48 protein-coding genes and 2 pseudogenes are annotated in these 52551 nt (G+C 72.6%); 25 read left to right on the top strand and 25 right to left on the bottom strand.

Going from position 1 to position 52551, the window contains the following annotated elements; translation table 11 throughout:
• Nucleotides 1-244 precede the first annotated feature (244 nt).
• Both IG86_RS44055 and IG86_RS0134065 read left to right on the top strand, forming a co-directional pair.
• Nucleotides 245-352 (top strand): annotated as a pseudogene (locus tag IG86_RS44055) (alkene reductase); the annotation flags it as partial.
• Nucleotides 353-458: 106 nt separating this feature from the next.
• Nucleotides 459-1364 (top strand): NADP-dependent oxidoreductase, encoded by a 906-nt coding sequence (locus IG86_RS0134065; RefSeq protein WP_030902129.1) that lies wholly within the window; start codon nucleotides 459-461, stop codon nucleotides 1362-1364.
• A 241-nt stretch (nucleotides 1365-1605) separates the two neighbouring features.
• On the opposite strand, the gene IG86_RS0134060 is transcribed toward IG86_RS0134065, so the two are convergent.
• Entirely contained in the window at nucleotides 1606-2352 is a 747-nt protein-coding gene (locus tag IG86_RS0134060) for a lytic polysaccharide monooxygenase auxiliary activity family 9 protein (protein ID WP_051785561.1), read from the bottom strand.
• Nucleotides 2353-2411: 59 nt separating this feature from the next.
• Entirely contained in the window at nucleotides 2412-3749 is a 1338-nt protein-coding gene (locus IG86_RS41805) for a fibronectin type III domain-containing protein (RefSeq protein ID WP_167751182.1), read from the bottom strand.
• Nucleotides 3750-4089: 340 nt separating this feature from the next.
• Between IG86_RS41805 and IG86_RS41800 the strand changes: the two genes are divergently transcribed.
• The 3 genes from IG86_RS41800 (at nucleotide 4090) to IG86_RS0134040 (ending at nucleotide 6721) form a co-directional block, all read left to right on the top strand.
• Nucleotides 4090-5397 (top strand): AlbA family DNA-binding domain-containing protein, encoded by a 1308-nt coding sequence (locus tag IG86_RS41800; RefSeq protein ID WP_167751181.1) that lies wholly within the window; start codon nucleotides 4090-4092, stop codon nucleotides 5395-5397.
• Nucleotides 5398-5493: 96 nt separating this feature from the next.
• Nucleotides 5494-5709 carry a hypothetical protein gene (locus IG86_RS0134045; RefSeq protein WP_037698246.1) on the top strand — a complete coding sequence of 72 codons (216 nt, stop codon included), beginning with the start codon at nucleotides 5494-5496 and terminating at the stop codon, nucleotides 5707-5709.
• A 172-nt stretch (nucleotides 5710-5881) separates the two neighbouring features.
• Nucleotides 5882-6721, top strand: coding sequence for an SDR family oxidoreductase (locus IG86_RS0134040; RefSeq protein WP_030832020.1), 840 nt, complete (start codon nucleotides 5882-5884; stop codon nucleotides 6719-6721).
• A 293-nt stretch (nucleotides 6722-7014) separates the two neighbouring features.
• Here IG86_RS0134040 and IG86_RS0134035 read toward each other — a convergent pair whose 3' ends face one another.
• Nucleotides 7015-7254, bottom strand: coding sequence for a chaplin (locus IG86_RS0134035; protein WP_030832023.1), 240 nt, complete (start codon nucleotides 7252-7254; stop codon nucleotides 7015-7017).
• Between the two features lie 251 nt (nucleotides 7255-7505).
• Nucleotides 7506-7865 (bottom strand): hypothetical protein, encoded by a 360-nt coding sequence (locus IG86_RS0134030; RefSeq protein ID WP_030832026.1) that lies wholly within the window; start codon nucleotides 7863-7865, stop codon nucleotides 7506-7508.
• A 345-nt stretch (nucleotides 7866-8210) separates the two neighbouring features.
• Between IG86_RS0134030 and IG86_RS0134025 the strand changes: the two genes are divergently transcribed.
• Both IG86_RS0134025 and IG86_RS0134020 read left to right on the top strand, forming a co-directional pair.
• The gene (locus IG86_RS0134025; protein ID WP_030832029.1) at nucleotides 8211-9575 is read left to right on the top strand and encodes an NAD(P)/FAD-dependent oxidoreductase; all 1365 of its coding nucleotides are present in this window, start codon (nucleotides 8211-8213) and stop codon (nucleotides 9573-9575) included.
• A 193-nt stretch (nucleotides 9576-9768) separates the two neighbouring features.
• The gene (locus IG86_RS0134020; RefSeq protein WP_030832031.1) at nucleotides 9769-10812 is read left to right on the top strand and encodes an aldo/keto reductase; all 1044 of its coding nucleotides are present in this window, start codon (nucleotides 9769-9771) and stop codon (nucleotides 10810-10812) included.
• A 120-nt stretch (nucleotides 10813-10932) separates the two neighbouring features.
• Here the strand turns inward: IG86_RS0134020 and IG86_RS0134015 are convergent, their stop codons facing one another.
• Nucleotides 10933-11556 carry a TetR family transcriptional regulator gene (locus IG86_RS0134015; protein WP_030902125.1) on the bottom strand — a complete coding sequence of 208 codons (624 nt, stop codon included), beginning with the start codon at nucleotides 11554-11556 and terminating at the stop codon, nucleotides 10933-10935.
• A gap of 99 nt (nucleotides 11557-11655) precedes the next feature.
• On the opposite strand from IG86_RS0134015, the gene IG86_RS0134010 reads away from it, so the two are divergent.
• Both IG86_RS0134010 and IG86_RS0134005 read left to right on the top strand, forming a co-directional pair.
• Nucleotides 11656-11847, top strand: a complete 192-nt coding sequence (locus IG86_RS0134010) for a hypothetical protein (protein ID WP_030832036.1) — start codon at nucleotides 11656-11658, stop codon at nucleotides 11845-11847.
• On the top strand, nucleotides 11844-12143 hold the full coding sequence (locus IG86_RS0134005; protein ID WP_030832039.1) for a hypothetical protein: 300 nt from the start codon (nucleotides 11844-11846) through the stop codon (nucleotides 12141-12143). The genes IG86_RS0134010 and IG86_RS0134005 overlap by 4 nt, the downstream gene beginning before the upstream one ends.
• A 44-nt stretch (nucleotides 12144-12187) precedes the next feature.
• On the opposite strand, the gene IG86_RS0134000 is transcribed toward IG86_RS0134005, so the two are convergent.
• A complete protein-coding gene (locus IG86_RS0134000) occupies nucleotides 12188-13531 on the bottom strand; it encodes a TraB/GumN family protein (RefSeq protein ID WP_051785559.1) in 1344 nt (447 codons plus the stop codon).
• A gap of 210 nt (nucleotides 13532-13741) precedes the next feature.
• Nucleotides 13742-14062, bottom strand: a complete 321-nt coding sequence (locus IG86_RS0133995) for a hypothetical protein (protein WP_030902121.1) — start codon at nucleotides 14060-14062, stop codon at nucleotides 13742-13744.
• 315 nt (nucleotides 14063-14377) lie between these two features.
• On the opposite strand from IG86_RS0133995, the gene IG86_RS0133990 reads away from it, so the two are divergent.
• Nucleotides 14378-14986, top strand: a complete 609-nt coding sequence (locus tag IG86_RS0133990; protein WP_030902119.1) for a GOLPH3/VPS74 family protein — start codon at nucleotides 14378-14380, stop codon at nucleotides 14984-14986.
• Between the two features lie 129 nt (nucleotides 14987-15115).
• On the opposite strand, the gene rph is transcribed toward IG86_RS0133990, so the two are convergent.
• Nucleotides 15116-17746 carry a rifamycin-inactivating phosphotransferase gene (rph, locus tag IG86_RS0133985; RefSeq protein ID WP_030902117.1) on the bottom strand — a complete coding sequence of 877 codons (2631 nt, stop codon included), beginning with the start codon at nucleotides 17744-17746 and terminating at the stop codon, nucleotides 15116-15118.
• A 252-nt stretch (nucleotides 17747-17998) separates the two neighbouring features.
• Here rph and IG86_RS0133980 point away from each other — a divergent pair, with 252 nt between their 5' ends.
• Nucleotides 17999-18424, top strand: coding sequence for a pyridoxamine 5'-phosphate oxidase family protein (locus tag IG86_RS0133980; protein ID WP_030902115.1), 426 nt, complete (start codon nucleotides 17999-18001; stop codon nucleotides 18422-18424).
• Between the two features lie 168 nt (nucleotides 18425-18592).
• On the opposite strand, the gene IG86_RS0133975 is transcribed toward IG86_RS0133980, so the two are convergent.
• Nucleotides 18593-19198 (bottom strand): GNAT family N-acetyltransferase, encoded by a 606-nt coding sequence (locus tag IG86_RS0133975; RefSeq protein WP_030902113.1) that lies wholly within the window; start codon nucleotides 19196-19198, stop codon nucleotides 18593-18595.
• Nucleotides 19195-20361, bottom strand: coding sequence for a ThiF family adenylyltransferase (locus tag IG86_RS0133970; RefSeq protein ID WP_208864292.1), 1167 nt, complete (start codon nucleotides 20359-20361; stop codon nucleotides 19195-19197). Before IG86_RS0133970 ends, IG86_RS0133975 begins: the two co-directional genes overlap by 4 nt.
• A 296-nt stretch (nucleotides 20362-20657) precedes the next feature.
• On the opposite strand from IG86_RS0133970, the gene IG86_RS0133965 reads away from it, so the two are divergent.
• The gene (locus IG86_RS0133965) at nucleotides 20658-21269 is read left to right on the top strand and encodes an HAD family hydrolase (RefSeq protein WP_030832062.1); all 612 of its coding nucleotides are present in this window, start codon (nucleotides 20658-20660) and stop codon (nucleotides 21267-21269) included.
• Nucleotides 21270-21353: 84 nt separating this feature from the next.
• On the opposite strand, the gene IG86_RS0133960 is transcribed toward IG86_RS0133965, so the two are convergent.
• Both IG86_RS0133960 and IG86_RS0133955 read right to left on the bottom strand, forming a co-directional pair.
• Entirely contained in the window at nucleotides 21354-21782 is a 429-nt protein-coding gene (locus tag IG86_RS0133960) for a hypothetical protein (protein ID WP_030902109.1), read from the bottom strand.
• Nucleotides 21779-21964 carry a hypothetical protein gene (locus tag IG86_RS0133955; protein WP_208864293.1) on the bottom strand — a complete coding sequence of 62 codons (186 nt, stop codon included), beginning with the start codon at nucleotides 21962-21964 and terminating at the stop codon, nucleotides 21779-21781. The genes IG86_RS0133960 and IG86_RS0133955 overlap by 4 nt, the downstream gene beginning before the upstream one ends.
• On the opposite strand from IG86_RS0133955, the gene IG86_RS0133950 reads away from it, so the two are divergent.
• On the top strand, nucleotides 21957-22517 hold the full coding sequence (locus IG86_RS0133950) for a barstar family protein (RefSeq protein ID WP_244306226.1): 561 nt from the start codon (nucleotides 21957-21959) through the stop codon (nucleotides 22515-22517). The two genes, IG86_RS0133955 and IG86_RS0133950, sit on opposite strands and share 8 nt — an antisense overlap.
• Nucleotides 22518-22530: 13 nt before the next feature.
• On the opposite strand, the gene IG86_RS0133945 is transcribed toward IG86_RS0133950, so the two are convergent.
• From IG86_RS0133945 to IG86_RS0133930, 4 genes are all read right to left on the bottom strand, one after another.
• The gene (locus IG86_RS0133945) at nucleotides 22531-23160 is read right to left on the bottom strand and encodes a DUF6461 domain-containing protein (protein WP_030902103.1); all 630 of its coding nucleotides are present in this window, start codon (nucleotides 23158-23160) and stop codon (nucleotides 22531-22533) included.
• Nucleotides 23161-23311: 151 nt separating this feature from the next.
• Nucleotides 23312-24541: a chymotrypsin family serine protease gene (locus IG86_RS0133940; protein ID WP_157854960.1), complete on the bottom strand. Its 1230-nt coding sequence runs from the start codon at nucleotides 24539-24541 to the stop codon at nucleotides 23312-23314.
• A gap of 161 nt (nucleotides 24542-24702) precedes the next feature.
• Nucleotides 24703-25329, bottom strand: coding sequence for a hypothetical protein (locus IG86_RS0133935; protein WP_030902098.1), 627 nt, complete (start codon nucleotides 25327-25329; stop codon nucleotides 24703-24705).
• A gap of 45 nt (nucleotides 25330-25374) precedes the next feature.
• Nucleotides 25375-26277: an NAD(P)-dependent oxidoreductase gene (locus tag IG86_RS0133930; RefSeq protein ID WP_030902096.1), complete on the bottom strand. Its 903-nt coding sequence runs from the start codon at nucleotides 26275-26277 to the stop codon at nucleotides 25375-25377.
• Nucleotides 26278-26322: 45 nt separating this feature from the next.
• On the opposite strand from IG86_RS0133930, the gene IG86_RS0133925 reads away from it, so the two are divergent.
• Nucleotides 26323-26676 (top strand): winged helix-turn-helix transcriptional regulator, encoded by a 354-nt coding sequence (locus IG86_RS0133925; RefSeq protein ID WP_030832085.1) that lies wholly within the window; start codon nucleotides 26323-26325, stop codon nucleotides 26674-26676.
• 170 nt (nucleotides 26677-26846) lie between these two features.
• Here IG86_RS0133925 and IG86_RS0133920 read toward each other — a convergent pair whose 3' ends face one another.
• Both IG86_RS0133920 and IG86_RS0133915 read right to left on the bottom strand, forming a co-directional pair.
• On the bottom strand, nucleotides 26847-27038 hold the full coding sequence (locus IG86_RS0133920) for a hypothetical protein (RefSeq protein ID WP_030832088.1): 192 nt from the start codon (nucleotides 27036-27038) through the stop codon (nucleotides 26847-26849).
• A 72-nt stretch (nucleotides 27039-27110) separates the two neighbouring features.
• Nucleotides 27111-28304, bottom strand: coding sequence for a tryptophan 2,3-dioxygenase family protein (locus tag IG86_RS0133915; protein WP_030832091.1), 1194 nt, complete (start codon nucleotides 28302-28304; stop codon nucleotides 27111-27113).
• A 238-nt stretch (nucleotides 28305-28542) separates the two neighbouring features.
• On the opposite strand from IG86_RS0133915, the gene IG86_RS0133910 reads away from it, so the two are divergent.
• On the top strand, nucleotides 28543-29058 hold the full coding sequence (locus IG86_RS0133910; RefSeq protein WP_030832093.1) for a GNAT family N-acetyltransferase: 516 nt from the start codon (nucleotides 28543-28545) through the stop codon (nucleotides 29056-29058).
• Here the strand turns inward: IG86_RS0133910 and IG86_RS0133905 are convergent.
• Both IG86_RS0133905 and IG86_RS0133900 read right to left on the bottom strand, forming a co-directional pair.
• The gene (locus tag IG86_RS0133905) at nucleotides 29024-30046 is read right to left on the bottom strand and encodes an AraC family transcriptional regulator (RefSeq protein ID WP_030902094.1); all 1023 of its coding nucleotides are present in this window, start codon (nucleotides 30044-30046) and stop codon (nucleotides 29024-29026) included. The genes IG86_RS0133910 and IG86_RS0133905 overlap by 35 nt on opposite strands.
• 36 nt (nucleotides 30047-30082) lie before the next feature.
• The gene (locus IG86_RS0133900) at nucleotides 30083-30937 is read right to left on the bottom strand and encodes an NAD(P)H-binding protein (protein ID WP_030832099.1); all 855 of its coding nucleotides are present in this window, start codon (nucleotides 30935-30937) and stop codon (nucleotides 30083-30085) included.
• 224 nt (nucleotides 30938-31161) lie between these two features.
• On the opposite strand from IG86_RS0133900, the gene IG86_RS0133895 reads away from it, so the two are divergent.
• Nucleotides 31162-31701: a nuclear transport factor 2 family protein gene (locus tag IG86_RS0133895; RefSeq protein ID WP_030832102.1), complete on the top strand. Its 540-nt coding sequence runs from the start codon at nucleotides 31162-31164 to the stop codon at nucleotides 31699-31701.
• A gap of 50 nt (nucleotides 31702-31751) precedes the next feature.
• Here IG86_RS0133895 and IG86_RS0133890 read toward each other — a convergent pair whose 3' ends face one another.
• The gene (locus IG86_RS0133890; protein ID WP_030832104.1) at nucleotides 31752-32462 is read right to left on the bottom strand and encodes a hypothetical protein; all 711 of its coding nucleotides are present in this window, start codon (nucleotides 32460-32462) and stop codon (nucleotides 31752-31754) included.
• A gap of 268 nt (nucleotides 32463-32730) precedes the next feature.
• Here IG86_RS0133890 and IG86_RS0133880 point away from each other — a divergent pair, with 268 nt between their 5' ends.
• Nucleotides 32731-33324: an NAD(P)H-dependent oxidoreductase gene (locus IG86_RS0133880; RefSeq protein ID WP_030902092.1), complete on the top strand. Its 594-nt coding sequence runs from the start codon at nucleotides 32731-32733 to the stop codon at nucleotides 33322-33324.
• Between the two features lie 6 nt (nucleotides 33325-33330).
• Here the strand turns inward: IG86_RS0133880 and IG86_RS0133875 are convergent, their stop codons facing one another.
• Both IG86_RS0133875 and IG86_RS0133870 read right to left on the bottom strand, forming a co-directional pair.
• A complete protein-coding gene (locus IG86_RS0133875) occupies nucleotides 33331-36078 on the bottom strand; it encodes a glycoside hydrolase family 2 protein (RefSeq protein ID WP_037943511.1) in 2748 nt (915 codons plus the stop codon).
• Between the two features lie 253 nt (nucleotides 36079-36331).
• A complete protein-coding gene (locus tag IG86_RS0133870; protein WP_030902088.1) occupies nucleotides 36332-36766 on the bottom strand; it encodes a DUF1398 family protein in 435 nt (144 codons plus the stop codon).
• A 441-nt stretch (nucleotides 36767-37207) separates the two neighbouring features.
• Here IG86_RS0133870 and IG86_RS0133865 point away from each other — a divergent pair, with 441 nt between their 5' ends.
• The 5 genes from IG86_RS0133865 to IG86_RS0133845 are packed head-to-tail and all read left to right on the top strand — an operon-like array spanning nucleotide 37208 to nucleotide 44619.
• Nucleotides 37208-38482, top strand: coding sequence for a phenylacetate--CoA ligase family protein (locus IG86_RS0133865; RefSeq protein ID WP_030902086.1), 1275 nt, complete (start codon nucleotides 37208-37210; stop codon nucleotides 38480-38482).
• Nucleotides 38479-39807 (top strand): MFS transporter, encoded by a 1329-nt coding sequence (locus IG86_RS0133860; protein ID WP_078906127.1) that lies wholly within the window; start codon nucleotides 38479-38481, stop codon nucleotides 39805-39807. Before IG86_RS0133865 ends, IG86_RS0133860 begins: the two co-directional genes overlap by 4 nt.
• Entirely contained in the window at nucleotides 39804-40952 is a 1149-nt protein-coding gene (locus IG86_RS0133855; protein WP_030902082.1) for a GNAT family N-acetyltransferase, read from the top strand. The genes IG86_RS0133860 and IG86_RS0133855 overlap by 4 nt, the downstream gene beginning before the upstream one ends.
• A 5-nt stretch (nucleotides 40953-40957) precedes the next feature.
• Nucleotides 40958-42106, top strand: a complete 1149-nt coding sequence (locus tag IG86_RS0133850) for a LuxE/PaaK family acyltransferase (RefSeq protein ID WP_030832120.1) — start codon at nucleotides 40958-40960, stop codon at nucleotides 42104-42106.
• A 2-nt stretch (nucleotides 42107-42108) separates the two neighbouring features.
• The gene (locus IG86_RS0133845; RefSeq protein WP_030832123.1) at nucleotides 42109-44619 is read left to right on the top strand and encodes an acyl-CoA reductase; all 2511 of its coding nucleotides are present in this window, start codon (nucleotides 42109-42111) and stop codon (nucleotides 44617-44619) included.
• Between the two features lie 70 nt (nucleotides 44620-44689).
• Here IG86_RS0133845 and IG86_RS0133840 read toward each other — a convergent pair whose 3' ends face one another.
• Both IG86_RS0133840 and IG86_RS40660 read right to left on the bottom strand, forming a co-directional pair.
• Nucleotides 44690-45187, bottom strand: coding sequence for a DUF427 domain-containing protein (locus tag IG86_RS0133840; RefSeq protein WP_030832126.1), 498 nt, complete (start codon nucleotides 45185-45187; stop codon nucleotides 44690-44692).
• A gap of 65 nt (nucleotides 45188-45252) precedes the next feature.
• Nucleotides 45253-45507, bottom strand: a pseudogene (locus IG86_RS40660) (UBP-type zinc finger domain-containing protein); the annotation flags it as partial.
• Between the two features lie 258 nt (nucleotides 45508-45765).
• Between IG86_RS40660 and IG86_RS0133830 the strand changes: the two are divergent.
• The 3 genes from IG86_RS0133830 (at nucleotide 45766) to IG86_RS0133820 (ending at nucleotide 52246) form a co-directional block, all read left to right on the top strand.
• On the top strand, nucleotides 45766-47271 hold the full coding sequence (locus IG86_RS0133830; RefSeq protein ID WP_030902080.1) for a cryptochrome/photolyase family protein: 1506 nt from the start codon (nucleotides 45766-45768) through the stop codon (nucleotides 47269-47271).
• A gap of 239 nt (nucleotides 47272-47510) precedes the next feature.
• On the top strand, nucleotides 47511-49223 hold the full coding sequence (locus IG86_RS0133825; protein WP_030902078.1) for a glycosyltransferase family 2 protein: 1713 nt from the start codon (nucleotides 47511-47513) through the stop codon (nucleotides 49221-49223).
• Between the two features lie 14 nt (nucleotides 49224-49237).
• A complete protein-coding gene (locus tag IG86_RS0133820) occupies nucleotides 49238-52246 on the top strand; it encodes an acyltransferase family protein (RefSeq protein ID WP_030902076.1) in 3009 nt (1002 codons plus the stop codon).
• The last annotated feature ends 305 nt before the right edge of the window (nucleotides 52247-52551 follow it).

Genomic DNA, 52551 nt, shown 5'->3' with positions numbered 1-52551 from the left:
GCGGGGGGGGGTGCCGGGCGGGGCGGTCAGGGTGTGGGCGGGAAGGGTGGTCGCCTCGCGGCGGAGGGCTCTGAGGGGCTTCAGCCGAACGATCTTCCCCGCAGGCATTGGTCGGGCCCGGGGACACAGTCCCTTCCCGCATCCCACACGTGCATGAACGGTCAACCAAACCGGAATGTTCCCGCCCGTCGGGCACCGGGCCCTCCGATCCGGTCCAGAAGGTGACGGCACCCCGTGCCGACGACTGCCGGCGCGCCTGGCCGCCGGCGGCCCGTTCAACGCCCCGGACGCGGCCACGTTCTACGGCGGCGACCACCGCGGCTACACCGACTACCCCACTCTGGGCGCCTGAGCGGCGAGCCCGTCGGCGCGGCCGCGCCTCGTGACCACCCTGGTGAGCGCACAGTGAGGCACAGCGTGCCGGTTTCCTACCCCCCGTCTCCACCTGGGAGTTCCCGATGTCCACTGCAATCACTTTCTCCGAGTACGGCTCGTCCGAGGTTCTGCGGCCGACCGAGGTCGCACCGCCGCAGCCGGGCCCGGGCCAAGTCCGGATCAAGGTGCGGGCCGCCTCCGTGAATCCGCTCGACATCAAGATCCGCTCCGGCCTGATGGCCGAGGTCTCCCCCGCCCGGTTCCCGGTGATCCCGGGCCTGGACGCGGCCGGGGTCGTCGACGCCGTCGGCGAGGGGGCGGGCGCAGCCGTGGGCGACGACGTCCTCGGAGCGGCGGTCGGCGGCAGCTACAGCGAGTACGCCCTGCTGGAACGCCCGGTGGCCAAGCCCGAGGCCGTGTCGTGGGAGACGGCCGCCTCGCTGGTCACGGTCGGCCAGACCGCGCACCGCGTCCTCGGCCAGCTGGGTGTGGAGCCTGGCCGGACCCTGCTCGTCCACGGGGCGGCCGGCAGTGTCGGCTTCATCGCCGTACAGCTGGCCGTCGCCCGCGGCGTCACCGTCATCGGCACCGCCGCCGAGCGCGACGTGGAGCGCGTCACCGCGTGCGGCGCAACGGCCGTCCGCTACGGCGAAGGCTGGCTGGAACGGGTGAGGGCCGCAGCGCCGGGCGGAGTCGACCTCGTGTTCGACGCCTCCGGGGCCGGCGTTCTCGGCGACTCGGTCGCCCTGACCGGCGACGCGGACAGCGTCATCACCATCGCCGACATGGCCGCCCGGCAGCACGGCGTGCGCTTCAGCGCGGGCAGCGCCGACCAGAGCGGGCACGTACTGCAGGAGCTGGTGGAGCTGGCCGCGGCCGGCGAGCTCACCGTGCCGGTCTGGCGCACCTATCCTCTGGCACAGGCCGCGCAGGCCCACGCCGACGTGGAAGCCCACCGCAACCGGGGCAAGGCCGTACTCCTGCCCTGACCCTCCCCGCGCCGCCGCCCCCGAACCGCTGATCTAGGGCCACCGGGGCCGCAGACGGCACAACCCGGGCCGGCTGCGGCCCCACCCCGAACACCCGGTCCGGTGCACGAGCCGCCTCCGTACGCCGCACGACGCACGACGCACGACGCACAACGCGGAGACCGACGACGCCTGAGACGCACGGCCCCGAGCCCGAGGGAGGGGTACCCGGGCCCGGGGCGCGGGACCTGTCGGCGTCCGCCTACTTGAAGGTGACGTCCGAGCAGGAGTAGAAGGCCTCCTCGCTCTGGAAGGAGCCGTCGGGCCGCTTCAGCCCGTGCCAGATCGTGTAGATCAGGTGCTTGCCCTTCTTTTCCGGGAGCACCGTTTTGAACGTGAACGCCTTGGCGCCGAGGAAGCCCGAGGGGGCGGCCGTGGCCGCGGTGTTGTCGGCGCTGAGGAAGGGGGTGTCCTCCAGGTCGGACCACTTCAGCGGCTTCTTCGGGTCGTAGCCGTCCTTGGTGACGTACATCTCCATGCGGTACGGGTTGTGCAGCGCGCTGATGTCGTAGCGGAGGTCGTACTCGGCGCCGCCGGGCAGTGTCGTCGAGGGGAAGTCGTCCCGCGCCAGGTCCAGGCCGGAGAACTGCTCGTTGCCGGCGCTGCACAGCTTGCCGTCGGCTATGCGGGCCCGGTGCTGCGGGGAGGAGGTCGGGGTGCTGTGGTCGATGGCGCGGCCCTGGACGATCGACTTCCAGTCGCCGGGGATGCCGGGGCTCTGGGCGAGGGCGAGCCGGCAGGCCTCGCTCGCCTTCGGGTTCTTGGTGCAGGCCAGGCTGCGGCTCACCGGGTCGGCGGTGGAGCCGTGTGCGGAGGCGGGCGCGGAGCCGAGGGTGGTCACGGCGAGGGGGAGGGCCACGAGCGCGGTGAGGCGCAGCAGGGCGGTGCGGCGGGCCGGGGGCCGGGCCGGGTCGGGGGACGTCGTGGCGGTGGGGCGGGTCGTACTCATGAGGGGGACGCTCCTGGTCATGGGGTCGGTCGTGCGCGTGGGGCGGCAGGCGGGCGCGGTCAGCCGCCCGTCTTCACGGTCAGCTCGCGGGAGAACGCGCCCCACGTGCCGTCGCCGAGCCGCGCCCGGATCTTCACGGTGTACGTCGAGCCGGGATGGGCGCCGACGAGCACCTCGCGCGAGGCCTTCGTCGTCGGCACCGGCAGGACCGGGTCGCCGGTGCCCCACATGAAGGTCTGGGCGGGCTTGCCGTTCAGGTAGACCTGGTAGGTGCTGATCTGGCCGACGCCCTGCGGGACGGACCAGGCGAGGTTCAGGTAGTGCTGGGTGACACCGCCGTCCTGCTTCGTGGCGGTGGTGGCGGCGAAGTCGCCGGGGGCGGCCTTGCCGCCGTTGCCGTCGGGGGCCGCGGTGGTCGTCACCTGTGCTTCGCGGGTCGGGTCGGACTCCTTGCCGGAGGCGTCGACCGCGGTGACCTTGAAGCGGTGGGTGGTGCTCGCGGTCAGGCCGGAGACGGTGACCGAGGTGGCCTTGGCGTCCGCCTCCTGGACCTTCGCGCCGTCGCGGTAGATGCGGTAGCCGGTGACGGCGACGTCGTCGGTCGCCGCGCGCCAGCGCAGCGAGGCCTGGTACGGGCCGGAGGCCGTCGCCTCCAGGTCCGCGGGGATGACCGGCTTCGCCTTGTCCTGGCCGGGCGCCGCGAGCGTGGTGAGCACGATGTCCTTGCTGAAGCCGGTGGTGCGGCCGTCGGCGCGGACGGCGCGGACCTTGAACGTGTAGCGGGTGGCAGGGGCCAGCTTCTCGACGTCCGTCATCGTGTCCTTGACGGTCTTGACCTGCTTGCCGTCCTGGAAGACCTCGTAGCGCACGACTTCGGCCCCGCCGACCGGCGGCTTCCACATCAGGTGGACGGCGGTGTGGTCCTTGACGAAGGAGCCGCTGTCGGCGGGTACGGCCGTGTTCGTGCCGGTGTCGCTCCCGCTGTCCGACGCGCCGTTCACACGGCATCCGGTGATCTTGGGTATGCCCTTGCCGGCAGGGTTGATCCCGACCTTGACGGCCCGGTTGCCCTTGGCGGCGACGTCGGCGCGGTCGGCGATCGGCTTGACGGTGACGTGCTTGCCGACCTGGCGCAGTTCGTACGCCCAGGGGTTGTCGAGGGTGACCTGCCCCTGCGACACGTCGAACTCGGCGGTCCAGTCCCGCACGGGACGGTCCCCCTTGTTGGACAGGGAGACCTCGCCGGAGGCCCACCACACGGTGGCCTGGTCGGCGACGCGGCAGGCGGCGCCGAGTCCGCCCTCCTCCTCTCCCGCGTTGGCGGCCACGGGGATGACGACGGAGCCGACTCCGACGACCACGGCCGCGCAGGCCAGGGCAATTCGCTTTCGGGACATCAGAAACCTCTTGGTAGAGCCGATCCGCCGGTGCAGCGGCAGCATCGGAAGTGCCTCGGTCAACACCCGTGACACTAAGCGCGGTTCGCGGCCCGAACGGGCCTCAGAGGGGCTGCGGGCTCGCTGTTATCCGTCCCTTAAGGTCCGGATAGGGCACCCTTGATCCCCTGCCCGCGCCCCACGACCCTACGGATACCGAAGATCACGCTCCGCTTCCGACCCGGGCGCTGCGCCGCGCACTGGCCAAGTGGCGTGCCGGCTGCTGCCGAACAGGCGTACGGGGATCACGGCCCTGCGGAATTTCGGTGTGGGAAGACGGCCGTTGGTGGACCATGAGGGGGTGACCAACTCCCTGTTCACCGCACCGGCGGCGGATCTGACGATCGAGCGCATCCGTGCTTTCGCGGCACGGCCGGACCAGGTGGAGAGCCTGACGCTGGAGTTCAAGCGCGAGTACTCCATCAGCCTGGTGAAGACCATCGCGGCGATGGCCAACACCTACGGCGGCACGATCCTGGTGGGCATCAACGACAAGGTCGAGCCGGGCGTCGAGCGGGTCGTCGGCGTCGACGCCCAGGCGACGATCGACAAGATCGCCAGCACCTGCAGCGAGAAGTTCGACCCGCCCTGGGAGCCGACCTTCATCACCGTCCCGTTCGACGACGACTCCGGGCGCAGCGTGGTGGTCATCCGGGTCGACCCCAACACCGCCCCGCGGCCCTTGCTGATGGACATGAAGGCGCCGATCCGGCTGAGCGGGCAGAACTCCACCGCCGACCGGGAACGGCTCCTCAGGCTCGCCCGCGAGGAGCCCTCTGCAGGGGTGTTGCCGACGGGGCAGCATGTCATGACCCCGCGTCTGGGCCAGGCCGAGGGCGGCGAGTACACCGAGGACTTCATTCTCCGCTCCGGCATCAACCTGCCGATGGGCGAGGCCGGCGTCTGGCGCCCGCTGTCGGAGCGGTCCGTCCTTTCGCTCGCGAAAGCCCTGAACGACTCGGCCTTCCCCAGCGCCCTGCAAACCCTCGGGCAGGGATCGTTCGACCAGTTCGTGGGCTTCAGGCCGCTCGGGCACAACAGGTCCCGGACGGCCAGGCTGGTGTTCCAGGCGATCAGCCGTGCCCCGGTGCCGAACCCCGTCGAGGCCGTCGTGACGGTCGACCTGCCCGAGGTCTACGGCTCCGTCTCAACGGCTCTGACCGCGAACGTCACCATCGACGTCATCGCCCGGGTGCGGCGGTACGCCGACAGCATCGAGAGCGGTCTGGAGTACCGGTATCCGGTGCCGAACCTGGCGGACCTGCTCGACGGCCTCCTGCGGACCGCTGTCGACCCCGAGGTCGTCACGGAGATCGCCCGCATCACGGACATCGACACCACGCTGGTGGCCCAGCCTCGCGAGCTCCACCTCGTCGCGGACCGGCAGGTCAAGGAGCTGCTTCACCCCGACGGGCTGACGGAGATCCCGGACGCCGGTGCGTCGGCCGGCGGCATCTTCCGCGCCAACCCCGCCCTGGACCTGCGTGTCACCGCCGAGCGCCAGGAACAGGTGGACGACTGGCTCCGCCAACTCGGCCTGGACGCCGGCCTGACCGGCATGGAGGCGCTGATCGAGGACTACCGGGCCAAGACGACGCCGACCGGGTAGAGGAGCGGCCTGCGCCCACCGCTTTCGGGGGGGGCGCCGGTGCTCGCTCAACTGCCGCAGACGCCGGGTGGTTCGTACACTCATCCGGTGGATTCGATGAGGTGTACGTACTGCGGTGGTGTCGGCCTGGAGCCGGGTTTCGTCGAGGACGCGGGCGAGGGGGCCCGGGGGTACGCCCGCTGGATCGCCGGGCCGCTGGAACGCGGCCTGTTCGGGGGTGCCAAACGGCTGGGCCGGCCCCGGCGCCGTATCGAGGCGTACCGCTGCCCCCACTGCTCTCACCTGGAGCTCTTCGCGACCGAAGCCGTCTGAGGGCCGGGCCTGCGGTGGCCGCGGTGCGGGCGGGCCGCGCGCGTGCGCGCCCGTACATGCGCCCGCGCGCCTCCGCACGCCCCCTGCGGGAGGGATGACCGCGTGCCCGTGCGCCAGGACCATGACCGGAACCACCACAGTCCGAAAGCGGCTCGACGGTCACGGGGGAACGATGGGACGACGCTGGCTGGTCACGGGATGCTCCTCAGGGCTCGGACAGGCGCTGGCCACGGCCGCGGCGCGGGCCGGGCACGAGGTGGCGGTCACCGCACGCAAGACCGCCGACCTGGAGGACCTCGCCGCCGCCTGGCCGGGCCGCATCGTGCCGGTCCCGCTCGAACTGCGGGACGCCGCCTCCTGCGAGGAGGCCGTGCGTCGTGCCGCCGACCGGCTGGGCGGCATCGACGTCCTCGTCAACAACGCGGGCATCGGGCTGTTCGGCGCGGTCGAGGAGGTTTCGGACGCCGAGCTGCGCGACCAGTTGGAGACCCTGGTGGTGGGCCCGTGGCGGCTCGCCCGGCTCGTCCTGCCGCTGATGCGGGCCCAGGGGCACGGTCACATCGTCAACGTCTCCTCCATCGTCGGCCGCATGGCGTTCCCGGGTCTGGCCGCCTATGTCGCCGGCAAGCACGCCCTGGAGGGCATGAGCCAGGCCCTGGCCGTCGAGGGCGCCCCGCACGGCATCCGCGTCACGGTGATCGAGCCGGGCATGTTCGCCACGCGCTACGGCACGTCCATGACGCAGACGCACCGGCGGATCCCGGCCTACGACGTGACCAACCGCGAGATGCTCGAAGGCGCGCGGGGCCTCGCGGACAACCCGGAGACCGGGCGTCCCGAGGACTTCGCCGCGCGGGTTCTCGGCATCGTCGCGGCCGAGGGCCCCACGCCGCTGCGGATCCCGGTCGGCGAGGACGCGTACGGATACCTGGAGCTGGCCGAGGAGGCCTGGCGCGAGGAGTTCGCCGCGGCCCGGATCCTCACGCAGGGCCCTCTTCCACCGTCGGCCTGACGTGATGCGGGCCGCACGGCTGCGCAGTGGTCCCCGGCCGGGCCGTGTTCCAGGGTGCGGGTGGTCGACCGCAGGGTCTCGGCTGGCGCCATCGCCGTCGGGAGTGTCCGTCAGCGTCGCCGGGACGCTGCGGCGGTGGCGGCAGTAGGGAGCACGGACGGGAAAGAGCTGTGGGTGGCCGCGCCGACCGACAGCCACCCACAGCCGACCCGCCCGGATCTTCGTCCGGGCGGGTCACCGGTCCGCGCCGCCCCGTCGTCCGGGCTACGGACCGGGATCCACGGCTGCGCCGGTCAGGCGTTGACGCAGGTGTTGCCGAACGCCGGGTTCAGCAGCCCGATGACGCTGACGGTGTTGCCGCAGGCGTTGACGGGGATGTGGATGGGCACCTGGATCAGGTTGCCCGAGCCGACGCCCGGCGAGTACGCCGCCACCCCCTGCGCGCCCGCATCGGCGGCGGCCATCGAAGCACCGCCCGCCACCACCGCGCCGGCCATGAGCGCCACTGCCAGTCCTCGTCGCACACGAACCATGTGAACTGCCTCCTCTGAGCTGCCTTGCCTCGGACTCGCGGAAGGCCCGCGAGTCCGGTGGGGCAGCCGCGGCACGACGCCGTCGGGGCTGCCTCACGTGGCGTCTTCGCCGCCGCCCTGCCGCAGGCTTGGCCGAAGCGCCCCGCTTCCCTCGAACGGGGTAGTCAGGGGCGCTTCGGCTGACGGCCGTCGCGGGTACGGGGCAGGCGGGCGGTGTACGAGCGCCGCGCCCTGCCCGGTTCCCGTCCGGCTCAGTCGTCGTCGGGGGCCGGACGGATCTTCACGGTCGTGGTGGTCTTGACCGACTTCTTGACGACCTTGCCGTGGTGGTCCTTGGTGATCTTGGTGATCGTCTTGACCGTGACCACCTTGACCCGCCCGTCACTCAGGGTGCGCTGACTGATCGTGATCTTGGTCTTCACCACTGTCCTGGCGCCTGCCTCGTGGTCCGGGCGTTCGTGGGCCGGGTGTTCTTGGATCGTCTGTGCGGCCGCCACCTGCGGCGTTGCGGGGGCGGCGAGGGCGGTGGAGGGAAGCAGGGCTCCGCCGGCGGCGAGGGCACCGCAGGCGCCGAGGAGGGCGAGGCGCTGGGTCAGGGTCGTACGGGTCATGGGATGTCTCCTTGAAGTGGCGATGGCGGGTGCCATCGGTCCGGTCTGTCCGGTGGGCCCGTGCCGGGCCCGTGTCTCCATTGGGCCCGGTGGTCCGGTGGCGGGTCACGTCCCTGATCCTCGGGACTTGACGTTCCTCCGCCCGCCGTGGAAACCCGCCCGGACACCGGATGCGGACCCGCTGCCCGCGGAAACACCACCGGCCTGCTCGTTCTGCGACGCCGCAGGCTCGCCTGAGGGCCGTCCGGGGCCTGCGCAGACATCCGTACCGACTTTCGAGTGCATGGAACGGCCTGCCGGGGAAGGTGCGACGGGGACCCGTACACCCGAGAAGGGACGGACACCATGGCGCGACCGAGGATCGTGGTCGTCGGCGCGGGCTTCGCCGGCGTCGCCTGCGTACGCCGCCTGGAGCGGACGCTGACACCCGGGGAGGCGGAGATCCTGCTGGTCACTCCGTTCTCCTACCAGCTCTACCTGCCCCTGCTGCCGCAGGTGGCCTCCGGGGTGCTCACCCCCCAGTCCGTGGCGGTGTCGCTGCGCCGCAGCCGCCGCCACCGGACCCGGATCGTGCCCGGCGGGGCCGTGGGGGTCGACACCCGTGCCAAGGTCTGCGTCATCCGGAAGATCACCGGGGAGCTGGTGGACCAGCCCTACGACCACCTGGTGCTGGCGCCGGGGAGTGTGACCCGCACCTTCGACATCCCGGGCCTGGCGGAGCACGGCCGCGGCATGAAGACGCTCGCCGAGGCGGCCCACCTGCGCGACCACGTGATCGCCCAGCTCGACCTGGCCGACGCCGCCGCACCGGGCTCGCCGGAACGGGCCTCCCGGCTCTGCTTCGTCGTGGTGGGCGGCGGTTACGCGGGCACCGAGACGGCCGCCTCGCTGGAGCGGCTCACCACGAACGCCGTCGCCCGCTACCCCCGGCTGGACCGGCGCGAGATCACCTGGCACCTCGTGGACGTGGCACCCAAGCTGATGCCCGAACTCGGCGACCGGCTGGGCCTGGCCGCCCTCGACGTGCTGCGCCGCCGCGGCATCCAGGTCTCGCTCGGCGTCTCCGTCGCCAAGGCGGGCGCGGAGGACGTCACCCTCACCGACGGGCGCGTGCTGCCCTGCCGCACCCTCATCTGGACCGCCGGCGTCGCCGCGAGCCCCCTCATCGCCACGCTCGGCGCCGAGACGGCCAAGAGCGGCCGGCTCGTCGTCGCTGCGGACCTGCGGGTGCCGGGCGCGGACGGCGCGTTCGCACTCGGGGACGCGGCCGCCGTGCCCGACCTCGCCGGCGGCGGGGACGGAGCGGTCTGCCCGCCCACCGCGCAGCACGCCGAGCGGCAGGGCAGGGTCGCCGCCGACAACGTCGTCGCCACCCTGCGGGGCACGCCGCTGCGCCGTTACGTCCACAAGGACCTCGGACTGGTCGTGGACCTCGGAGGCCGCGACGGCGTCTCCCGGCCGCTCGGCATCGGCCTGCGCGGCATGCCCGCCCAGGCCGTGGCCCGCGGCTACCACTGGGCGGCGCTGCGCACCGGCGCCGCGAAGACGCGGGTGATGACGAACTGGCTCCTGAACGCCGTGGCCGGCGACGACTTCGTCCGGACCGGCTTCCAGACGTACAAGCCGGGGACGCTGCGCGACTTCGAGTACACGGACCACTACCTCACCCCGGAGGAGGTACGGGCCCGCACGGCGGCCGCCGGAGGCTGACGGTCCCGGCGGGCGGGATCGCCACCGTCCCCTCCCCGGACGCTCCTCGGCGGAGCCCCGAGCCCGCCCCCGGCTCGGCATGGCCGTCGCTGCTCGTGCGAGGTCCTCGTTCCTCCTGCGCCGGGTGCGGGTGCCCCGGCACCCGGGGTTGCGCTGGAGTGCGCTCCAGCTCGTAGGGTCCGCCGGTATGACGATGCGATACAGGTTTCTGGGCGGCACCGGGCTCGAAGTGAGTGTGCAGTGTCTGGGCACGATGATGTTCGGGGCGGTCGGCAACCCCGACCACGAGGACTGCGTACGGATCATCCACGCGGCCCTGGACGCCGGCATCAACTTCGTGGACACCGCCGACATGTACTCGGCCGGCGAGTCCGAGACCATCGTGGGCAAGGCGCTGCGCGGGAGGCGGCGCGACGAGGTGGTGCTCGCGACGAAGGGGCACTTCCCGATGGGTGAGGGGCGCAACCGCCGTGGCAACTCGCGGCGTTGGCTGACCCGGGCGGTCGAGGACAGTCTGACCCGGCTGGGTACCGATGTGATCGACCTCTACCAGGTGCACCGGCCGGACCCGCGGACGGACATCGAGGAAACCCTCGGCGTGCTGGGCGACCTGGTGCGGGCGGGCAAGCTCCGTGCCTTCGGCTGTTCCACCTTCCCGGCCGAGGAGATCGCCGAGGCGCACCACGTGTCCGAGCGGCGGGGTCTGGCCAGGTTCCGGACCGAGCAGCCGCCGTACTCGATCCTGGCGCGCGGGGTGGAGAAGGACGTGCTGCCGGTGGCCCGCCGGTACGGGATGGGGGTGCTGACGTGGAGTCCGCTGGCTTCGGGGTTCCTCAGCGGGAAGTACCGGGCCGGGCGGGAGGTCGACCTGAGCCGCGGCCGTGCGGCGCTGACGCCGGCGCGGTTCGATCCGGCGGTACCGGGGAATGCGGCGAAGCTCGCGGCGGCCGGGGAACTCATCGATCTGGCGGCGGAGTCCGGCTGCACGCTGCCGGAACTGGCGGTGGCCTTCCCGCTGGTGCACCCGGCGGTCACCTCCGTGATCGTCGGGCCGCGGACCATGGAGCAGTTGGAGTCCCTGCTGAAGGGGGTGGCGGTGGTGCCGGACGACGCGACGCTGGACCGGATCGACGAGATCGTGCCGCCGGGCACCAACCTGTACCAGCCCGACGGCGCGTGGCGGCCGGTGGCGCTGACCGATCCCGCCCTGCGCCGGCGAGCCGTCGGGGACCGCTGAGGCGGGGCACGGCCCCCGGCCGGGGCGGCGGGCGCCGAAGCCAAAGCCGAAGCCGAAGCCGCAGCCACAGCCACAGCCACAGCAGAAGCCGGTACGGGAGACGGGCGGTTGAGGTCCGGCTCACCCCGGCCAGTGCACGCGCCCGAGGTGGATGAGGCGGAGCTGGCCGAGGGCCGTACGGGTGGCGGCCGTCCAGTCCTCGCCGCGCAGGGTGGCGGCGAGGAACGCCGAGGCCGTCATGAACATGTGGTCAACCAGGAGCCGCGACAGCATCGTCACGTCCTGCCCGGCCCAGCCCGCGCTCACCGGGTCGGCCGCGAGGGCGGCTCCGGTCTCCTCGGCGAACACGTCCAGCTGGTCCGCGATGGCCTCGCGCACCGCCGCGACCCCGCCGTGGCGCTCGCGGACCAGGAAACGGACGTGCGCGGGCCGGGTGCGGACCAGCTCGGCGACGAGGCGCACCGCGGCCTCGCCGCGCCGCTCGGAGTCGCCGGTGGCGGCGAGGACGTCCCGCACCGTCGTGTGGAGACTGGCCAGTGCTTCCTCGACCAGCGCCGTCCCGAGCTCACCCATGTCCCGGAAGTGCCGGTAGAAGGCGGTGGGAGCGACTCCCGCGGCCCGGGTCACCTCCCGGAGTCCGAGACTGCCCAGGCTGCGCTCCTCCAACAGCGACAGGGCCGCGTCGAGCAGGGCGCGGCGGGTGCGGCGGCGCTGGGTCTCGCGGACCCCGGTGGACGGACTCATGACGCGCAGTCAACCGCGTCACACTCGTGCGCCGCCAGCATGACTCGGACTGAACCGGGTAGTCAGTGAACAACTGTTACCCGAAAGGAAGGACCTCTCGTGCTCTTCCTCGTAGGCGCACTCCTGGTGCTCGGCGTCATCCTCGGCGCCGTGGTCCACCTCCCCGTACCCGTCGGCGCGGCCGTCGGTCTCGCCATCGCCGTGTGGCTCGCCCTCTTCGCCGCCCGCGAACGGCTGTCCGGCCGGCGTCGGAGCGCACTCCCCCACCACGAGCGTGGGGGGCTGCGATGAGCCCGCGCACCGAGCCCCGTACCGGTACGGGGCCCCGTTCCCGCACCCGTACCCGCACGCGCACTCGCGACGCCGACGCGATGGCCGTCACCGCGTTCGTGCTCGGTCTGGTGGGGCTGCTCGTGATGAACCTGCTGCTCGGTCCCGTCGCCGTGGTCCTCGGCGCCCTCGCCCTCTACCGCCGCACCACCCGCCCAGGCCGCGCCCGCCTGGCCATCGCCCTGGGCATCACCGACGTGCTGGTCCTCGCCTGCCTCGTCACCGCCGACGGCACCTGGTCCTGGAGCCTGACCTGACCCCTCCCGCCGCCCGCACCGGGCGCGGGGCGGCGTGGTGGCCGTCAGGCGTTGGGCAGGCGGCGGAAGCGGTCGTCGTCCTGGTAGCCGACCGCCGGGATGCCCAGCAGGTCGTCCACGCCGGGGAAGCCCTCGCCCGCCCGGAACTCCGTCCCGTGCACCGACGCGTTCTGGGGCGGGCCGCCGTACATGCCGGTGTGGGCGCTGCCCAGTTCCATGAGGTAGCCGCCGGTCGCCGACGGGCGGCGCCGGTCGTTGGCGACGGCCTGGGTGGCGTAGGTGTTCATGGCGGCGACGCGCTGGTAGAGGGCGGTCGCCGACATCGTGGGGCGGCGGGCCGGACGGCCGTCGAGGCCCTTCACGCGGACGCTGTGCCTGCGGGCTGCCTCCAGTACCGCTCCGAGTCCCGTCGCGCCCAGGTTCATGTTGCTGTCGTAGCGGGTGACGAACGCCTGCAGCTCGTCGCTCATGGTCCCGCTCGCGAGGAATTCGTCGACGTGCGACTGGTAGCCGTCGTCGCGGATGCTTTCCAGGTAGAGGGTGTTCACACCGGCGGCCTGGATCTCCTCCATGTGCGTGCACAGGAACTGCCAGATGCGTGCACCGGAGTGGGTGCCGCCGATGGCCACGCCGTCGAACTGCTCCAGCAGTGCGCGCAGGTCGCCCATCGCGTCCTGGGAGCCGGCGCCGGCGAGGGCGTCCTCCACGCTCCGGTGGCGCTGCTGCCGGTCCTCGGGGGTCTCCGTGTACGCGTCGCGGGTGGCTCGGGCGTCACGGCCGAGCTGCGCGTCGCGTGCGTCCTGGCGGTCCCAGTGGCCGCGGGTCTGCGGGTCGGCGCGGCCGATGCCCTCCAGTACCTCGTTGCGTCCGGCCGTCTGGGGAACGTCCGGCGCGAGCCTGCGGAGGTTGCCCAGGTTGTAGTGCAGCAGCTGGTCGGTCTCCTGGAGCGTCTGCGGGTCCGCGTCGACGGCCACGCGCCGCTTGTTGGCGGCGTCCCGGGTGGGCTGCGGCAGGCCCTGCCATTCCTGCGCCGTCAGCGCGTGCGGTGTGCGGTCGCGCGCGCGGGAGTTGCGGGGACCGCGCACGCGCAGCGCGGGGCCCGGGGGGTGCTGGTGCAGTTCCTCCTGCTCCATGCGCTGGACGGCGGGGGCGGGACCCGAGGGCGGTGCCGCGTCCTGGACGGGGGGCGTGTGGCCGCAGTCCGCGGTGTGCGGGTGCCGCTGTGTCTCGATGATGCGGGACACCGCCGCGTTCCCCGCGAGGCGCTGGAGTTGCAGCATCGACTCCGCGGTCGCCGCACCGCCGGACCGGGGCTGTCGCGCGGCCTGCACGGCTCCCGGGCGCTGCGGGCCTTTGCGCTGCTCGTCACCGGTGTGCTGCGCCCGCATGCGGCGTCCCCTCTGCGACATGGACTGGGAACGTCGAGTGTCGCCGCCCCGCCCTGCTCGGCGGCATGCCCGCAGGGGCAGGTACGGGTGCAGGCGCCTTGCCCTTCACGCGTGGGGCGGGAGCCGGGGTCCGCTCACGTACTGCACGGGGCAGATCGGCTCAGGCGCACGCGGCCCGGGAAGGACACCCGGGAGCCGGCCGGTGGGGCCTCAGAGTTCGGGGGTCAGGAGGGTCAGGTGCAGGGCTGCGGCAAGGGCCGCCAGCGCCGGCAGGGTGAACCACCGTCTGCGCAGCCAATCGGCTTTCACGGACAACCACGTGAGGAGTGCCGTCAGGGTGGCGAGGGCGAGGGCCAGGCCGGCTGCGAAACGGGAGTGGGCGACGCTCTCGCCGTCCCAGGGACCGGCCGGTTCCGCGGCGTAGGCGAGCAGGAGGAGGTAGGCGGCCGCCAGGTGGCCCAGGGTCAGGAGGATGGCATAGAGGACAGCGGCCGTCCGGTGAGCGGCGCCCGGGGGGCGGGTCTGGGTCATGCGTCATGGTCCCCGTCTCGTTCAACATCCGTTTGGCGGTCTCGATCCTGCCCGATGGCACAGCGCCGCCGCGCTCCGGTCGAACTCAAGGCCGAAACCGGCCCGTCCGGCGCCTCGCCTTCCCCCGTCTCGTCTTCGGCGGGCGGGAGGCGGTGGGCCGCTGGAACCACCGCCCGGCTCCCGGGCGATCCGCCCGGGCCGGGACGTGGTGGTGGAAGGGGACGGAGCGGCGGTTGAGTGATACTTGCCGCTCGGCCCGCCTCGCGCCACGGGGCGCGGGTTCGGGTGCGGGCGACGACGACGAGGGAGCCGTACATGACCACGGCAAGAGACCTGTTCACCATTGCCTTGGATGCCGAGCCGGAGCGCTCAGTGGGGCAGGGCGATCTGTCCTTGTCCCTCGCGGGCGCCGAACTGGTCGACCTCCTCGGTGCCGAGGCCGTCGGCCTGGACGAGGAGCTCATCGTGCCGGGCCCCCAGTCGGACCTGGACGACCGGCTGCTCGACGCCGCGGCGTCGGCCCTCGTTCGGGAGGCGCCGTACGAGAACGTCGAGGACTGGCTGTGGCGCAGGGGCCGCGACCTCGCGGCGGCCTACCAGACGGCGTTCGAGGAGGACGGTCTGCTGACGCGTGCGCGGCGCGGCCGCCTGAGCTTCGGGGCCGAGCGCATGGAGCTGGTCGACACGCCCGCCCGGCGTTCGGCGCAGAGCCGCTGGCAGGAGGACGAGCCCGTCCTCGGTGCCCTCGCCGCGGCCGTCGGCATCCGCCGTGGTGAAGGCCCCCAGGACGATGCCGCCTCGGGCGGCGAAGCGGTGGCGACCGTGCTGGCCGCGGTCAACAACGCGGTGATGGAACTGGAGGCCGTACGCCAGCGGCGTTCCATCGAGAACGCGGCCTTCGCCAATGTGTGGCGGGTCCCCTAGGGGGTCTCTTGCCGTGCAGGCCGGCCGGAGGGCGGCTCTCTCCGGGTGGGGAGGGCCGCCCTCCGGGGGTGCGGGCGTGCCGGATCGGATGCGGGTGGCGTTGCCCGCGCAGAGCCGGCCGTCCTTCGGTCAGGAAAGGATCTCGACGTACCCGTCGGCGCCGTGCACGCGGATCCGCTGACCGTCCCGGATCAGCCGGGTGGCCCGCTCCACGCCGACGACGGCCGGCAGGCCGTACTCCCGGGCGATGACCGCGCCGTGCGTCATCAGGCCCCCCACCTCGGTCACCAGGCCCGCGATCCCGACGAACAGCGGCGACCAGCTGGGGTCGGTGAAGGCCGTGACCAGGATGTCACCCGCTTCGAGATCGGCATCCGCCATGTCGAGGACGACGCGGGCCCGGCCCTCGACGGTCCCGGCCGAGACCGGTACGCCGGCCAGCGCGCCGGCCGGTACGTCGTCCCGGCGGTACGCCCCGGTGAGGGCCTCGCCGTCCGAGGTGAGGACCCGGGGCGGGGTGAGCGCGTGGTGCGCCCGGAACGCCTCCTTGCGCTGCTGGACGAGCCGCGCGTCGGCCGGCCGGTTCGAGCGCACGACCGAGTGGAGTTCCCGGAAAGTGAGGTAGAAGGCGTCCTCCCGCTCGGCGAGCGCACCCGCCCGCACGAGGCGTTCGGCCTCCGCCGTCAGGGCCTGCTTGTAGACGGAGTAGCGGCTGATGATGCCGTACTTCGGGTACTCCCGGTACCCGATGAAGGTGCGGACCCGGTCGATCATCTGCTTGGTCTCGTCGGCCTTCCGGTCCCCGTCCGGCAGGGCGCGCAGGCGGGACAGCACGTCCTGTTCCTTCTGCCGGGCCTTCTGCCGCCCCAGCTCGAAGCGCCGCCCGGCGGCGCCCGGCTCGAAGTTGCGCACGTGGTCGAGGATCACGGGCACCAGGGCGCTGGGGTGTTCGCGCCAGCGCGGCCTGGTGATGTCGATCTCGCCGACGCAGCGCATGCCGTACCGGTCGAGGTAGGCCTCGATGGCGTCACGCGCCTCGGGCCCGCCGGCGAGCTTCGCCAGCTCGTCCAGGAAGCCGTCGTCCCGCACGCCCCGCAGGAACGCCACCACCTCGGGAAAGGGGCGGATGACGTCCGCGACGTCGAGCAGGGCCAGCCCCATCTCCGAGGTGACGTTGCCGGGGGCGGACAGCGTCAGCGTGTCGGCCGGGTTCTTCTCTCCCAGCCACTCCCCCAGCTTGTCGTTGAGCCACCACGTGGCCTCCATGCCCGCCATGATCGCCTGGATGCTCAGCGGATCGCTGAGGATGCGCTTGTGCTCCTCGAAGGCCTCCAGAAGGAAGTCGAACAGCGCCGGTCCGCTCTTTGTCCGGATGTCGCGCTCCAGGGCGGCGAGGGAGACCCGGCTGCGCTCGATCAGGTCGGCGACGACGGCCGGATCGGTCTCGATCGGGTCGGGCGCCCCGCCGCCCCGGACCCCGCCGGGCGGCGGCCCGCCGGCCGGCTGCCCGCCGGCGCCCGGGTCGGGGAGCGAGGGAACGAAGTCCCCGCGGTCGAGGACGGTCTGCAGAGCGTCCCGGACCAGCGGATCGCCCTTCCCGAGGGCGTCCAGGAGGGCGGCGCGGCTCGCGGGCGAGGCCAGGCGCGGGGTGACGTCCACGAACAGCCGCCCGCCGGCCTCGTGCATCGCCACCATGGCCGTCAGCTGCCACATGGAGTACCCCAGCGGCTTCATCGGGTCGGTCATCATCTGCCCGTGGCCGACGGAGACGTAGACGTGGTTGTCCGGGTCGGCGCGCTCCGGGACGGGGAACAGCGTCGTGATCGGCCGGCTCTGCACGATCCGGAAGCCGTCGTCCACCAGGCACCATTCGATGTCCTGGGGGTGGCCGAAGTGCGCTTCGATCCGCCGCCCGAGCTCGACCAGCCGTACGGCCTGCGCATCGGTCAGCGCCGGCTGCTCCTGCCGCTGTGCGTCGATCGCCACCTCCTGCGTACCTCCGGCCGGCAGGGCGATCAGGGCGCGCTGTTTGGCGGCGATCGTCCGGGCAACGACCTGACCGTCGCGCACGGTGAAGACGTCCGGGTTGACCAGGCCGGAGACCAGTGCCTCGCCGAGGCCGAATCCGGCGTCCACGGTGGCGGACTTCCGGTCGCCCGTGAGGGGGTCGGCGGTGAACAGGATGCCGGACGCGTACGGGAGGACCATCTGCTGCACGACCACGGCCATGTGGACGGTGCGGTGGTCGATGCCGCCGCGTTGGCGGTAGGTCACGGCGCGCTCGGTGAACAGCGAGGCCCAGCACCGGCTGATGTGCCGGAGGATGGCCGCCGGGCCCACGACGTTGAGATACGTGTCCTGCTGGCCGGCGAAGGAGGCAGTCGGCAGGTCCTCCGCCGTCGCGCTGGAGCGCACGGCGTGGGCGGCCCGTTCGCCGGACCGGGCGAGTGCGCGGGTGATCGCCGCCGCGAGATCGTCCGGGACCGCGGTTTCCTCGATGGTCCGGCGGATCCGCGCGCTGAGCGTGCGGATCGATTCCCGGTCGTCCGCTTCCACGCGCGACAACCGATCGAGCAGATCGCCGACCGAGGGCGCCTCCTCGATGATCCGCCGGAAGGCCTCCGTCGTCACGCAGAAACCTCCCGGCACGCGGACCCCTTCGATGCGCGACAGCGCGCCAAGGTGTGCGCCCTTGCCGCCGACGAGCGCGACCTGCGTCCCGTCCACCTGGTGAAGGTCCCACACGTACTGCTCGTTCACTGCGCTGCCTCCAAGGCGGTCATGGCTCGGGTCGACGATTCTGCGCCCTGCCCGGGCCCTTGCGGCAAGCCCCCTGTCGCGCTATAAGTTGAGAGTGGCAAGGAGAGTGCTCTCCTTGCCTTTGTCGTTTCCGGCCCACGGAGAACCCCGGGCAGGCGCCCACCCCCCGGTGGTCGGCTTCGGGGAATGATCCGGCGTCGGGGCGGTGTTTTCTGGGAGTACGCCTTTCCGTCCTGGTAGTAGGAGGATGTCGTGGCACTGTCCCGGACCGAGCGTGAGCAGTTCCTCGCCGAGCCCCACATCGCCGCCCTCTCCGTGAGCGCGGGTGACGAGCGTGCCCCGTTGACGGTACCGATCTGGTACGACTACTCCCCCGGCGGCGACATCTGGATCATGACCGGGCGGGATTCCCGCAAGGCCGAACTGATCGCCTCCGCGGGCCGGTTCAGCCTGATGGTCGACCGTGTGGAGCCGACGATCCGCTACGTGTCGGTCGAGGGGCCGGTCGTCTCGGTCGAGCCGGCCGTGCGCACGCAGCTGGAGTCGATCTCCGCGCGGTACCTGCCGGCCGACAAGGTGGACGGGTACGTCGACGACGCGTGGAAGAACCACGGCGAGCAGGTGGTGATCCACATGCGCCCGTCACGGTGGGTGAGTTCGGACCTCGGCCAGGTGTGACGGTGTGATCCGGCGGCGCACCGGAATCCGTCGGGGCCGCCGGAGCGGCCCGTCCGTCGTCACTCGTCGCTGTCCAGGTCGGGTGGGCTCGGGTCGGGTCGGGTCGGGTCGGGGGGCCGAACGGGTCAGGGCGGCCGGCGACCCTCGTCGAGCCGCGCGGCAAGTGCGTCAGACCCGGTCGAGGTGGGCCGCGCCGTCGAGGATGGCGAGTTCTCGGGGGGTGGCCTGGGACTTCCATTCGGGGGCGACGGTGGCGTAGGTGGTGACGTCGTGCCAGCAGCCCTGGGTGCGGAACAGCTGGCGGAGGGTGGCTTCGGGGCGGAGGCCCGCGGCGTGCATCACCTGCGGCATGAAGTGGTGGTCGCTGCGGTGGCCGGCCCAGATGCGGTGCAGGCGCAGGTGCCCGAAGCCGTAGGCCATCAGCAGGCGGCCGGCTTCGTGGCCGTGTCCGCGTACGGGGGCGCCGGGGAGCAGGGCGAGGCTGGTGAGCATCGCGTTGCTGCCGTACTCCTCGACGAGCAGGCCCATGGTACCGACGAGGGCGTCGTCGTCGGGGGCACAGACGGCGAGGGTGTACTTGCGGCGCGGGTGGGTGTGGGGTTGGGCGAGGCTCTGGGCGAAGGCGGTGTGGGCCTGCCCGGCATCCATGCGGTCGATGCCGAGGTAGCGGGTGAGGACACGGTGGGTGAGGATCCGGGCGAAGGCCTCGTGGTCGCCGGCGTGCAGTTCGCGCAGCCGGAGGTGCTCGCCGCGCAGTTCCGGGACCCGGTTCACCGGGCCGCTCCGTGCGGTGCGGGCAGGGAGTGCGCGGCGGGGACGAGGGTGTCGAGGTCGATGGAATGGCGGCCGGAGGGCAGCGGCTCGCCGAGCAGGACGCGGCGGGCCGTGTCGGTGACGAGGGCGGCGCCCAGCATGACGCCGCTGGCGAGCTGCGGCCAGCTGGAGAGGGTGCGGCCGACGCGGGTGAGTGCGTCGCTCATGGCGGGGCTCAGGCGCCGCTCGTCGACGACGGTCAGGAGGAAGCGGATGGCCTCGTCCCGGTCGAGGTCGCGTACGTCGTCGGCGGTCGTCGCGCCGGTGCGGCCGTGGAAGAGCGGGCGGTCCGGTTCGAGGTCGAAGCGCTCGATGTCGAGGAGGCCCCGGTCGTTGGTGTCCATGAGGACGGGGACGCGGCGGCGGCGTGCGTGCTCACGGGCGGCGACCTTGACCCAGGGGGTGTCGCACTCCTCGACCAGCAGGTCCAGGGTGTGGTCGCCGTCGCCGATGAAGTCCTCGACGGTCTCCTCGGTGACGCCGCCGCGGTGGATTTCGATGTCGAGGTAGGGGTCGAGTTCGTACATGCGGCGGGCGCACAGCACGCTCTTCTCCACGCCGAGTTCATGTACTCCGGCGCGGAGCCGGTTGAGGTTGGACAGTCCCAGGCGGTCGAAGTCGGCGAGCCTGAAGGCCCCGCCGACGCCCTCCATGGCGCAGGTCAGTGCGGCGCTGCTGCCCACCGACAGGCCGATGACGCCCACGCGGCGGCGCAGCAGGTCCTGCTGTTGCTCCCGCGTGATCTTGTCACGGTTGCGGTCGGTGCGGACCAGGCGGAACTCGGCCTCGGGCAGCAGGTGCACGAGGCGTCCGGACCACGGGTACCAGATCCAACGGCCGTACGCGGCGGGCCGGTCGCCCAGGACGTCGGCGACCGCGTCGGCCGGTGACCCGGCGGCGAAGGGGTCGTGGGGTGCCAGGCAGTGCAGGAGTTCCTCGACCTGGTCCTCGATCCGGTCGTGGATCTCGCGCGGGCGGCCCGAGTCGCGCAGTGCGGTCAGGGCCGCGGCGTCGTCCGGCCGTGCGGGGTCGAGCACGAGCGGACGAAACGATTCGCTCTCTTCGCGGGTGGAGGGCAGCACGAAGTGGTCCGGCGCCGGGCCGGACTCCACGGAGTGGGTCATGGCCAGGACGCTAGCAACCGGACGATCTTGAAGGACCGAACGTCACCCGCGGGCGCACATTCGAATTGATCTTCTATCCAACGCGCCCCCTGCGCGCCGAGTGCGCCCCCTCCCGGAGCGATCGTGCACGAGGAAGCCCGGCTCGACCCGACGAGCACGGACGGCGCGCAACAGGGCTGCCACAAGCTTCCAAGATCACTTGAGACGCCTCCGGCGAAGGGGCGACAGTGTCTGCACGGATCGATCGGGCGGGTTCTGTGCGCTCGCCTGCCGACAGGACCAGAAGGGGGATCGGAGTGACGGACACCTGCGTCATTCTCGATATCGGCGGCGTGCTGGAGATCACGCCCGAGACGGGCTGGGTGCAGCGGTGGGAGGAGCGCCTGGAGCTGCCGCCGGGCACGGTGAACGAGCGGATGCGCGACGTGTGGCGGGCCGGGAGCGTCGGGAGTATCGGCGAGCGGGAGGTGCACGAGCAGGTGGCGGCCCGACTGCGTCTCGACGCGTCCCGGGTCCGGGCCTTCATGGCTGATCTGTGGGCGGAGTACCTGGGGACGCCGAACGAGGAACTCATCGCCTACGTGCGGGCGCTGCGGGGAAGCTGCAGGCTGGGCATCCTGAGCAACAGCTTCGTCGGCGCCCGGGAGCGGGAGACCGAGCGGTACCGATTCGACGAACTGGTGGAGCGAATCGTCTACTCGCACGAGACCGGTCTCGAGAAGCCCGACCCTCGCGCCTTCGAGGCGGCTTGCGGGAGCTTGGACGTGCGGCCGGAGAGCTGTCTGTTCATCGACGATGTCGAGGTCAACGTCGAGGCCGCCCGGGCGGCCGGCATGCAGGCGCATCTGTTCGAGGACAACGCCCGGACGATCACGCGCATCGCGGCCCACCTGAACGCGGCCCCCTGAAGGCCGGGGCCCGGGTTCCGGGGTCGGTTCTCGTCGCCCCACCCCGGGCCGGCCGGTCAGCGGGACGCGCTCGAAGGGGGACGCTCAGGCCAGGTGGGCTGCGATGAGTTCGGCCCAGGAGCGGATGACGGACGGGTAGTCGGCGGCGAAAGCGTCGAGGGCCTCGGCGGCTGCCGGGGTGAGGGGCGTCATGTCGTAGGTGACCGTCACCGCGCTGCCGGAATCGGTCGCGGCCAGGGCGACGGTGACCGTGCCGGCCCGGACGCCCGGGGTGATGCGGGCGTAGGAGACCGATCGCGGGAAGTCGAGGGAGGCGACCAGCCAGGTCGTCTCCTCTTCCTCCGTCGAGGTGAGCCAGACGGTTCCCGGCGCGGTGTCGTCCGGCGTCTCGACCGGGAAGACCGGCTCCCAGCCCGGCACCCAGTCGCGCTCGCCCCGGGCGGTGAAGAGCCGGAACGCCTCTTCGGGCGGGAGCGGGACGGTCAGCGCGGCGCTCAGGACACGACGGTTCACGTCTCCTCCAGGGCGTGGGCGTCGGCGGCGGTCAGCTCCAGCCCGTAGACGTCCTTGAGCTGCTCGATCTTGGCCAGGGTCTCCGCCGAGAAGGGGGCCTTGCCGTCGAAGGAGTGCAGGACGATCCCCTCGACGAGCTCGCCGAGAGGCATGTCGAGGTACTCGGCCAGCGCCTTGAGCACCTTCAGCCGTCACGCCGCCTCGGGGCAGACACCGAACACCGCGATGAGCCGCTTCCCCGGCATCGAGTACATGGGCAACACGTTCGTCACCCTCTTCTGGCGTCGGCGGCTCCTCGACCAGGCCGTGCAGCGTCTGGAGGACCGCGACTTCCGCGTCGTCCGGCTGGCGGCCGGCCCTTGGGGCACGGAGGAGGACATGCACCGTTCGGTCGCTGCCGCCCTGCAGTTCCCCGACTACTACGGCCACAACCTCGACGCACTCAACGACTGCCTCGGCGATGTGGCCTGCTACGGCCCTTACGACGACTCGGCGGAAGGCGCGGGACTGGTCATCACCTTCACCGGCTACGACCGGTTCGCAACTGCCTGCCCCCCGGCCGCGCAGGCCGTCCTCGACATCATCGCGGACCGAGCGCGTCGTGCGACCGTACTTCAGCGCCGGCTGATCTGTCTGGTGCACAGCAGCGACCCCGACATTCGATTCGACCCGGTCGGCGCCATGCCCGTCATGTGGAACGGCGACGAATGGCTGGACTCCAGCCGCGGAGGCTGACCGGCAGTCTCCATCACTCTGCCGCGAAGTCCCGGGCGGTGGGAACGGTGGCGCACGTGAACGTCGTCTTCTGAAGCAGCTCGGGAGTGATGGCGACGCCGGTGAGGTGTTCCGCCAGAGCGAAGGCGGCCGGTGAGGAAAGGTCCATCCCGGTTTCCGGTGCGTCGTCGTCGACACGGAAGCCGATGCGAGTCATGACGTCGAGGAATTCGTCGGGTGTGGTGCCCCAGCGGTCTTCGGGGAACATGGGGTCGAAACAGAGTCGCAGGGCCTGGTCCTCGGCCCAGAGGAACGTGCCGACGGCGTTGACATTGACGAAGTGGGAGACCCAGCTCGCCCCGGCTGAGGCCGGCAGGACCCGCTCTTCGGTGACCCCGAGGTAGCCGTTCGGCTCGATCACCAGCGTCCATGAGCCGACGGTCGTCATGCCGATCAGCTGGCGGTCACCATCTTCAAGGTCGTACTGGGCGAAGGCGGCGTCGACGACCGCGTCTATGCCCTGCAGAGGAGCCTCCGGTCGCCCTGCCAGCCGGGACATCAGCTCGGCAGGGGGCAGACCGCGCACGAGAGTGAAGCAGTACGCCTCCGCGATGTCTGGAAAGTCGTTCTCGAACCATGCGTAGTCCGCCCCGGTCTTCGTCATGCCGCTCATCCTCGCCCCCGGGTCTGACAGCGGAGATCGGCGGTAGCCCTCAGCGCGTCCCGCTGACGGTGCTGGGAGGCCGACCCGGCACGTCGCCGGGTCGGCCTCACGCCTCATCAGGTGCCCGGGGAGCGTCGGGCGGGGGGACGGGTCACGGGAGACGGAGGGCGAACCTCTCGAAGATGTCGCCCACTTCGATCCAGCCGACCTGGGTGCAGGCCTGGTCGGTGCCGACGCCCGAACAGCCGAAGCCGGCGACGACCATGCCGTTAAGCTGCCGCGAGTTCGGGTCGTTGACGGTGATCACGGGACCGCCGCTGTCGCCGGGCCGGGCGACCGTGGTCCTGTTGTCCGGGGTGCTGGCGCTCCCCCAGACGTAGGCGCCGTTGTTGACCCAGGTCGCGCTGCCGGCGTACGCGGTGCGGATGTTGCAGACCACCTTGGAGGTGTAGCCCAGCTGGCAGGTGTAGTCGCCGACCGCCGCGTTGCGCACACCGTTGAGGTAGCGCGTGTACCCCTGCGCGTCGACGCCGTCCCACGTGTAGCGGCTCGTCGGCGTTTCGATGAACGCCGAGTCGAGGTCGTCCAGCTTGGCTCCGACCGTGCCGACGCGGGTGCCGCCGGCGGTGTAGACGGTCTGGCCGAGCCCGTAGCAATGGCCCGCGGTGACGAGCCACTGGCGGCTGTCCACGGTGCTGACGGCCGGAATTCCGCTGGTGCAGTGGGCGAAGGAGCCGTTCGCGGGCCCGAGCGCGGCCCCCGCGTAGAAGGGCGCCGAGTCGTTCCAGCGGCTCAGCGGCACCGCCGGGGGTGCCTGGCGGAGGCGGATCGGGGTGGTGCGGGCCGCCGCGAGCTGCTGTGCGACGGCGGGCTCGGCGAGGTACCGCTGTGCGGCCTGCGTGTCGTCCACGGCGAGCTCGATCGCACTGCCGTCGACGGTGCTGCCCGCCATTTCGATCTTGAAGGGGAGGTCCTCGCGACTGCGGAACTCCGTGATCTCCTTCCTCAGTTCCTGCAGCGTCTTCGCGCTCTTGCGCACGTTCAGCAGCTTCGTGTCGGCCTCCGGATCGGCTTTGCGCACCGCGTCGAGGAAGGCCGCGCGCCGGTCGGGATCGGTGAGGTAGACGTTGACGGACCGGTAGTCAGCGGCCATCTCGACCTGCGTGTACACATCCGCCTGCGGGCCGCGCCCGGCCCGCGTCGCGGCGTCGGCCACGACCCGCAGGGGCTCCAGTACTTCGCCTTGTTGTTGCGGCGTCATGGCCGCCACGGCATCTGCGGACAGCGGCCCGGGCGGCTCCGCTTCGGCGGCCGTCGCTCCGAGCGGAAGGACGGCCAACACGGTCGCGAGCGCGAGCGAACGCCAAGCAGCCTTGTTCATGGATCCCCTTACGGTGACTGTGCGTGCATGATGCGTACGCTGAGTGACCGTAATGAGCGTCCGAAATGCACGGCAAGGGCGCGCGGCAGCCCTTGGAGGCACGTTGAGGGCGTGCGAACATTCGCGCGCGCCCTGGCCCTGCGTTCGAGCTGGGGGACGTCTTACGGATCACCCGGTCGCACGGCCAGCGCGCGGGCCACCGCCGCGACGGTGGCCGCGGCCCGGTCGGGGAGGTGCCGGGCCGCCCACGGTCCGACCAGGTGGGTGAAGTCCGTCAGGTCGCGCTCCGCGCGGGCGAGCAGGTGGCGCAGTCGCGTCACCGACAGTTCGATCACCGGGCTGTCGTCCTGGTCCGCGTCCACCGTCAGCCGGACGCGGTCGCCGAGGCGTTCGGCGAGGGGTGACGGGTCGTGGCCGAAGGAGGCCCGGCCCGCGCCGTCGACGACCTCGGCCCAGTCGGACCGCTCGTCCATTGCGTTGCAGCAGCCCGGCAGCAGCGTCCTGCCGTGCGCGGTGTCCGTGACCCGCAGCCCGCCGGACGCGAACAGGTCGTCCGTGGTGAGCAGGCCGTGCAGGAACGCCCCGAGCGGGTCGGCGGGCCGCGGTGGGCGCCCGTCGTCGGGCTCGCAGTCGTTGCACGCGGCGATCGACATGACCGCGGTGCCGACCTCCGCCGGGGACAGCGCACCGCTGAGCCGCAGGAAGCCGTACGGCTCCGCCCCGGCCACCGGCCAGAGGGCGAAGCCGTCGGGTGCCCGGACCTCCAGGACAGGCCGTATGTCGATCACCCGGGCAGTCTGCCCGATGCGTCTGGGGCGGGGACGCGCGGCCCCCTAGGACTTTCGTGTCGAGTGGCGGCCCAGGATCTCGGCGATCCTGATGAACCCGTCCGCGCCGTGTCCCGTCCCGATGGCCCTGCGCGCCCAGCCTTCGGCCGCGCGCATGACGGCGGCGTCGATGCCGTGGGCCTCGGAGGCCTGCACGATGTGGGCCATCGACGAGGCGGCCGAGGTGATCGGGTTGCCCTCGCCCGAGTACGTACCGTCGTCCATCTCCCCCGCGGTCTCTTCGAAGATCGGCGGGAGGATGGCGGCGATGCCCTGGGCGAACGGGGCCAGCTCCCGCGCGGTGATTCCCTCCGCCCGCGCCACCGACAAGGCGTGGGCGTAGCCGGCCATCGCCGTCCAGAAGATGTCCAGGAGTGCCACGTCGTAGGCGGCGGCCCGGCCGACGTCCTCACCGAGGTGGGTGTGGACGCCGCCCAGCACCTCCAGCACGGGCCGGTACTCGTCGAAGAGCTCCCGCGGGCCGCTGTGGATGAACACCGCGGCCGGGGTCCCGATGGTCGTGGTCGGCGTCATGATCGCGCCGTCCAGGTAGCGGACACCGTGCTCGGCGGCCCAGTCAGCGGCGGACCGGGCCCGGTCCGGGGTGTCGGCCGTCAGGTTGACGACCGTACGTCCCTTGAGCGCGGCGGTGACCGCGTCGCGCCTCAACACGGCGTCGGCGGCGTCGTAGTTCACCACGCAGACGACGGTCAGCCCGCTCGCGGCGACGGCCTCCTCGGCCGTCGCCGCGCTGACGGCGCCGCGCTCGACGAGTTCCCGGTCCCGGCCCGGTGTGCGGTTCCAGACCGTGGTCGGCAGGCCGGCGGCCAGGAACGCGGCCGCGAGCGAGCGGCCCATCGGCCCGAGGCCGAGTACGGTGACGGCAAACTCTTCGGTGAACGAGGACATGACTCAACTCCCAATGAGAAAACGGCAGAAATGGAGAGGCTGAAGATGACGCGCGGTCGTGCCCAGGACCCGGATGTCTGCGGCGTGACCGCCGCGGTCGCCGTGATCGACGGCAAGTGGAAGACCGGTCTGCTCTGGCTGCTGGAATCCGGTCCGTGCCGCCCCGGCGAACTGCGCAGGCAGCTGCCGGGCATCAGCGAGAAGGTGCTGACTCAGGCACTCCGCGAGATGGAGACGGACGGACTCGTGCACCGGGAGGTGTACGACACGCTCCCCCTGAAGACGGAGTACTCCCTCACGGCCTTCGGCCGGGAGCTCTCGGAGGTGTTGGCCCCGCTGTCCGACTGGGGCCACCGCCGCCTGGAGAAGCTCGCCGCCGACCGGTCGGCCGCATCCTGACGCATCGTCACCTCCGTCCCCCTGGTCCCCGAGCGGCCCCTTCGACCGCCCCCTCAACAGGGTCGCCCGGGGGCCGGGTCACGCCAAGTACCCACAAAAAGGTGGGTACTGAGATGGGTACGTGGACACGGGGGCGGGTGCCGGAGGAGGTCCCTCGCCGGGGCCGGCCCTCAGGCCAGGCGGGTGCTGATGCGGTAGCGCATGTCGCCGGCTGCCCGGCGGATCTCCTCGGGCTGCGCGTCGTCCTCGAGCACTCCCAGGAGCACCATCAGCGCCCGCGCCTCGTCGGCGCTGATCAGCTTCAGGCGCGGCTCCGTGACGCCGTCGAGCAGTGCGTCCAGCAGGTCCAGTACGTCGTCCATGCCCGTACCAACGCCCGACGCCCCGCCCACGTCACCCTGGCGTCCACTGCGCACGCCCTGTGCCCACGCCGCTCAGCCGGCCAGGGGCAGCTGCCAGAACAGCCGGTTCTCCAGGGCCTGGGTCAGGTACGGAACGCCGTCGGTGTACCCGGAACCGTGCGCGTCGCCGAGCATGCGCGCGGCGAGGCCGCGATGGGCCGACTTCCACCGCTGGTGCCTGCTCTCCAGCCGGCCGAGGGCGGCGTCGAGGCGGCTCCAGGCCGCCCCGCCGGATCCTCCCTCGTGGCGGAGGCTGCGCAGGTCGAGGTACGCGCGGGTGACGGTGTCGTGCCCGGGGTCGCGCGTCTCGGCCCGGACGGCGGGGACGCTGGTGAAGGCCGTCGAGTGCAGGCGCGCAGCGGGCGGCACACCGCAGAGGCTCTCGAAGCGTTTGTACTGCTCGGACTGGATCGCGCTGGCGCCCTGGGTGTAGTGGCGGAAGACGGAGAAATGTTCCGCCCGCATCGTGGCGACGGTACGGAACAGTCCGGCGGCTCGCTCGAACATCGCGACCGCGTCGTCTATTCGCTCGGCGCATTCTTCCGGACGCCCTTCCCGGAGTGCCCAGACGCCCGATTTCACATGCTCGGCCATGGCGGTGAAGAGCATTTCATGGCACTGGAGGACGCGAATGAAGAAGTATTCGTCATGCAGTACGTAGACCGGTTGGACGGTCACGTCGAACCACGACCAGGCGCCCGTCTCCGGCAGCCGGGGCATGCATTCGGAGAGGTCCTCCAGCCGGGCCCGGGGACCGCCGTCCAGGCGTGACGGCAGTTCCACGGCCGCCGGCCCGCCGATGCCCTGGGCCACGAACCGCACGGCGTGCCGCAGCCGCGTCCTCACCGTCTCCGCGTCCGGCCGGCCCCGCCCGGGGCCCTCCCGCGAGCCCCCGGCCGCCCCGATCTCGAAGCGGACCACGTCGGCCATGAGCAAAGTGGACATCCGGTCCGCGCTCGTCGCCGGATTCCGTTCGTCCAGGAGGAGCTCGAGAACCGGCAGCGAAAGGTAGGTGCGATTCCAGAAACGGTCTTCGTGTCTGTCCAGAAGGCAATCGAGAAAGGCATGGAGGAATGGAAGGCTCGCGGCATTCCGGTGGCGTATCTCACTCAGGCGCAGCAGCATGCGTTTCGGCAGGAAATGCTTTCCCGTCCGCCGCACGTGGTCGTTGACCGACCGGGCCAGGGCGAGACCGTCGGATTCCACCGGCACCTGGTCGGCGGCCACCCAGCGTCGTTCCGCCCGGTGCGTCGACGCGCACCGCTTGTCCCGAGGAGTCATCGCCGCTCACCTCTCCCACGCCCGTGCCTGTGCCTGTGCCTGTGCCTGTGCCGTGCCGTGCCCGGTCTGTGCGGCGGTGGCACCGACTTCCACCAGACATCACCGAGGGGCAGCAGGTCATGTCTCGGGAATTCGTGTCTTGACAGCGGCGGGAACAGCGCACGGCATCCTCTAGGGTGCAGTCATGCCCGACCTGATCGTCCCGCCGCAGCGGACCCTGCGACTGGAGCCCGTCACCGCCGACAACTTCGACGCGGTGTGCGCCGTACAAGTACGCCCCGACCAGGGGCATCTGGTGTCCCCCGTGGTCAAGTCCCTGGCCGAGGCCTATGTTCACCCCGCCAGCGCCTGGCCGCGGGCCATCGTCGACGGCGACGTCGTCGTCGGCTTCGTGATGGCCTTCCACGACATCGCCTGGGACCCGGCGACCGACCCGGGCGACCGGCGCAGCGGAATCTGGCGCCTGAACATCGACGCCGGCGGCCAGGGCAAGGGTTACGGCCGCTTCGCCGTGAACGCCGTCGTCGAGGAGATCCGGCGCCGCGGCACCCACCAGCGGGCGTACGTCAGCTGGCACATCGGCCCCGGCGGCCCCGAACCCTTCTACCTCGGACTCGGGTTCACCCCCACCGGCGAACTCAGCGGTGACCAGCGCGTCGGCGTACTCACCCTCGACGCGACCGCACCTCGGGCGGGCTGAGGACGACCGTGCCGCCGGGCCCCGGCGCCAGTTCGGCGTCGGGCCCGGATCCACCCGCACGGAACGCCTGCGGGCTCATCCCACGGACCCGTTTGAACGCCGCGGACAGTGCGAACGCACTGCCGTACCCGACCCGGCGGGCCACCCGCTCGACCGTGGCGTCGGGCTCGCGCAGCATGTCCGCCGCCAACGCGAGCCGCCAGCCCGTCAGATAGCCGACCGGCGGCTCCCCCATCACCTCCCTGAACCGGCGTGCCAGCGACGCCCGTGACACCCCCACCCGTACGGCCAGTTCCTCCACGGTCCACGCGTGCGCCGGGCTCTCGTGCAGCAGCCGCAGCGCCGGGCCGACCACCGGATCGCTCTGGGCCCGGAACCACGCGGGCGCGCTCGAATCCGCCGCCGAGGGCCACGCACGCAACACCCCGATGAGCAGCAGGTCCAACAACCGGTCCAGCACGACCTCCTGGCCCGGTTCCTCGCTGGAGATCTCGGAGGCGAGCAGGTCGATCAGCGTCGCGTCCGCCGCCTTCGCCGGCCGGACCAGGATCTTCGGCAGTGCGCCCAGCAGCCGGCGGCCGATCTCGCTCTGCGCCTGGTAGGTGCCGCTGAGCATCACCGCCGAACCGGCGTGCTGGTGGGCTGCCCCCCAGGTCCGCACGCCGAGCGCCATGGAATCGGTGACGTCCCCGCCCTCCGGCGTGCTGCACCGCTGGTCCGGCCCCACCGTCACCTGTACGGGCGTGCCCGGGGCGTCGGCCACCGTGTACGGGTCGGGCCCGCGCACCACCGCGACGTCACCCGGGGCGATGAACACCGGGTCGCCCCCGCCGTCGGGCAGCAGCCATGCCGAGCCGCGCACCATCGTCGCCACCGACAGCGGAGCACGGTCCTCGATCCGCATCGCCCACGGCGGGTTCAGGACGGACTTGAGGAGGAAGGCACCGCGGGCCTGGGGGCCTTCGAGGAGACCGGTCAACATGTCCATGGGTACATCTTCTCCGCGGGCTGGGGTGACGTGTGCTCAGGAGGACGGGACGTCCCACGCGCCGGTGGCCGCGGCCTCCCGTGCGAAGTCCGCGAAGTCCCTGGGCGCCCGGCCGAGGACCTCCTCGACCCCGTGGACCAGGTGCGCGTTGCGGCCGTCCAGGATGAGGGTGAACAACTCGGCGAAGTCCTCCGGAAGGCCGTGTTCCCGCAGCTCGGCACGGTAGGCCTCGTCCGATACCGGAACGTAGGCGATCTCCCGGCCGGTGACCTTCGACAGCTCGGCCGCGACGTCGGCGAAGCTCAGGAGGCGCGGGCCGGACAGCTCGTACGTCCTGCCGATGTGCCGGTCGTCGGTCAGCGCGGCCACCACCACGTCGGCGATGTCCTCGGTGTCGACGAACGCCTCGACCGCGTCCGCGGTCGGCAGGGCGATCACACCGGCCAGCACGGGCTCCAGGAAGAAGCTCTCGTCGAAGTTCTGGTTGAACCAACTCGCCCGTACGACGGTCCAGTCGGCCCCGGAGGACTTCAGCTTCTCCTCGCTGCGCTGCGCGGCCTCCTCGCCCCGGCCGGACAGCAGCACGAGCCGGCGCGCGCCGGCGGCGACCGCCGTCTCGGCGAAGGCTCCCACCTGCTCGGTGGCGCCGGGGAAGGCGAGGTCGGGGTAGTAGGTCACGTACACCCGGTCGACGCCCTGGAGGGCCGGAAGCCAGGTGCCGGGCTCGTTCCAGTCGAAGGCCGGCTCCCCGCTGCGGGAACCGATCCGGACGGGCCGGCCCTGGGCCGTCAGCTTCTCGGCGACCTTGCGGCCGGTCTTGCCGTTCCCCCCGATGACGAGGGTGATGGCCTGCTCGGTGGTCTGCGTCTCGTTCTTCGTCGTCTTCGTCATGACCTCAGTCAAGTCGAGCGGGCCGAGACGCGACATAGCCGAAACGCTAATCCGCATACGCGAGCGTCTAAGAAAGGGCATGGACATCCGTGGACAGTGGTGGGCAGTCGTCGGGGTGGCGGGGGCTGGAGAGTGGACAGCGGTCGAGGCGACTCTGTGTGACGGGTGAGGTAGCGCCCCGCCGACGAGGGCGAGCCCGCCCCGTGCCCCCTGAGGAGTCCCACATGACATTCCGTCCGCTCCGGGCCGTGACCGTACTGGCCGCCGCCGCGGCCCTTTCCGTCACCGCCTCCACCGTCTCGACCGCCCACGCCGCCTCCGCCGCCTCCACCCACGCCTCGCAGGGCACCGACCGGCGTACGCCGAGGATCGTCTCCGCCTGGGCCGACGCGTGGAACGGCACCGACCCCCGGGCCCTCGGCGCCCTGTTCACCGCCGACGGCACCTACACCGACGAAGCCTTGGCCGTCACCTTCGGCGGCCGCAAGGAGATCTCCGGGTGGAAGGCCCGCGCCGACTCCCTCATAGCCGACGTCCACGTCACCGTCCGGGCCACCCGCGTCGAGGGGGACCGGGTCACCGTACGGGCCGTCTACTCCGGCCATCTCAAGGGTGCGCCCCGGCCGTTCGCCGTGCCGATGACCACCGTTCTCGACCTCGACGCGCACCACTGCCGGATCGAGTCCGACCAGGACCACTACAGCCTGGCGACCGTGCTCAGCCAGTCCGGCCTGCCGGCCGACTGGACCCCGCCCGCCGGCTGACCCAGGCCCGCACCCGCGCCGCGCACGCCGCCCGTAGGCCCGTACGCCCGTCAGCGCAACAGGCGGGTGACGGCCTCGGGCAGGACGTCGCAGAGGTCGACGATACGGACGTGCGCGGCGTGGGTGGCGGTGAATTCGCGCACCTGCAGGGCAGTCGAGCCGAAGACGGATTCGAAGGTGCGCAGCGCGCCGGGCGCACGGTCGAGGGCCCAGGCGGCGGTGGTGGCACTGGTCCGCAGGAAGCGGGCCGGCTCCGGTCCGATGACGAAGAGGTCGGCGCGGCGGCCGGAACGGTCGACGGCCAGCATGGCCAGGTCCTTGAAGACCTGCCGCTTGCGCATGGCGTCGGCTCCGCGCCACCGCGCGAGCTTGAACTCGGCCACGCGCCGGTCCGTTTCCAGGTCGTACGGGCGACCGGGATCGTTGCCGGCCCCGAGTGAGGGGCGCCGGGCGATCGTCTCGCCCTCTTCCAGGACGTGCGGCAGCGCCAGCAGGATGCCCGACGCGTGGATGAGGTCGTTGATGCGGCCGAGGCTCTCGCGCATGGTGAGCGCCGCGGCGAGGAGTCCGGCGTCGACTCCGCCCGTGTCGGCGGCCCGGACGGCGTGCGCCGCGTCGGCTCCGTCGAGGTCGTGTTCCATCGCCGCTATGGCCTCGGTGAGCGGAGCGCGGTGGATGAACCGCGCGAGCGTGTCCACCGCCGCCCCCAGGTCGTCGGGCATACGCGGGGCGTCGGTCTCGTGTGTGTCTGCGGCGTCCACGCCACCATGGTGACGGGCCATCGGTCACGCCGTAAGGGGTCCCGCTGGGCGGAGTCGTCCTACGGGTCAGGTGGCCGATCTCTGCGTCGGCGTGATGCGGGATCCTGTGGCCCGGACGACCACGGGCGCCCTGGACATCGCGCTCACCGCCCGCCACGCCTCCGATGGCAGCACACTGGTCCTTCGGGCCGGTGAGTGCTGAGGAGGATCGCAGGCGCTCGCGGGCAGCGGCAGCGGCAGGTGGCTTGAGTCGACAGGGGGACGGATCATGCGTGTCGGGGTGTACCTCGCTCATCCGCGGGCGGGCAGTTTCAACCATGCGGTGTTCGACGCCGTCGTGGACGAGTTGCGGGGGCTCGGGTGTCAGGTGGTCGCGCACGATCTGTGCGCCCAAGGCTTTCCGCCGTCACTGTCCGCCGCCGAGACGGGCACCGTCTCCTCCGCCCCGGACGCCAACGATCCTCAAGTGGCCGCGCACCGGAGGGAAGTGGCGACCCTCGACGCCATGGTGTTCGTCCACCCGAACTGGTGGGGCATGCCGCCGGCCGTCCTGACGGGCTGGGTGCAGCGCGTCCTGGTGCCCGGCGTCGCCTACAAGCTGGGCAGCGCGGACGGGGAGCCGGCAGGGCTGCTGAGGGCCGGCCGGGCCCTCGTGCTGAACACCTCGGACACCCCGGGCGAGCGTGAGGAGAGCGAGTTCGGTGACCCGCTGCAGCGGATCTGGGCGGCGTGCGTCCTGCCGTACGTGGGAGTGGCCGAGGTGCGGCGGGTCGTGTTCCGTACCGTCACCGACTCGACCGACGAAACGCGCGCGGATTGGCTCCGGCAGGCCCGTCGGGAGGCCGCCGCGCTGACGACCTGACCGCCGTCAGGCCGCCGGCACGGTGACCGTGGGGGTGTTCCAGCCGGAGATCCTCAGCCGCGGGGCCGATCCGCGCAGGTCCGCCGTCCGGTACGTCGCCGTGAGCGTGGCCGACTCCCCCGGCCACAGGCTGACCTGGTTGTCGTTCCACCGCACGGGCAGCACCGGTTCCCCCGACGCCCGCACCATGTGGACGTCCGTGAGCAGCGCCGGGGTCCCGCCGGTGCCCGCGCGGCGCAGGGTCACGGTGGTCGTGGACGTCCCCGACGCGGCATCCTCCGTCGTCGATGCCGTCGCGGTGACCGCCGTCCGCGCCATCGAGTCCAGTCCGCGGAGGTCGGCGTAGGAGGTGGTGGGCGTGTGGAACCAGTCGCCGCGCTCGTGGTCGAGGACGTCCGCCTCGGTGGACAGCCAGTAGACGTTGCGGCTCACCTCCCGTCCGGCGGCGTCGGTGAGCAGCAGCCTGGCCAGGTAGGTGGTGGGCAGGCCGGGTACCGACTCGGGGAGCGTGAGCGCGGTGCTGCTCGCGCCGCCGCCCGCGACGCTCAGGCCGGTCACGGTCCGGTCGTACTTCTGCGTGCCGTCCGGGGCGAAGAGCGTCACCCGGGCCGTCAGCCCGGACGCCGGTGCGGGCCGGTTGTTGACGACCGTCACGGAGTGGTCGTCGTAGCCGTACTGCACGTGCAGGGGCTCGTTCGCCTTCTTCGCGCCGAAGTAGGCACCGCCCTGGTCGAGGAAGCGGTCCACGAGCTGCCAGTGGAGCGAGGTCCAGCCGCTGTTGAACATCCAGTAGATGACGCCGGTCGACGGGTCCGAGGGGTCCTTGGCGTTGCGGGCGTACGCCTCGAACTGCGCGCGCACGTTCTCGTACTGGGCGAGCTGCGCCTTGCGTACGTAGTCCTGGAGGCTCGCCGGGGCGCCGTAGCGGGCGGTGAGGGCGGCGTCGTACAGCTCCAGGGTGTCGAAGGTGGCGGACGGGGAGCGGTGGTACTGGACGGCGCCCGGGTCCTTCCACAGGGTTTCGAGTTCGGCCGGGGTCATCATGCGGCGCAGTGTGTCGAGGGTGGGGATGTCCGGGCCTGCGCTGGTCTCGGAGTTGAAGCCGCTCGCTCCGCCTTCGCGCTTGTCGTACCAGTAGCCCGGTGGGACCCAGTCGTACGGGCCGGTCATCTTCATCCCGGACCGGCCGGTGATCGGGGACGCGGTGTCGGCGGCCGCGGGGATCACGGGGGCGTTCCAGTCGGCGGCCTCCAGCGCGTCGAGGTAGCCGCGCTCGATCTCCTCGGTCGGGGCGGCGTCACTGCCGATCAGGAAGGAGATCACGCCGGGGTGGTTGCGCAGGCGGGCGGCCTCGGCGGCCATGGAGGCGCGGGCGGTCGCGTGGTCGGCGGCGGACCACCGCTCCCCGGCGCCGTCGCGGTTGAACTCGCCCTCCCACTTGGTGCAGCACTCCCAGCCGGGGAGGGTGAGGATGCCGTACCGGTCGGCGAGGTCGAAGAACTCGTCGGGCTCGATGTGCCCTTCCAGGCGCAGGGTGTTCAGGCCCAGGTCGAGGGCGTACTTGAGGCGGTCCTCGGTGTAGGTCGGGTCCCAGCGCAGGAACTCGTCGGGGGACCAGCCGGCGCCCTTGACGAGCAGCGGACGGCCGTTGATCTCGTACTGGCGGGCGCCGTCCGCGTTGAGGGGTGCGCGTACGTCGCGGATGCCGAAGGTCTGGCGGGCCGTGTCGGAGGGGGTGCGGGTGCGGGTGCCTGTGCTGGCGACGGTGCCGGGCACGGTGGCGGTCAGGTGGAGCTCGTACACCGGCTGGGCGCCCATGTGGGCCGGCCACCACACGCGGGGGGACTTCAGCCGCAGCGCGGGGTGTTCGGCGGGTGAGAAGGCGACCGTTGTGGTCTCGTGGGGAGCCAGCGTGACGCTGCGGGCGAAGGCGGCATCGGCTTCCCGGCCCCGGCCCCGGCCCTGGCCGCGGCCCTGGCCCACCGTGCCGGACAGGGTCGTGGTGACGGTGGCGTCGGAGTCGTTGCGCAGCCGGGCCTTGACGGTCAGGTCGGCCGTCGCCATGGACGGCATGGCCAGGGCGGAGACGACGTGCGCGTCGCGCAGGGCGATCGGACCGGCACGGCGGACGGTGACGTCGCGGACGATGCCCATGTTCTCGTCCGGGGGCGGTTGCAGCCAGTCGAGCCAGCCCATCGTGAGGTGCTTGCGCGGGTTGTTGGGCTGGATCCGGAAGGCGACCGTGTTGGTGCCGGGCCTGATGAGGGCCGTGACGTCGAACTCGTGCCGGGTGTACGCGCCGGCGACGGAGCTCGCGGTGGCGATCCGGTGGCCGTTGACGAAGACGTCGGCGGCGGAGATCACGCCGCTGAAGTCCAGGTGGGTACGGGCGGTCGTGTCGGCGACGGTGAAGTCGGAGCGGTACCACCAGGGCACGGAGAAGTCCGCGGCGGGGATCAGTTCCTGCTGGGTGGAGTGGAAGGGGTCCGGGTGGACGCCGGCCGCGAGCAGTGCGGCGAGGACTGTGGAACGGGGTCCTGCGGGATACCAGCCGGTGGCGGGGTAGCCGGGGCTGGAGACGCTTTCCGCCGTGTCGGCGACCTTCGCGGTGGACTGGACGGCGTAACCGGAGAGCGGGGTCGCGCTGCCGGGCGCGGCGGGCACGACGGTCGTCACCGAACGGGATGGCGGCGCCGCCGCACCCTGCGCGGCGGGGGCCGCGCCGGTCGTGCCTGCGGTGAGGAGGAGGACCATGCCTGCCACGGCGAGGGCGACGGTCCTCGCGTGGTGGTGGGCGAGGCGGCGGAGCACGGGGCCTCCCGCGGGACCGGGCCCGGGATCACGCGCGGCCGACGGCGGGCGCGGCCGATCCGTGGGGCTGCTCATCGGGTGGGACGGCCCGCCCGCCCTGCGGCGGCCGGCCCGGAGAGCACCGAGTCTGCCACGGGCACGGCCCTGTGCGGTGGCGACAGCCCGGGGCCCCTGGAACCTCTTCGTGCACGTCACCTCAGGGGAGCACGACGGACGGATAGTCCTCGGTGTAGGACTCGCCGCCTGCGCCGTAGTAGGTGCACGTGCGCGCGGCGGTGTCGACGTCGTACCAGACGATGCCCGCGCTCCAGCAGCCGCGGACGAACTCGGGGAAGGTCGTCTCCCCGGCCTGGTCCGCGCGCAGCGCCGCGATCAGGCCGGCCCGGTCGAAGGGCGGCGCGGCGACGAAGCCGGTGACGAGCGGCTCGCCCTGGACGACGACGTGGCCGTGCTCGGTCAGGTAGATGAAGGCGTTGGACGGGACGGCCATACGGCAGTGGGCCACACCGGCCCGGCGCAGGCTCTCGGCGAGATACGGAAACCCGCCGACCGTGGGCCGAGCGGCCGCACCGCGCTCCATGGCGGCCTGCAGCCGGCCGATCGCGTCGTTCTCGGTGGGGGTGGTGGTCATCAGGGGCTCCCTACCCGTTCAGGTGCGGTCCGGTGCGCGTCTTCCGCGGAGGGAAACGCCACACATGACACCATGATGCCAGACAGACAACATGTTGTCGATATGGTCATGCGACCCCGCTGCGCACCTCCGCGGCGACGAGCAGGCCACCCACTCGCCCGCCGGGCCGGCCCGGGCCCGCCGCTTGGCGGCGGAAGCGGGAGGGCCGCGCCGAAAAAATTGTTGAATGTTGCCACAATGGCCTGGAATCTTCGCTCAATTTGGTGACTTGCGCACTGATGTTTCATCATCATGACTGCACGTCAGCTTTCGACGTGCGTCGAGGAGGCGGGGGCGCCGGGGGGTCCCCCGTTCGTACCGGCAGATGCGGCAGGCGAGTTCATCCACTCGCCGAGCCCCGCCGTGGCTCCCGTCCCACTTCCGTCACCTAGGCAAAGGCCCATGTCCGCCCAGCAACTCTCGGACCTCATACGTTTCGCCCGTCACAACTCGCCCTTCTACCGGGACCTCTACGCGTCCCTGCCGCCGAGCGCCGACCGTCTCGCCGACCTTCCGGTGGTCGACCAGAGGTCCTTCTGGGCGGCCAACACCCTGCACGACAGCCGCGTGCTGACCGGTCCGCTCAGCGAAGCCACGGTCTACAAGACCGGCGGCACCACCGGATCCCCCAAGTTCTCCGTCTACACCCGGGACGAGTGGCGCACCTTCGTCACCACCTTCGGGCAGGGCCTGGTGGACACGGGGTTGCGCCCGGGACACCGCGTCGCCGACCTCTTCTACGCCGGGGAGCTGTACGCCAGCTTCCTCTTCGTCCTCGACTCGCTCGCCCACGCGCCCGTGGACAACGTCCGCCTGCCCATCGGCGGCGGCGCTCCGCTGGAGTCGACGATCCCCACGCTGCGCGATCTCGCCGCCCAAGTGCTCGCCGGCACGCCCACCACCCTGTGCCGGCTCGCCGAACAGGTCCTCGCCTCCGGCGTCCGTCTCACATCCGTCGAGCTTCTCCTCTTCGGCGGCGAGGCGCTCTTCGACGACCAGCGGCGCCTGCTGGCCACGGCGTTCCCCGGCGCCGCGGCCCGTTCCGTCGGCTACGCCAGCGTCGACGCCGGCCTGCTGGGCCGTCCCGTGCCCGGCGCCGACGCCCGGGTGCACCGGGCCTTCACCCCGCACTCGGTCGTCGAGATCCTCGACGACTCCACGGACGAGCCCATCACCGAACCGGGGCGCCCCGGGCGGGTCGTCGTCACGAGCCTCTTCCGCCGCCTGATGCCGATCATCCGCTACCCCGCCGGCGACCGGGCCGAGTGGACGGGCACCGGTCCGGGCCACTTCCGGATCCTCGGTCGCGCCGAGGAGGGCGTACGGGTCGGCCCGGTCTCCCTCTACACCCAGGACGCCCAGGACGCCGTGGCCTCGGCCGACACCGCCGGGCAGGTGGTCGGCATGCAGCTCGTCGTCCGCCGCTGGGAGGGCCGCGACGGGCTCGTCCTCCGGCTGGCGACCGCCCCCGGCGACGAACGGGACACGGATCGGCGCGAGTCCCTCGCGCGGGCCGTCGTCGCGGAGCTGGAGACCGTACGGCCGCTGTATCCGGACAGCGTGCGCGCCGGGTTCGTGCACCCGCTGTCCGTGGAGTGGGCGCGCCACCGGGACCTCGCCGTCAACCCGCGCTCGGGCAAGCTCGTCCGGGTCCTCGACGAGAGGCCGACGGCATGACCGCGCCCTCCCCTGACTCCGCACCCGCACCCGCACCCGCACCCGCACCCGCACCCGGCAATCGGTCCCGCACCCCGCTGATCCTGCGCAACCGCGCCTTCGCCGCCGTGTGGCTGGGCCAGGTCCTCACCCAGGCCGCCGTACGCATGTTCCAGGTCGGCGTCTCCTGGTGGATCGTGGCCTACGCCGTGCGCGACGCCCGCGGCCTGGCCTCCGGGGTGTTCATGGCCGCCTGCACGCTGCCGGCCGTGGTGCTGGCTCCCGTGGTCGCCGGGGCCGTGGGCAGGTTCGCCCACCGCTCGGTGCTGCGCGGCGCGGCCGGCCTGGCCGCGGCCACCGCGGGCGTCCTCGCGGTGTGGGCGCAGGGCGGCGGACCGCCGCTCGCCGGGGTCTACGCCGCCGCTCTGGCCCTGGCCACCTGCCAGGCGTTCTTCGACCCCTGCCTGACCACCTCGGTGCCCGAACTGGTCGACGACGCCGACATCGAGACCGCGACCGGATTCGAGCTGTCCACCCAGTCCCTGGCGGGGCTCGGAGGAGCTCTGCTCGGCGCCCTGACGGTCGACCGGGCCGGTGTGGCCGCACTGGCCGCCGGCTGCGCGGCCGCCTACGCCGGGGCCGCCCTCCTCGTCGCGAGCGCGCGCTTCCGCAGCCCGGCTGCCGCGGCCGGCCCGGAGGCACCGCCGGCGCAGCGCCCGCTGCGCCACATCCTCGGCGAACTGCCCTACGTACGGCGGATCCTGATCTGCTTCACCGCGGCGAACCTCTTCACCGCCGCCGTGTTCGTCGTCATCCCCCTCTACACCCGCTCCGTCCTCGGGGGCGGTGGCGGCACCGTCGCCCTGCTGGAGGCCTCACTGGGCGCGGGCGCCCTCGTCGGCGCCTTCACCGGTACCCGCGTGCCCGGGCGGCCCACGGTCGCCGGCGCCTGGTGCCTGGGGCTCATGTCCCTCGCCCTGGCGCTGCCCGGCCTGTTCGGGCAGCGGCCGGTCGTCGCGGGCTGCCTGGCGGTGGCCGGCTGGTGTGCCGGGGCCGTCAGCGTCCGCTTCGTGGCGCTCTTCCAGCGGCTGGTGCCGACCGCCGACAAGCCCGGCTTCTTCGCCGTGATGCAGGCCGTACTGGGCGCCTCCCTGCCGGTGGCTTCCCTGGTCTTCGGCTCGGCGGGCGACCTCGTCTCCCCGCAGACGCTGTGCCTGGTCCAGGGCGCCGGCCTGCTGCCCGCCGCCGGCGCGCTGGCCCTGCTGGGATCCCGTACGCCCGAACCGTCGCCCTCGATAGACGCGGCGCCCACACCGGAGCCGGAGACCGTGGGAGGCGCCCGGTGAACCCCGTCATCACCCCGGCCACCGGCACGGACATCGCCGAACTGCGGCAGCTCTATTACGCCGTCTACGGCCCGCACTACCCCGTCGCCCTCGGCACGGACCCGGCCGAGATGGCCCGGCTCATGGCCGACCCGCACTCCCTGTGGCTCGTCGCCCGCTGCCCCGTCACCGGAGCCCTGGCCGCGTCCGCCGCCATCCACGGCGAGGCCGACAGCCGCATCGCCCGGCTGGAGGGCATAGCCGTGCACCCCGAGCACCGCTCAGCGGGCCTGGCCGCCGCCCTGACCGAAGCCCTCTGCGCCGAGATGCTGGACACCGGCCGGCTGGACTCGGTGTACGCGACCGTCCGCACCGTCGGCTCCGGTCCGCAGCGGGTCGTCGCCCGCAACGGTTTCCGTCCGCTCGGCATCCTGCCCAACGCGGTGGACCTCCGCAGCCGCGAGAGCCTCGCGCTCTACGCGCGTCACTCCCCCGGTGTGCTCGACCGCCGGGTGCCCGTCGCCGAAGTGCCCGCCGTACTGCTGCCGTTGCTGCGTACGGCCGGAGCGGCCCTCGGCATCGGCTACCCGGGGGTGCGGGCCGCCTACGGCCGGCCACCGGCGACGCCCGCGCCGCAAGGGGCGGCAGAACAGCTGGAGTTGATCGAGGCTCCGGCGTTCGTACGCCGCCGCTTCCGCGAGCGCTTCCCGGGGGCGGAAGGCTGGTTCTACCCGCTGCACACCCCCAACGTGCTGCTCACACCGGAAGACGGCCGGTTCGAGGTGTACGCCTACCTCAACCGCGCCGGCGGCTACTGCTCCCTGCTGACCGCCCATCCCGACCCGGCCGCCGCGGCCGCCCACCTCGAACCCGTCACCCGGGCCCTCGCCCGCGCCGGCGCCGGCTACGTGGAGGCCCTGGTGCCGCTCGCCCACCAGGAGGCCCTCTCCGCCTTCCTGGCCCATGGGTTCGTCGCCGGAGCCCTCTACCCGGCGATGCGCGCGGACGGCGACGGCTTCCACGACTACGCCGTCCTGTCCCGCTCCAGCGAGCGCATCGACTTCCGCGGCGTCGCCGTCGAACCGCCCCTCCAGCCGTACCTGGACTGCTACGCGTCGGCCTGGGCGTCGGCGCACCTGCCCACATCATCCGAGGTTGCCCCATGAACCGCATGAACCCCCATCTCGCGCCGGTCGCCGTACCCGACCCGGCCCTCCTGCCTCACGTCCAACAGCTGTGCGACCTGACCGACCCCTACGCCCACGGGCCCGCGGCGGACGAGCTGTTCGCCGCCGCCATGGCGGAGACCAACGCCTGGCACACCGAACGCTCCCCGTTCTTCCGCTCCCTGTACGAGGCGACTCCCCCGGCGGAGCCGTACCGTGCGCCCCTCGTCCACGCGAACTTCTTCAAGCGCCACGAGGTGCTCTCCATCCCGCGCGAGGACGTCGAACTGCACCTGACCTCCTCCGGCACCACCGGCCAGAAGTCGCAGATGTTCTTCGACCACTGGACCATCCGCTCCGCGCAGCGCATGGTCGCCCGGATCTTCGAGCGCAACGGCTGGATCACCCCGGACCAAGAGGTCAACTACCTCCTCTACAGCTACGAGCCGGCCCCGTCCCTGAACCTGGGCACTGCCTTCACCGACAACTACCTGTGCGATTTCGCCCCGGCGCGCAGCGTGGAGTACGCGCTGCGCAACACCGGCGGCGACCACGAGTTCGACCCCTTCGGCTGCGTCGCCGCACTGCGCCGCTTCGAGCGGGAGGACGCCCCGGTCCGCATCCTCGGCTTCCCCGCCTTCCTCTTCTTCACCCTGGAGCGGATGCGGGCCATGGGGATGGCGCCGCTGCGCCTGCCCGAGGGCTCGCTCGTCGTCCTCGGCGGCGGGTGGAAGGGCCACGCCGACCGGCGCATCGAGAAGGAGGAGCTGTACGCGCGCGTCACCGAGCAGCTCGGCATCCCGGGTGAGCGGATCCGGGACACCTTCGGGTCCGTGGAGCACTGCATCCCCTACATCGAGTGCGACCACCACCGGCTGCACGCCCCCGTCTGGTCGCGGGTGACGATCCGCTCCACCCGGACCCTGGAGCCCCTGCCGTACGGGGAGCGCGGGTACCTGCACCTGGTGTCGCCGTACATCACCTCGGTGCCGGCGCAGAGCGTGGTCATGGGCGACCTCGCCTCGCTCCGGCCGGGCGGAGCCTGCGGGTGCGAGCTGGAGACCCCCTGGTTCACCGTGCACGGCCGTGCCGGGGTGAGCCGCAACAAGAGCTGCGCCGTGGCCGCGGCGGAACTGATGAAGGGAATGGCGTGACCATGAGCGTGCACCACCACTACTGGCAGGGTTCCCTCATCGGCGACGAGGAGGCCGGGCGACGTCTCGCGGAGCTGCCGGCCGCAGTCGAGGCGGCGCTGGCGACGGATCTGGAGACCGAGACCGTCCTGGCCGCCTGCGACGCCCTCGCCGGCGCGCTGTGCGACCCGGCCCACCCCGTACACGGCCGGCTCGCCGCGCACCTGCCGGAGGGCGAGGACCCGGCGGTGCTGGCCGAGCTCGGCGCCCTCCTCGGCCGGCGCGAGCTGACCCGCAAGCTGCGCCGGGAGCTGGGCGGCACGGCTCCGGGCCGGCTGAACCGGGCCGATCCGCGCGAGACGGTCTACGAGGCGTGGGCGCCGGTGGGGCTGGTCGCCCACATCGCCCCGGGGAACGCGGCGACGGTGGCACCGCTGAGCATCGTCGAGGGCCTGCTCGCGGGCAACGTCAACATCCTCAAGACCAGCAGCGCCGACACCCTGCTCACCCAGCACCTGATGGCCGAGCTGGCGGCCCTGGACCCCAGTGGTGCGCTGGCCGCCCGGATCGTCGTGCTGCGGTTCCCGTCGTCCCGGCAGGAGTGGCTGCGCCTGATGTGCGCGCCCGCGGACGCCGTGGCCGTGTGGGGCGGCGAAGGCGCCGTGGAAGGTGTGGCGGCCCATGTGCCGGCGGGTTGCCGGCTGGTGGAGTGGGGGCACCGGATCTCCTTCGCCTACCTGACCAGTGACGCCTGGTCGGACGCCGTGACGCTCGGCGCCCTCGCCGACGACGTGTGCCTGCACGAGCAGCAGGCCTGCTCCAGCCCCCAGGTGGTCTACCTCGACACCGAGGACGAGGGCGAGGTGTTCGCCTTCGCCGAGCGTTTCGCAGCCGTGCTCGCGGCCCGGCCGCCGGCGGTGGGCGCCGTGTCCGCGGTCGGGCCGGACCCGGCGCAGGAGGCGGAGCTGACCACCACCGAGCTGGTGGCCCGGCTGGAGGAACACCTCGGTCTCACCCGGGTGTTCGCCGCGCCCGACGGCTCCTGGCGGGTCATGGCCGACACCCGCTCCCCGCTCACGGCCTCGCCGCTGCACCGCAGCGTCTGGGTCAAGCCGCTGCCGCGGAAGCGGATGATCGCGACCCTGCGCCCGATGCGCCGCTACCTGCAGACGGCGGGCCTCGCGGGCAGCCGGACCGACATCGCCGAGCTGTCCCGCACCGCGCTGGCCGCCGGCGTCACCCGTGTCACGCCCGTCGGAGCCATGCTGGAGAGCTACGCGGGTGAGCCGCACGACGGCGTGTACGCCCTGCAGCGCTACAGCCGCCGCGTCGCGGTCCAGGCCGACCCCGCGCTCTTCGCCACCACCGCCTGCCTGGACGACCTGGCCAGGCCCGTCGTCCTGCCGCCGCCCGCGGGCCCGTTGCTGGGCAAGGAGGACGTGCAGGAGCCGGGCCGTCGGGTGGCGCGCGCCGATGCCGAGCTGTACTTCCGCAGTGGCGGCAGCACCGGCGCGCCCGCGCTGTCGGTCTTCAGCTACGACGACTACGACACGCAGATGCACGCCGCAGCCCGCGGCCTGCTCGCGGCCGGCTACGACCCGGTCGGGGACCGCACGGCCAACCTCTTCTACTGCGGCGCCATGTACGGCAGCTTCATCAGCTTCTTCTCCGTACTGGAACGGCTCGGCGGGGTGCAGCTGCCGCTGTCGGCCGGCCCCGACCACCGGGCGACGGCCCGGGCGCTGATCGACCTCGGGGCCGACACCCTGTTCGGGATGCCCTCCTACCTGTGGCAGCTGCTCCATGCGGAGGCGGACGCCCTGCGTGCGTACGGCGGACTGCGCAAGGTCTTCTACGGCGGCGAGCACTTCACCGCGGAGCAGCAGCGGACCCTGAAGGACACCTTCGGCATCGAGGTGATCCGGTCGATCACCTACGGCAGCACCGACCTCGGGCCACTGGGCTACCAGTGCACCGAGAGCTCCGGCGGCGTCCACCACCTGCACGCCGACCTGCACACCATGGAGGTCCTGGAGCCGGCCGAGGACCGGCCGGTGGCGCCGGGCGAGACGGGCCGGCTGGTGTTCACCACGCATGCCCGGCGGGGCCAGGACCTGGGCCGTTACGTGATCGGCGACCTCGGCCGGGAGGTCCCGGGCCGCTGTCCGTGCGGCCGGCACGCGCCCCGCTTCGAACTGCAGGGCCGCACGGGTGACGTGATGCGGGTGGCGACGTACTTCCTCAATCACCGGCGGTTCCTGGACCTGGCGGGGGAGCCCGGCGGCCACCGGGGCGAGCTGCAGGTCCGGCTCGACGCCACGGACGCGCGCGAGCGGCTGACCGTACGGGTGGAACGCGGCGCGGCGACGGATCCGGAGCGGCTGCGGGAGGTCTTCCTGGCGGGCTACCCGGAGCTGCGGTCGGCGGTGGCGGAGCGGCTCCTGGACCTGGTGGTGGAGGCCGTCGACGGCGCGTCGCTGGACCGCAGCCCGACCAGCGGCAAGCTCCTCGCGGTGGTGGACGCCCGCCGGTAGGCCGTGCGGCGCGGCCCGGACGGCGGTCCCGAGCCCTCCGGGCCGCCCCGGGGGTGCCGGTGCCCGGGGTTCACCAGCCCCGGCTGCCGGGCTCCCCCTTGAAGGGGCCGGTGATCTCGTGCGTGATCCACCCTCCGTAGAAGCCGCCCGGCTGGGCCCGCACGGGCTCTCCGTCCACCGTGCACGCCTCCACCCGGTCGGCGCGGAACGCGAGATGGCCGGCGATCGGCGCGTAGGACGGGCTCGGCGTCTCGTAGCTCCACGCGATGTCGGGCACGGGCGGCAGGCCGGGCCGCGGGCCGAGGGTCCAGTAGGTGGCCGTGCCCTTCCACTCGCACATGCTGCGGTTCGCGGAGGCGCGCAGGAGGTCGGTGCGCACATCGGCCCGCGGGACGTAGAAGACCGGCGGATGGCTGGTCTCCAGTACGCGGAGGCAGCGGCGGGAGTCGGCCAGGACCGCGCCGGCGTGGCGCACCACCACGTGCCGGGCGTCGGGCTCGATCCGGGGCGGGCGCGGATAGTCCCACACCGATTCCGTCCTGGGCGTGTCCGCGTGGTGCGTGCTCATGGGGCCTCCCGTCGGTGCGGTCCTCGTCCGGCGGGCGGGTCTGCCGCGTCGCCTCCGGCGCGGACCAGGAAGACCTCGTCGGGGAAGCACCAGGCCCAGTCCTCGTCCGCTGCGAGCGACACGGCGACCGGGTGCCCGCTCTCCACATGGTGCCCGTGGGCGTGGCGGCCGGTGGAGGTGTCGCAGCATCCGACGTGTCCGCAGGTCACGCATTGGCGCAGCCTCACCCAGGTCGTCCCGCGCGCCAGGCAGTCCGTGCACGTGGCGGGCGACGCGGCCGGGGCCGGCCTGCAGTCCTCCATGAGCCTCCAGTCGTCCATGAGGTCGAGATGCGCGCACGCGCGTCCGTCCGGCCGCCCCGCGTCGGGCGCGACCCGCCACTCGTGCTGTCCTCCCATCGGGCCTCCGCTCCGCCGCCGGGTCGCGTCCGCCGCTCGCGGACGGCTCCTCGCTCCCTCTTCGGCCCGGGCGGGCCGAACGGATGCGTCGCCGAGTGCCACCCGATGGGTGCGTCCGAACTCCCGCGCTTGCGGGAAGTACCGGTAGGGACGCATGCACCTGCGGGGAAGGACGGCGGCATGACCGGCGCACACTGGCTCTTCGGCGATCAGCTGGGCCCTGCCTTCATCGCCCCGGGTGAGGGGGGCGTCCCCCGCGACGCCCCCCTGGTGATGATCGAATCGCAGGCGGTCTTCCGCCGGCGCCGGTTCCACCGGGCCAAGGCGCACCTGATGCTCTCGGCGATGCGTCACCGTGCCGCCGAGCTGGGCGACCGCGTCGTCTACGTCAAGGCCGACACGTACCGCGAGGGCCTGCGCCGCGCCGTCGGCAGCTCTCCGGTCACGGTGCACCACCCGACCTCCCGGGCGGCGGCGGCCCTGGTGAACTCGCTCGACGGCGTGACCGTCCTGCCGGCCCGCGGCTTCCTGCTGACGCACGAGGAATTCGCGCAGTGGGCGGCCGGGCATCCGGAGGGCGGGCTGCGGCTCGAGAACTTCTACCGCCACGTGCGGCGGAAGCTGGACCTGCTGATGGACGGGGGTGAACCGGCAGGGGGGAGGTGGAACCTCGATCACGACAACCGGGAGCCCCCGCCGCGGGGAGCGCGGACCCTCGACGCACCCGCCCCCTACCGGCCCCGCGAGGACGACATCGACGCCGGCGTCCGGGAGGACCTCGACCGCTGGGAGCGGTCCGGCGGTGTTTCGTTCGCCGGCCGGGACGGCCCGCGGCTCTTCCCGGCGGGCCGGCGGGAGGCGCTGGCCGCGCTGCGGCGTTTCGTGGACCACCGGCTCGCCGGGTTCGGCGCCCACGAGGACGTCATGTTCGCCGCCGACCCGGTGCTGAGCCACAGCCTGCTGTCCTCGTCCCTCAACCTCGGTCTGCTGGATCCGGCGGAGTGCGTGGAGCGCGCGGAGGCCGCCTGGCGGGCCGGCGCCGTCCCCCTCAACTCCGCCGAGGGCTTCGTCCGGCAGATCGCCGGATGGCGGGAGTACGTCTGGCACCTGTACTGGCACTTCGGTGAGGAGTACCGGACGTCCAACGTCCTGGGGCACACCGGGCCGCTGCCCGCCTGGTGGGACTCGCTCGATGCGGACGCCGTCACGGCCCGGTGCCTTTCGACCGTGCTCCGCCAGGTCCGGGACACCGGCTGGACCCACCACATTCCGCGGCTGATGGTGCTGGGCAGTTACGCGCTCCAGCGGGGCTGGGACCCGGCGGCGCTCACCGACTGGTTCCACCGCTCGTTCGTCGACGGCTACGACTGGGTCATGCTCCCCAACGTGGTCGGCATGTCGCAGTACGCGGACGGCGGCCGTATGACGACCAAGCCCTACACGTCCGGTGGCGCCTACATCGACCGGATGAGCGACCTGTGCGGGCCGTGCCGCTACCGGCCCGGCTCCCGCAGCGGCGAGGACGCCTGCCCCTTCACCACCGGGTACTGGTCCTTCCTGCACCGCCACCGGGACCGGCTGCTGCACAACGCCCGGACCGCCATGCCGGTTCGGGGGCTCGACCGGCTGGCGGACCTGCCGGAGCTGCTCCGGCTGGAGCACGACCGCGGCGACGCCGCCCCATGAGGCCGGTCCGCACGGAACGGCCCGGTGTTCCAGGACTGTTCACCCCCGCGTGACCTGGGACTTCCCGGATCGGCCCGGAGCGGCCGGTCGAATGGCGAGAACAAGAGGTCTGGACCATTCGAGTCGCGCCAATTCCGTGGCTCATTGGGCCCGTTACCCGGATCCCGACAAGTGGTCTATACCTTTGACACTAGGCTGGGCCACCTCGAACGGGTACGTGCACAACCGTGGGGGGCTCTGTGACTGTTCATCATCTTCCGCAACCGCCGTCCGACGAGGAGCTCTACTGGTACTTCGGCCCGCAACGCCGCTGGGTCCTGGTCGTCACCTCGCTCGCTTTCGTCTTCACCGCGGCGACCATGTTCACCTTCGCCCTGCGGACACCCGCCCTGTGGGCCTTCCTCGCCGTCCTCGGGCTCAACGTCGCGGCCCTGGCGCTCTCCTCCGTCAACAGCCTGCGCCAGCGCCGGCTCACCAGACGGTCCCACGAGGTACTCGTCCACGCATGGCGGCCCGCGCCCCCTCCCGGGGTCGACCTGTACCTGCCGACCTGCGGGGAGCCGCTGCCCGTCCTGGACAACGCCTACCGCGCCGTGGCGGCCGTCGACTGGCCCGCCGACGCGCTGACCGTGTGGATCCTCGACGACGCCGACCGGCCCGAAGTCGCCGCGCTGGCCGCCCGTCACGGCTACGAGTACGTCGTGCGCCCCGACCGCGGGCACCTGAAGAAGGCCGGGAACCTCAACCACGCGCTGACCCTGAGCAGCGCCGAGTTCGTCGCCATCCTCGACGCGGACTTCGCGCCCAGGCCGGACTTCCTGCGCCATCTCGTGCCGTACCTCGCCGATCCCGCCGTCGGCATCGTCCAGAGCCCGCAGTGCTTCGACACCGACGGGACCATGAGCTGGATCCAGCGCGCCGCGGGCTCCGCCCAGGAATGGTTCTTCCGGTGGATCCAGCCGTCCCGGGACGCCAGCGACGCCGCCATCTGCTGCGGCAGCAACGCCGTCTACCGGCGCGCCGCGCTCGACCTGGCCGGCGGCTTCGCCCGGCTCGACCACAGCGAGGACCTGTACACCGGACTCGCCCTCCACGAACAGGGCTTCCGCACGCTCTACGTACCCGTACTGGTCGCCAAGGGCACCTCGCCCGACCGGGTCACCTCCTTCGTCAACCAGCAGTACCGGTGGGCGATGGGCAACCTGCACCTGCTCGGCACGCCCGTACTGCGCCGGATGCGCGCGCCGTGGCGCATGCGCCTGTGCTTCTACGAAGGCGTCGTCGGCTACCTGACGACGGCCGTGAACACCTTCGCGGCGCCGCTGGTGATGATGTTCCGCTACCCGGACATGATCCGGCCCTGGCACGTGCTGCCGCTGCTCGCCCCTCTGTGGCTGTGGCACGTGCTGCTGCCCCGGGTCAGCCGGACCCGCTGGCGGGTGGAGGTGATCCGGGCCAACGTCCTGACGAGCGTGGCCGCCGCGACGGCGTTCCTGCACACGCTGCGGGGCCGCAGCGCCGCCTGGGTGCCGACCGGCGTCGGGGGTGCGGCGGCCCGGGGCGCAATGGCCCGCCGGGTGGTGGCCGTGGCGCTGGTGTGGCTGGCATTCTCCAACGGCGCGGCCGCCTCGGGACTCGCGCTGGCCGTGGCCCGCAACGGCTGGGAGCCCAACTGGGGGCTGCTCCTGTACGTCGTGGTGCAGTTCCAGATCAACGTCCCGCTGGTCCGGGACCTGGCGGCCGAACTGCGTCCCGCCCCGGGCGGCGCCGCGTCGTCGCTGCGCGCCCGCGTCCGGGCCCGCGTCCGCGACCGCGTCCGGCCCCGCCCGGGCACCCGTTCCGGCGTGCTGCCCCGCCGCTGGCCCGAGACCGTCGCCGCGTCCGCGGTCATCCTGCTCACCGGCCTGCTGGCATCGGGATGGGTCGACCCGATGCTTCCCTGGCTGAGCTGAAAGGCGCCGTCACCATGTCCTTCCCCGTCATACCCGGCCGCCGCCGGACCCCGGGGCGCGCGGGTGCCCGGCCGGCCGCGGCTTCCCGTTCCGGCGGCGAGTCCGGGCCCAGTCCGCACCGGTCCGCCTTCCGGCCCGACATCGAGGGCCTGCGCGCGGTCGCCGTCGTCGCGGTCCTCGCCTTCCACGCCGGGATCCCCTGGGCGACCGGCGGTTTCGTCGGAGTGGACGTCTTCTTCGTCATGTCCGGCTACCTGATCACCGGCCTGCTGGTCCGCGAGGCGACCGCCACGGGCCGGATCCGGCTCGGGGACTTCTTCTCCCGGCGAGCCCGGCGGCTGCTGCCCTCGGCCGCAGTGGTGCTGGCCGCGGTGGCGGTCGCCGGCGCCTGGCTGACCGTACCGCTGCGCCGCACCGACGTGGAGCACGACGTCGTCGCGGCGGCGCTGTCCGTCGCCAACTGGCGGTTCGTGTCGCAGCGGACCGACTATCTCGACGCCGGACACGACCAGAGTCCTCTGCTGCACTTCTGGTCCCTCGCCGTCGAGGAGCAGTTCTACCTGTTCTGGGCCCCGCTGCTGGCGGTGGTCGCGCTCTGCGCGGCCCGGGCGGTCCGCCGGGGCCGGGCGGTGCGCCACCTGGTGTTCCTGGTCGCAGCGCCGCTGACGCTCGCGTCGTTCGCCCTGGCCCTCCACTGGACGCGGCACTCGGTCTCCCTGGCCTACCTCGGCACGCCCTCGCGCGTCTGGCAGTTCGGCGCCGGCGCACTGCTCGCCCTGCTGCCCCTGCACCTGACGCGGGGGCCGCGACCGCTGCGGCTGCTGTGCGGCTGGGCGGGGGCGGCGGCGATCGGCTGGTGCGTCGTGGCGTACGACGCCGCGACCCCGTATCCGGGCCGGGCGGCGCTCGTGCCGACGCTGGGCACCGTCGCGGTGATCCTCGCCGCGGCACCCGGGCGGGGCGAGCGCCACGCACCGGGCGCCGGTGACGTCGGACGGCTGCTCGCGGGCCGGGCGCCGCGGGCCGTCGGGCGGCTCTCCTACAACCTGTACCTGTGGCACTGGCCGGTGCTTGTCCTCGCCGAGGCGCGGTGGGGCCCGCTCGGATGGCCGGCGAGGACCGCGCTGACGCTGGCGGCGGCGCTGCCCGCCCTGGCCACGATGCGGTGGGTCGAGCGGCCGCTGCGGCGCAGCCGCACGGTCTGCGAACTCCCCCGCCGTGGGCTGTCGGTGGGCGTATCGGCCATCGTGCTGCCCGTGGTCCTCGCGCTGGTGATGGGCACCACGACCTTGAAGCTGCTCGGTCCGGCCGCGCCCGTCGACCCGAAGGGGCTGCCACCGGGCGCCGTCTCGGGGCCCACCCTGCTGGCCCGGACCGCGGGGACACCGCTCGTGGACGGACCGGTGGTGCCCAGTCCCGTGCAGGCGCGGGGCGACTTCCCGCCGGACGGGCCATGCGAGATCGCCCCGGCCCGGACGAGCAGCCCGGACTGCCTGTTCGGCGCGGTGGACAGCCCGGACCGGATCGTGCTGCTCGGCGACTCGCACGCCGGGCAGTGGTTCTCGCCGATGCTGGCGCTGGCCTCCTCCCGGGGCTGGGCGCTGCAGGAGTTCGTGAAGCAGGGCTGCCCGCTGCCCCGGCTGACGGTGGACAGCCCCCAGCTGGGCCGCGCCTACCGGGAGTGCGACATCTGGCGGGCGGACACCCTGGAGCGGCTGGGGAAGCAGCCGAAGCCACGGCTCGTCGTGATCTCCTCGCTCAACCGGTACACCGGGGACGAACGGCTCCTGGCCGAGGCCTGGGAGAAGACCCTCGCGCCGCTCCGGGCTCTGGGCGCGCCGATCGTCTACGTCGAGGACACCCCCGTACCGGGTACGGACGTCGCGGCGTGCGTCTCCGGGAGCCCCGACTCCCCCGACGACTGCGCGTTCGGCCGCGCCGGCGCGCTCCGGCCCGATCCGCTGGCGCGGCGGATCGCGTCCGGCGCGCTGCCCGGCGTACGGAGCGTCGGCGTGAACGGGGTGCTGTGCCCGGGGAACGGCCCGACCTGCCCGGCCGTGCTCGACCGGATCCTGCTGTACCGGGACGACGCGCACCTGACCAATGTGGCGGCCGTCGTCCTGACCAACCGGCTGGAGCGGCTGTTCACGGAGGCCGGGGCCCTGCCGGCGGTGGCACCGCCGGGCGCGGCCCGCGGTGTGGACGGCTGGACGCGGCTGCTGCGGGAGGACTTCGACGGGCCGGCGGGCAGCGCGCCTTCGGCCGCCAACTGGGTCCACGACGTCGGCACTTGCCATCCCGGCTGCCCGGCGCCGCAGTGGGGCACCGGGGAGGTGGAGACCGTGACGGACTCGACCGACAACGTCCGCCTCGACGGGAAGGGCGCGCTGGAGATCGTCCCCACCCGCGAGGACGGCGCGTGGAGTTCGGGGCGCATCGAGACCCGGCGCTCCGACTTCGCCCCGCCGCCCGGCGGGGTGCTGCGGATCGAGGCGTCGATCGCCCTGCCGGATGTGACCGGGACCGGTGCGGCCGGCTACTGGCCGGCGTTCTGGACCCTGGGGGCGCCGCCGCGCGACGGGTACACGGGGTGGCCGGGGGTCGGTGAGTTCGACGTCATGGAGTCCGTGAACGGGCGGGACACCGTCTTCGGCTCCATGCACTGCGGAGTCCTCGAAGGCGGCCCGTGCCAGGAGCCCGTGGGCCTGACCTCGGGTCCGCAGCCGTGCTCCGGCTGCCGTGCGGCCTTCCACTCGTACGCCGTGGAGGTGGACCGTGCCCCGGGCGCCGAGGAGGTGCGCTGGTATCTGGACGGCCGCTTGTACCACCGGGTGACGGCCGACCGGCTGGACTCCGGGACCTGGGGGCGGGCCGTGGACCACGGGCTGTTCCTGATCCTCAACGTGGCCGTCGGCGGCACGCTTCCGCGGGCCGACGGCGCGGACGTCGGCCCTGGGACGCAGCCCGGCCATCCGATGCGGGTGGACCACGTGACCGTGTCCGCGCGCGAGCGGAGCGAATAGGCGGACACGGGCATTCTGATCACGGTCCGTAAGTGCAGCATTACTCTCGGAAACGGTTGTCACACGGGAGAGTTATGGATATGTCTGGTTTGGGCAACACGCGCCGTATGTGCGGCAATTCGCAGAGGGTGGCGGCCAGAGTGTGGCTCCCCGGCAGGACGCCGGGAACCACTGAAGTCGAAGGGGTCCATCCTCCATGTCTGCTTCTTCTCTCGCCACCCGCCGCGTTCTCGCCACCCTGCTGGCGGCCGGCACCCTGATCGGCGCCGCCACCCTGCCCGCCGCGGCCGACGACCACCGCCGCG

Origin of the sequence: Streptomyces virginiae (genome assembly GCF_000720455.1) — a bacterium.
Classification (GTDB): domain Bacteria; phylum Actinomycetota; class Actinomycetes; order Streptomycetales; family Streptomycetaceae; genus Streptomyces; species Streptomyces virginiae.
The sequence above is the reverse complement of the archived record's forward strand: the minus strand, read 5'-3'. Positions and strand labels throughout refer to the sequence as shown.

Excerpts from the sequence above, each read along its gene's own strand:
- IG86_RS0134065 (WP_030902129.1), top strand. The coding sequence starts at position 459 with ATGTCCACTGCAATCACTTTCTCCGAGTACGGCTCGTCCGAGGTTCTG.
- IG86_RS0134060 (WP_051785561.1), bottom strand. The coding sequence starts at position 2,352 with ATGAGTACGACCCGCCCCACCGCCACGACGTCCCCCGACCCGGCCCGG.
- IG86_RS41805 (WP_167751182.1), bottom strand. The coding sequence starts at position 3,749 with ATGTCCCGAAAGCGAATTGCCCTGGCCTGCGCGGCCGTGGTCGTCGGA.
- IG86_RS0134045 (WP_037698246.1), top strand. The coding sequence starts at position 5,494 with ATGAGGTGTACGTACTGCGGTGGTGTCGGCCTGGAGCCGGGTTTCGTC.
- IG86_RS0134040 (WP_030832020.1), top strand. The coding sequence starts at position 5,882 with ATGGGACGACGCTGGCTGGTCACGGGATGCTCCTCAGGGCTCGGACAG.
- IG86_RS0134035 (WP_030832023.1), bottom strand. The coding sequence starts at position 7,254 with ATGGTTCGTGTGCGACGAGGACTGGCAGTGGCGCTCATGGCCGGCGCG.
- IG86_RS0134030 (WP_030832026.1), bottom strand. The coding sequence starts at position 7,865 with ATGACCCGTACGACCCTGACCCAGCGCCTCGCCCTCCTCGGCGCCTGC.
- IG86_RS0134025 (WP_030832029.1), top strand. The coding sequence starts at position 8,211 with ATGGCGCGACCGAGGATCGTGGTCGTCGGCGCGGGCTTCGCCGGCGTC.
- IG86_RS0134020 (WP_030832031.1), top strand. The coding sequence starts at position 9,769 with ATGCGATACAGGTTTCTGGGCGGCACCGGGCTCGAAGTGAGTGTGCAG.
- IG86_RS0134015 (WP_030902125.1), bottom strand. The coding sequence starts at position 11,556 with ATGAGTCCGTCCACCGGGGTCCGCGAGACCCAGCGCCGCCGCACCCGC.
- IG86_RS0134005 (WP_030832039.1), top strand. The coding sequence starts at position 11,844 with ATGAGCCCGCGCACCGAGCCCCGTACCGGTACGGGGCCCCGTTCCCGC.
- IG86_RS0134000 (WP_051785559.1), bottom strand. The coding sequence starts at position 13,531 with ATGCGGGCGCAGCACACCGGTGACGAGCAGCGCAAAGGCCCGCAGCGC.
- IG86_RS0133995 (WP_030902121.1), bottom strand. The coding sequence starts at position 14,062 with ATGACCCAGACCCGCCCCCCGGGCGCCGCTCACCGGACGGCCGCTGTC.
- IG86_RS0133990 (WP_030902119.1), top strand. The coding sequence starts at position 14,378 with ATGACCACGGCAAGAGACCTGTTCACCATTGCCTTGGATGCCGAGCCG.
- IG86_RS0133970 (WP_208864292.1), bottom strand. The coding sequence starts at position 20,361 with ATGACCCACTCCGTGGAGTCCGGCCCGGCGCCGGACCACTTCGTGCTG.
- IG86_RS0133945 (WP_030902103.1), bottom strand. The coding sequence starts at position 23,160 with ATGACGAAGACCGGGGCGGACTACGCATGGTTCGAGAACGACTTTCCA.
- IG86_RS0133940 (WP_157854960.1), bottom strand. The coding sequence starts at position 24,541 with ATGAACAAGGCTGCTTGGCGTTCGCTCGCGCTCGCGACCGTGTTGGCC.
- IG86_RS0133930 (WP_030902096.1), bottom strand. The coding sequence starts at position 26,277 with ATGTCCTCGTTCACCGAAGAGTTTGCCGTCACCGTACTCGGCCTCGGG.
- IG86_RS0133925 (WP_030832085.1), top strand. The coding sequence starts at position 26,323 with ATGACGCGCGGTCGTGCCCAGGACCCGGATGTCTGCGGCGTGACCGCC.
- IG86_RS0133920 (WP_030832088.1), bottom strand. The coding sequence starts at position 27,038 with ATGGACGACGTACTGGACCTGCTGGACGCACTGCTCGACGGCGTCACG.
- IG86_RS0133910 (WP_030832093.1), top strand. The coding sequence starts at position 28,543 with ATGCCCGACCTGATCGTCCCGCCGCAGCGGACCCTGCGACTGGAGCCC.
- IG86_RS0133905 (WP_030902094.1), bottom strand. The coding sequence starts at position 30,046 with ATGGACATGTTGACCGGTCTCCTCGAAGGCCCCCAGGCCCGCGGTGCC.
- IG86_RS0133900 (WP_030832099.1), bottom strand. The coding sequence starts at position 30,937 with ATGACGAAGACGACGAAGAACGAGACGCAGACCACCGAGCAGGCCATC.
- IG86_RS0133895 (WP_030832102.1), top strand. The coding sequence starts at position 31,162 with ATGACATTCCGTCCGCTCCGGGCCGTGACCGTACTGGCCGCCGCCGCG.
- IG86_RS0133880 (WP_030902092.1), top strand. The coding sequence starts at position 32,731 with ATGCGTGTCGGGGTGTACCTCGCTCATCCGCGGGCGGGCAGTTTCAAC.
- IG86_RS0133875 (WP_037943511.1), bottom strand. The coding sequence starts at position 36,078 with ATGGTCCTCCTCCTCACCGCAGGCACGACCGGCGCGGCCCCCGCCGCG.
- IG86_RS0133870 (WP_030902088.1), bottom strand. The coding sequence starts at position 36,766 with ATGACCACCACCCCCACCGAGAACGACGCGATCGGCCGGCTGCAGGCC.
- IG86_RS0133865 (WP_030902086.1), top strand. The coding sequence starts at position 37,208 with ATGTCCGCCCAGCAACTCTCGGACCTCATACGTTTCGCCCGTCACAAC.
- IG86_RS0133860 (WP_078906127.1), top strand. The coding sequence starts at position 38,479 with ATGACCGCGCCCTCCCCTGACTCCGCACCCGCACCCGCACCCGCACCC.
- IG86_RS0133850 (WP_030832120.1), top strand. The coding sequence starts at position 40,958 with ATGAACCCCCATCTCGCGCCGGTCGCCGTACCCGACCCGGCCCTCCTG.
- IG86_RS0133845 (WP_030832123.1), top strand. The coding sequence starts at position 42,109 with ATGAGCGTGCACCACCACTACTGGCAGGGTTCCCTCATCGGCGACGAG.
- IG86_RS0133840 (WP_030832126.1), bottom strand. The coding sequence starts at position 45,187 with ATGAGCACGCACCACGCGGACACGCCCAGGACGGAATCGGTGTGGGAC.
- IG86_RS0133830 (WP_030902080.1), top strand. The coding sequence starts at position 45,766 with ATGACCGGCGCACACTGGCTCTTCGGCGATCAGCTGGGCCCTGCCTTC.
- IG86_RS0133820 (WP_030902076.1), top strand. The coding sequence starts at position 49,238 with ATGTCCTTCCCCGTCATACCCGGCCGCCGCCGGACCCCGGGGCGCGCG.